The 57,191-nt window shown below is 71.2% G+C and carries 52 protein-coding genes and 1 pseudogene (1 of these 53 running past the window's edge); 15 read left to right on the top strand and 38 right to left on the bottom strand.

Translation table 11 applies throughout. The features are described from left to right. From ACZ53N_RS09170 to ACZ53N_RS09125, 10 genes are all read right to left on the bottom strand, one after another. Positions 1–142: the 5' end (the start) of an aminotransferase class V-fold PLP-dependent enzyme gene (locus ACZ53N_RS09170; RefSeq protein WP_469140357.1), read on the bottom strand. The gene continues 944 nt to the left of window position 1, outside the view; the window shows 142 of its 1,086 coding nt (coding positions 1–142); its start codon is at positions 140–142; its stop codon lies off the left edge, out of view. 136 nt (positions 143–278) lie between these two features. Next, on the bottom strand, positions 279–1,484 hold the full coding sequence (locus tag ACZ53N_RS09165) for a TerD family protein (protein ID WP_469140281.1): 1,206 nt from the start codon (positions 1,482–1,484) through the stop codon (positions 279–281). A gap of 120 nt (positions 1,485–1,604) precedes the next feature. Beyond that, complete coding sequence (locus ACZ53N_RS09160; RefSeq protein WP_469140280.1) at positions 1,605–2,279, bottom strand: response regulator transcription factor; 675 nt, start codon at positions 2,277–2,279, stop codon at positions 1,605–1,607. Continuing rightward, positions 2,276–3,550 (bottom strand): sensor histidine kinase, encoded by a 1,275-nt coding sequence (locus ACZ53N_RS09155; protein WP_469140279.1) that lies wholly within the window; start codon positions 3,548–3,550, stop codon positions 2,276–2,278. The genes ACZ53N_RS09160 and ACZ53N_RS09155 overlap by 4 nt, the downstream gene beginning before the upstream one ends. Positions 3,551–4,070: 520 nt before the next feature. Next, positions 4,071–4,400 (bottom strand): hypothetical protein, encoded by a 330-nt coding sequence (locus tag ACZ53N_RS09150; protein ID WP_469140278.1) that lies wholly within the window; start codon positions 4,398–4,400, stop codon positions 4,071–4,073. 29 nt (positions 4,401–4,429) lie between these two features. Continuing rightward, positions 4,430–5,083 (bottom strand): class I SAM-dependent methyltransferase, encoded by a 654-nt coding sequence (locus ACZ53N_RS09145; RefSeq protein ID WP_469140277.1) that lies wholly within the window; start codon positions 5,081–5,083, stop codon positions 4,430–4,432. A gap of 103 nt (positions 5,084–5,186) precedes the next feature. After that, positions 5,187–5,378: an HAD hydrolase-like protein gene (locus tag ACZ53N_RS09140; RefSeq protein ID WP_469140276.1), complete on the bottom strand. Its 192-nt coding sequence runs from the start codon at positions 5,376–5,378 to the stop codon at positions 5,187–5,189. A gap of 60 nt (positions 5,379–5,438) precedes the next feature. After that, positions 5,439–6,491, bottom strand: coding sequence for an MsnO8 family LLM class oxidoreductase (locus ACZ53N_RS09135; RefSeq protein ID WP_469140275.1), 1,053 nt, complete (start codon positions 6,489–6,491; stop codon positions 5,439–5,441). A 49-nt stretch (positions 6,492–6,540) separates the two neighbouring features. Next, a complete protein-coding gene (locus tag ACZ53N_RS09130; protein ID WP_469140274.1) occupies positions 6,541–8,007 on the bottom strand; it encodes an alkaline phosphatase PhoX in 1,467 nt (488 codons plus the stop codon). Positions 8,008–8,279: 272 nt separating this feature from the next. Next, entirely contained in the window at positions 8,280–9,779 is a 1,500-nt protein-coding gene (locus ACZ53N_RS09125; protein ID WP_469140273.1) for a hypothetical protein, read from the bottom strand. A gap of 614 nt (positions 9,780–10,393) precedes the next feature. On the opposite strand from ACZ53N_RS09125, the gene ACZ53N_RS09120 reads away from it, so the two are divergent. Next, a complete protein-coding gene (locus ACZ53N_RS09120; protein WP_469140272.1) occupies positions 10,394–12,223 on the top strand; it encodes an endonuclease/exonuclease/phosphatase family protein in 1,830 nt (609 codons plus the stop codon). Between the two features lie 126 nt (positions 12,224–12,349). Further along, entirely contained in the window at positions 12,350–13,246 is an 897-nt protein-coding gene (dapA, locus tag ACZ53N_RS09115; protein WP_469140271.1) for a 4-hydroxy-tetrahydrodipicolinate synthase, read from the top strand. A gap of 48 nt (positions 13,247–13,294) precedes the next feature. On the opposite strand, the gene dapD is transcribed toward dapA, so the two are convergent. The 3 genes from dapD to ACZ53N_RS09100 all read right to left on the bottom strand — a co-directional run bounded on the left by dapD (position 13,295) and on the right by ACZ53N_RS09100 (position 15,218). Further along, positions 13,295–14,284, bottom strand: coding sequence for a 2,3,4,5-tetrahydropyridine-2,6-dicarboxylate N-succinyltransferase (dapD, locus tag ACZ53N_RS09110; protein WP_469140270.1), 990 nt, complete (start codon positions 14,282–14,284; stop codon positions 13,295–13,297). Positions 14,285–14,355: 71 nt separating this feature from the next. After that, positions 14,356–14,895, bottom strand: a complete 540-nt coding sequence (locus ACZ53N_RS09105) for a TetR/AcrR family transcriptional regulator (protein ID WP_469140269.1) — start codon at positions 14,893–14,895, stop codon at positions 14,356–14,358. Continuing rightward, entirely contained in the window at positions 14,895–15,218 is a 324-nt protein-coding gene (locus ACZ53N_RS09100; RefSeq protein ID WP_469140268.1) for a DMT family transporter, read from the bottom strand. Before ACZ53N_RS09100 ends, ACZ53N_RS09105 begins: the two co-directional genes overlap by 1 nt. A 130-nt stretch (positions 15,219–15,348) precedes the next feature. Here ACZ53N_RS09100 and ACZ53N_RS09095 point away from each other — a divergent pair, with 130 nt between their 5' ends. The 3 genes from ACZ53N_RS09095 to ACZ53N_RS09085 all read left to right on the top strand — a co-directional run bounded on the left by ACZ53N_RS09095 (position 15,349) and on the right by ACZ53N_RS09085 (position 19,054). Beyond that, a complete protein-coding gene (locus ACZ53N_RS09095; RefSeq protein WP_469140267.1) occupies positions 15,349–16,359 on the top strand; it encodes an agmatine deiminase family protein in 1,011 nt (336 codons plus the stop codon). Between the two features lie 45 nt (positions 16,360–16,404). After that, the gene (locus ACZ53N_RS09090; RefSeq protein WP_469140266.1) at positions 16,405–18,735 is read left to right on the top strand and encodes a tetratricopeptide repeat protein; all 2,331 of its coding nucleotides are present in this window, start codon (positions 16,405–16,407) and stop codon (positions 18,733–18,735) included. A gap of 157 nt (positions 18,736–18,892) precedes the next feature. Further along, a complete protein-coding gene (locus ACZ53N_RS09085) occupies positions 18,893–19,054 on the top strand; it encodes a hypothetical protein (RefSeq protein ID WP_469140265.1) in 162 nt (53 codons plus the stop codon). Positions 19,055–19,103: 49 nt separating this feature from the next. Here ACZ53N_RS09085 and ACZ53N_RS09080 read toward each other — a convergent pair whose 3' ends face one another. From ACZ53N_RS09080 to ACZ53N_RS09045, 8 genes are all read right to left on the bottom strand, one after another. Beyond that, positions 19,104–19,442, bottom strand: coding sequence for a metal-sulfur cluster assembly factor (locus ACZ53N_RS09080; protein WP_130877194.1), 339 nt, complete (start codon positions 19,440–19,442; stop codon positions 19,104–19,106). Beyond that, a complete protein-coding gene (gene sufU / locus ACZ53N_RS09075) occupies positions 19,439–19,903 on the bottom strand; it encodes a Fe-S cluster assembly sulfur transfer protein SufU (protein ID WP_370418692.1) in 465 nt (154 codons plus the stop codon). Before sufU ends, ACZ53N_RS09080 begins: the two co-directional genes overlap by 4 nt. A 26-nt stretch (positions 19,904–19,929) precedes the next feature. After that, complete coding sequence (locus ACZ53N_RS09070; protein WP_469140264.1) at positions 19,930–21,186, bottom strand: cysteine desulfurase; 1,257 nt, start codon at positions 21,184–21,186, stop codon at positions 19,930–19,932. Beyond that, entirely contained in the window at positions 21,183–21,950 is a 768-nt protein-coding gene (gene sufC / locus ACZ53N_RS09065; RefSeq protein ID WP_469140263.1) for a Fe-S cluster assembly ATPase SufC, read from the bottom strand. The genes ACZ53N_RS09070 and sufC overlap by 4 nt, the downstream gene beginning before the upstream one ends. 7 nt (positions 21,951–21,957) lie before the next feature. Beyond that, positions 21,958–22,287 (bottom strand): non-heme iron oxygenase ferredoxin subunit, encoded by a 330-nt coding sequence (locus ACZ53N_RS09060; protein WP_184730806.1) that lies wholly within the window; start codon positions 22,285–22,287, stop codon positions 21,958–21,960. Beyond that, a complete protein-coding gene (sufD, locus tag ACZ53N_RS09055) occupies positions 22,284–23,465 on the bottom strand; it encodes a Fe-S cluster assembly protein SufD (RefSeq protein WP_365374204.1) in 1,182 nt (393 codons plus the stop codon). The genes ACZ53N_RS09060 and sufD overlap by 4 nt, the downstream gene beginning before the upstream one ends. A gap of 66 nt (positions 23,466–23,531) precedes the next feature. Continuing rightward, positions 23,532–24,953 (bottom strand): Fe-S cluster assembly protein SufB, encoded by a 1,422-nt coding sequence (sufB, locus tag ACZ53N_RS09050; protein WP_130877200.1) that lies wholly within the window; start codon positions 24,951–24,953, stop codon positions 23,532–23,534. Beyond that, positions 24,950–25,735: a helix-turn-helix transcriptional regulator gene (locus tag ACZ53N_RS09045; protein ID WP_469140262.1), complete on the bottom strand. Its 786-nt coding sequence runs from the start codon at positions 25,733–25,735 to the stop codon at positions 24,950–24,952. Before ACZ53N_RS09045 ends, sufB begins: the two co-directional genes overlap by 4 nt. 180 nt (positions 25,736–25,915) lie before the next feature. On the opposite strand from ACZ53N_RS09045, the gene ACZ53N_RS09040 reads away from it, so the two are divergent. From ACZ53N_RS09040 to ACZ53N_RS09030, 3 genes are all read left to right on the top strand, one after another. Further along, positions 25,916–26,878 carry an ABC transporter ATP-binding protein gene (locus ACZ53N_RS09040; protein ID WP_370418695.1) on the top strand — a complete coding sequence of 321 codons (963 nt, stop codon included), beginning with the start codon at positions 25,916–25,918 and terminating at the stop codon, positions 26,876–26,878. Then, positions 26,875–27,660, top strand: coding sequence for an ABC transporter permease (locus ACZ53N_RS09035; RefSeq protein ID WP_469140261.1), 786 nt, complete (start codon positions 26,875–26,877; stop codon positions 27,658–27,660). Before ACZ53N_RS09040 ends, ACZ53N_RS09035 begins: the two co-directional genes overlap by 4 nt. A 96-nt stretch (positions 27,661–27,756) precedes the next feature. After that, on the top strand, positions 27,757–28,749 hold the full coding sequence (locus ACZ53N_RS09030; protein WP_469140260.1) for a COX15/CtaA family protein: 993 nt from the start codon (positions 27,757–27,759) through the stop codon (positions 28,747–28,749). On the opposite strand, the gene ACZ53N_RS09025 is transcribed toward ACZ53N_RS09030, so the two are convergent. From ACZ53N_RS09025 to ACZ53N_RS09015, 3 genes are all read right to left on the bottom strand, one after another. Further along, positions 28,722–29,759, bottom strand: coding sequence for an amidohydrolase (locus ACZ53N_RS09025; protein ID WP_469140259.1), 1,038 nt, complete (start codon positions 29,757–29,759; stop codon positions 28,722–28,724). The two genes, ACZ53N_RS09030 and ACZ53N_RS09025, sit on opposite strands and share 28 nt — an antisense overlap. Before the next feature lie 170 nt (positions 29,760–29,929). Continuing rightward, a complete protein-coding gene (locus tag ACZ53N_RS09020) occupies positions 29,930–30,283 on the bottom strand; it encodes a hypothetical protein (protein ID WP_469140258.1) in 354 nt (117 codons plus the stop codon). Between the two features lie 24 nt (positions 30,284–30,307). Continuing rightward, positions 30,308–31,282, bottom strand: a complete 975-nt coding sequence (locus tag ACZ53N_RS09015) for a heme o synthase (RefSeq protein ID WP_469140257.1) — start codon at positions 31,280–31,282, stop codon at positions 30,308–30,310. Positions 31,283–31,783: 501 nt separating this feature from the next. Between ACZ53N_RS09015 and tkt the strand changes: the two genes are divergently transcribed. From tkt to pgl, 5 genes are read left to right on the top strand one after another with little or no spacing between them, the layout of a single operon-like run. Continuing rightward, complete coding sequence (gene tkt, locus ACZ53N_RS09010; RefSeq protein WP_469140256.1) at positions 31,784–33,871, top strand: transketolase; 2,088 nt, start codon at positions 31,784–31,786, stop codon at positions 33,869–33,871. A gap of 34 nt (positions 33,872–33,905) precedes the next feature. Next, on the top strand, positions 33,906–35,021 hold the full coding sequence (tal, locus tag ACZ53N_RS09005; RefSeq protein ID WP_469140255.1) for a transaldolase: 1,116 nt from the start codon (positions 33,906–33,908) through the stop codon (positions 35,019–35,021). 1 nt (position 35,022) lies between these two features. After that, positions 35,023–36,549 (top strand): glucose-6-phosphate dehydrogenase, encoded by a 1,527-nt coding sequence (zwf, locus tag ACZ53N_RS09000; RefSeq protein WP_366684961.1) that lies wholly within the window; start codon positions 35,023–35,025, stop codon positions 36,547–36,549. Next, a complete protein-coding gene (gene opcA, locus ACZ53N_RS08995; protein WP_469140254.1) occupies positions 36,546–37,607 on the top strand; it encodes a glucose-6-phosphate dehydrogenase assembly protein OpcA in 1,062 nt (353 codons plus the stop codon). The genes zwf and opcA overlap by 4 nt, the downstream gene beginning before the upstream one ends. Beyond that, the gene (gene pgl, locus ACZ53N_RS08990; protein WP_469140253.1) at positions 37,604–38,386 is read left to right on the top strand and encodes a 6-phosphogluconolactonase; all 783 of its coding nucleotides are present in this window, start codon (positions 37,604–37,606) and stop codon (positions 38,384–38,386) included. Before opcA ends, pgl begins: the two co-directional genes overlap by 4 nt. A 103-nt stretch (positions 38,387–38,489) precedes the next feature. On the opposite strand, the gene ACZ53N_RS08985 is transcribed toward pgl, so the two are convergent. Beyond that, on the bottom strand, positions 38,490–39,638 hold the full coding sequence (locus ACZ53N_RS08985; RefSeq protein ID WP_469140252.1) for an FAD-dependent oxidoreductase: 1,149 nt from the start codon (positions 39,636–39,638) through the stop codon (positions 38,490–38,492). A 142-nt stretch (positions 39,639–39,780) separates the two neighbouring features. Here ACZ53N_RS08985 and ACZ53N_RS08980 point away from each other — a divergent pair, with 142 nt between their 5' ends. Then, on the top strand, positions 39,781–40,413 hold the full coding sequence (locus ACZ53N_RS08980) for a TetR/AcrR family transcriptional regulator (RefSeq protein ID WP_469140251.1): 633 nt from the start codon (positions 39,781–39,783) through the stop codon (positions 40,411–40,413). 58 nt (positions 40,414–40,471) lie between these two features. Here the strand turns inward: ACZ53N_RS08980 and pgi are convergent, their stop codons facing one another. From pgi to ACZ53N_RS08915, 13 genes and pseudogenes are all read right to left on the bottom strand, one after another. Continuing rightward, on the bottom strand, positions 40,472–42,124 hold the full coding sequence (gene pgi, locus ACZ53N_RS08975) for a glucose-6-phosphate isomerase (RefSeq protein WP_469140356.1): 1,653 nt from the start codon (positions 42,122–42,124) through the stop codon (positions 40,472–40,474). A 188-nt stretch (positions 42,125–42,312) separates the two neighbouring features. After that, entirely contained in the window at positions 42,313–42,648 is a 336-nt protein-coding gene (locus ACZ53N_RS08970) for an RNA polymerase-binding protein RbpA (RefSeq protein ID WP_003957010.1), read from the bottom strand. Between the two features lie 159 nt (positions 42,649–42,807). Further along, on the bottom strand, positions 42,808–43,038 hold the full coding sequence (secG, locus tag ACZ53N_RS08965; RefSeq protein ID WP_184730779.1) for a preprotein translocase subunit SecG: 231 nt from the start codon (positions 43,036–43,038) through the stop codon (positions 42,808–42,810). A 163-nt stretch (positions 43,039–43,201) separates the two neighbouring features. Continuing rightward, the gene (gene tpiA, locus ACZ53N_RS08960) at positions 43,202–43,978 is read right to left on the bottom strand and encodes a triose-phosphate isomerase (RefSeq protein WP_469140250.1); all 777 of its coding nucleotides are present in this window, start codon (positions 43,976–43,978) and stop codon (positions 43,202–43,204) included. A gap of 6 nt (positions 43,979–43,984) precedes the next feature. Further along, positions 43,985–45,196, bottom strand: coding sequence for a phosphoglycerate kinase (locus ACZ53N_RS08955; RefSeq protein WP_469140249.1), 1,212 nt, complete (start codon positions 45,194–45,196; stop codon positions 43,985–43,987). Positions 45,197–45,372: 176 nt separating this feature from the next. After that, positions 45,373–46,377 carry a type I glyceraldehyde-3-phosphate dehydrogenase gene (gene gap, locus ACZ53N_RS08950; RefSeq protein ID WP_356450756.1) on the bottom strand — a complete coding sequence of 335 codons (1,005 nt, stop codon included), beginning with the start codon at positions 46,375–46,377 and terminating at the stop codon, positions 45,373–45,375. Between the two features lie 252 nt (positions 46,378–46,629). Further along, positions 46,630–48,900: pseudogene (locus ACZ53N_RS08945) on the bottom strand (M14 family metallopeptidase); the annotation flags it as partial. A 179-nt stretch (positions 48,901–49,079) separates the two neighbouring features. Beyond that, positions 49,080–50,087: a DNA-binding protein WhiA gene (gene whiA / locus ACZ53N_RS08940; protein ID WP_071964484.1), complete on the bottom strand. Its 1,008-nt coding sequence runs from the start codon at positions 50,085–50,087 to the stop codon at positions 49,080–49,082. Next, positions 50,078–51,127, bottom strand: a complete 1,050-nt coding sequence (locus ACZ53N_RS08935) for a gluconeogenesis factor YvcK family protein (RefSeq protein ID WP_469140248.1) — start codon at positions 51,125–51,127, stop codon at positions 50,078–50,080. The genes whiA and ACZ53N_RS08935 overlap by 10 nt, the downstream gene beginning before the upstream one ends. After that, a complete protein-coding gene (gene rapZ, locus ACZ53N_RS08930; protein WP_469140247.1) occupies positions 51,124–52,056 on the bottom strand; it encodes an RNase adapter RapZ in 933 nt (310 codons plus the stop codon). Before rapZ ends, ACZ53N_RS08935 begins: the two co-directional genes overlap by 4 nt. A gap of 139 nt (positions 52,057–52,195) precedes the next feature. After that, positions 52,196–54,220 (bottom strand): excinuclease ABC subunit UvrC, encoded by a 2,025-nt coding sequence (uvrC, locus tag ACZ53N_RS08925; RefSeq protein WP_469140246.1) that lies wholly within the window; start codon positions 54,218–54,220, stop codon positions 52,196–52,198. A 165-nt stretch (positions 54,221–54,385) separates the two neighbouring features. Beyond that, a complete protein-coding gene (locus ACZ53N_RS08920) occupies positions 54,386–55,240 on the bottom strand; it encodes a hypothetical protein (protein ID WP_469140245.1) in 855 nt (284 codons plus the stop codon). A 22-nt stretch (positions 55,241–55,262) separates the two neighbouring features. Beyond that, on the bottom strand, positions 55,263–55,898 hold the full coding sequence (locus ACZ53N_RS08915) for a papain-like cysteine protease family protein (RefSeq protein WP_469140244.1): 636 nt from the start codon (positions 55,896–55,898) through the stop codon (positions 55,263–55,265). 228 nt (positions 55,899–56,126) lie between these two features. Here ACZ53N_RS08915 and ACZ53N_RS08910 point away from each other — a divergent pair, with 228 nt between their 5' ends. Beyond that, positions 56,127–57,071 (top strand): hypothetical protein, encoded by a 945-nt coding sequence (locus tag ACZ53N_RS08910; RefSeq protein WP_469140243.1) that lies wholly within the window; start codon positions 56,127–56,129, stop codon positions 57,069–57,071. Positions 57,072–57,191 lie beyond the last annotated feature (120 nt).

The raw sequence follows: 57,191 nt of genomic DNA, 5'->3' as shown, positions 1-57,191 counted from the left end.
CGGCCGAGGTCATGGCGGTGACGGCGCGGGCGGGGACGAGACCGGTGGACGCGGTGTTGAGATAGGTCGTCTCGGGTGAGAAGTGGGCACGTGCCAAGCTCTCCATCCACCCACTATGCGCGGTGCCGTTCTGCCCGTCCATGGGCAGTACGCGGGGTTTGGCCACCGGTGCCCCCGCCGGGAACGGGGGCGGTGCCCCCAAGGTGTCCCAAGAGGAGGGGCCCGGATCGCGGTCGGCTCGCGCCGCCGGCGATCCGGGCCCCTTCCGCCTCAGCGACCTACAGCGCCCCGGCGGCGGGCTTGACCAGGTCGCGGACCGTGCGCGACTTCACGTACTCGCCGATGGCCGTCATCTCCCACTCACCGGAGAACTGGCGGATGAATTTGCACATCAGCACGCCCGTCTTCGGCTCGGCGCCGGTGAGGTCGAAGCGCACCAGTTCCTCGCCGGTCTGGGCGTCCATCAGCCGGCAGTAGGCCTTGGCGACCTGCGTGAACTTCTGGCCGTTGAAGGAGCTGACCGTGAAGACCAGGCCGGACACCTCGGCGGGCAGACCGCCCATGTGGACGGTGATGACCTCGTCGTCGCCCGAGCCCTCGCCGGTGAGGTTGTCGCCGGAGTGCTGGATCGCGCCGTTCAGGATCTGGAGCTTGCCGAAGTAGCAGGCGTCGATCATGTTGCGGCTGGGGCCGTAGGCGATCACGGAGGCGTCGAGGTCGATGGCCTTGCTGCCGTAGGCGGGCTCCCAGCCGAGGCCCATCTTGACGGACTGGGTGAGCGGGCGGCCGCCCTTGACGAGGGAGACCGTCTGGTTCTTCTGGAGGCTGACCCGGCCCTTGTCGAGGTTGATCTTCCCCGGGGCCGCGGGGGCCGGAGGTGCGGCCGGGGCCGGCGGGACCTGCGTCGGAGGTGCCTGCACCGGCGGGGCGACGGGCGCGGCCGGGGCCTGGACCGGCGGTGCCGGGTCGGCCACGGGTGCGGGCTCCTCCACGCTCACGCCGAAGTCGGTCGCGATGCCCGCCAGGCCGTTGGCATAGCCCTGACCGACCGCGCGCACCTTCCAGGCGCCCGCCCGCCGGTACACCTCGATGGTCACCAGAGCCGTCTCGGCGCCGAGCCGGGGCGGGGTGAAGGTCGCGATGACACTGCCGTCGTCCGCGCCGCGCACGGTCGCGGTGGGCTCGGTGCCCGCGAAGGTCGCCCCCGGGGCGTCCAGGCTGGCGGTCACCACGATCTTGTCGATGTCGGCGGGGACGGCCGTGGTGTCCACGGTGATCGAGTCGCCCGTGCCGCCCGCCGCCGCGCGATGGGTCACGCCCGGTCCATGGGGCTGGTTGTAGAAGACGAAGTCGTCGTCGGAGCGCACCTTGCCGTCGGCGGTGAGCAGCAGGCCCGACACGTCGAGCCGCACGGGGGCGGTGACGTCCACCGTCACGCGCGCGACGGAAAGAGGAATGTTCGAGCCGGGTGTCATAGCGGTCATGTCCCGGGTAACGAGTGACCGCGCTTTGCGGTTCCATTACCCGTGGAAGCCCGCACGGAGAGCCTGTGAGGAGAGCCCGCACGGTCCCCGCCCGCGGAGCCCGTCCGCCGACGGCCGCCCTCACCGGGGCGTGACGAAGCCGCACTCGTAGGCGGCGATGACCGCCTGGGTGCGGTCCCGTACGCCCAGTTTGGCGAGCACCCCCGCGACGTGCGTCTTCACGGTCGCCGGTCCCACCGCGAGCCGGTCGGCGATCTCCGCGTTCGACAGGCCCGTCGTCATCAGCCGCAGCACCTCCGCCTCCCGCTCCGACAGCCGGGCGCGGAGCGCCGCGGCCGCGGCCCGCGCGGTCCTGGCCCCCGCGTACTCGGCGGCCAGGGCGCGTACGGCGGCGGGGAAGAGCAGCGAGTCGCTGCGGGCCACCAGCCGTACGGCCGAGACGAGCTCGTCCGCGTCCGAGCGCTTGAGGAGGAAGCCGCTGGCTCCCGCGCGCAGCGCGTCGTAGACGTAGCTGTCGTTCTCGAAGGTGGTGACGACGATGACGCGCGGCGGGTCGGTCATCGTGGCCAGCACCTGCTCGGTGGCGCGGATGCCGTCGATCTGCGGCATCCGCACGTCCATCAGCACGACGTCGGGGCGCAGTTCCCGGATGACCGACACCGCCTCCGCGCCGGTCTCGGCCTCGCCGACGACCTCCAGGTCCGGCTCGGCGCCCAGGATCGCGCGCAGTGCGGTACGCACCATCCGTTCGTCGTCGGCGAGGACGATGCGCAGCGGACGGGCGGGGGTGCTCATCGGACTCCACCTCCCAGCGGCAGCCGCACGGCCAGCCGCCAGGTGCCGTCGGCCGCGCCCGAGGTGCTGGCGCCGCGCAGCAGCCGGGCGCGCTCGGCTATGCCGGTCAGTCCGCGACCGCCGCCGGGGCGGCCTCGGGTGCTGCCGGACTCCGGGGACACGGGGTTTTCCAAGGCGACCTCCAGGTCGTCGTCGTGTACGTCGATCCGCAGCCGCACGGGGACCTGCCCCGCGTGGCGCAGGGCGTTGCCCAGCCCTTCCTGCACGATGCGGTACGCCTCGCGGGAGACGACCGGTGGCACCTTCTCCAGCGCGGTGGACGCGGTGAGGGTGACCTCGCAGCCCGCCGCGCGGGTACGGGCCAGCAGGGCGTCGAGATCGGCGAGGGTCGGCGCGGGCGCCGCGGAGGCAGGGCCGTCCTCGCGCAGCAGGCCCAGCACGGTGTCGAGCTCGCCGACGGCCGCGCGCGTCGTCTCCTCGATCGCGGCCAGCGCCTGCCGTGCGAACTCCGGGTCGGCGTCGAGGACCCGGCGCGCGGCGCTCGCCTGCAGCGTCACCGCGCTCAGGGCGTGCCCGACCGAGTCGTGCAGCTCGCGCGCCAGCCGGTTGCGTTCGGCCAGCCGCAGGGCGTGCCGCTCGGCGGCGGCGAGCCGGTCCGCCGCCGTCGGCCCGAGCAGGACCGGCGCCCAACGGGCCAGCAGCGCCCCGGCCGCCCAGGACGTGCCGACGACGAGCGCGAGCAGCGCGAAGCCGGCCAGCGGGGCCAGCAGCATTCCGGCGCCGTCGAAGTACCGGGTCCAGACCATCTGTTCGGTGCGGGGAGAGGACCCCCACAGGGGCAGGGCGATCAGCACCAGGGCCGCGGGGGGCGCGGACAGCGACATGCCGCTGACGATGCCGCCGGCCGCCAGATGCAGGGTGTACCACCCGGCCGTCCGACCGCGCGCGGCCCAGGTGTCGCTGGGGCGCGTGGCCAGTTCGGCGCCCCGCGTATCGCACAGCGCCCGCGCGGCGGTGGACTCCAGCGGTCGTACGAGCGGGAACAGGGCGGTCACCGCGGCCGGTACGAGGGCCACCGCCAAGGTGATGAACTGCCAGGAGGGGGAGACCAGCAGGAGGGTGTCGTTGCCGGTGTGGACCAACGACAGGAGCACATTGGCGAGCAGGAAGTACGGCATCAACAGCGCGCCGCCGAGCAGCAGATGCACCCAGCGCAGCCAGGCGCGGCGGCCCAGTGTCGCGCCCACGAGGCGCCGGAGGGGGGCCGTCATGCGGCACGGCCGTCGGCGGCGGGCGCCGGCAGTCCGATGATCATCCGTACAGGGTAGGTGACGGGTCTCGGCGGGATGCCGCTCGCCGGCGGCGAGGGGCCTATCGGGTGGCTCATGGGGTCAAGAATGTGGCGGCACTGCCGCCTGCCGCCTCGCCCGGCATGACGATCCGCCTCCGCCATTTGGCGGAAACGGCTCTCGTCCAGGGCGGGTTCAGGCGCGGCGGGTGGCGTGATCGTCCCAGCGTCCGCCGCACTTCAGGGAGGTGACCTGCGGCGGGACGAGGTGATTCCGTACCGGCCTCTGTGCCGGCTTCCGTACTGGCTGTACCGAGTGCTCTGTCAAGTGGGACATACGACCAGAATTCCGCGTCGTACGCCCTCGCACGTCGGCCTGGACGGCAGACCGTTCCGGCCGTTCTCGGCCGGGAGACGGAGAGCCTCCTCCTGCTCACGCCCCGGCCGTCCCGCCCCGCGCCCTACGCGAGTCGGAGCGCCGGCTCCTCCCCAGGGGCGGCACGTCAGCCCTTCGTACCCCGCGCCGCCCTGTGCGCCAGCGCCGCACAGGCGACGGTCGTCACCACCCCGGCGGCCAGGAAGCCCCCGTGGGACCGCGCGGACAGCACCGACCACCGCGACTGCGCGGACAGCAACGAACCGGTGCTCAGCCAGGATCCGACCGAGACCACCGAGAGGGCGGAACCGATCGAGCCGAACGACAGGGCGCTGCCGACCGAGCCGACGGACAGGACGGACCCGACCGAGCCGATGGAGAGCACCGAGCCCCGCGAGCCGATCGACAGCACGGAGTCCTGGGACCACAGGGACAGCGAGTGAGTGCGTTTGGCCATGCGCCGATCGTAGGACGCGCCACCCGCGACTAGGGCGTGCGGCGGGCGATCACCTGCAGGCTCAGGTCCGTGTGGCCGTCCAGGGTCGGGGTGCGGCGCCGCTCCTCGGTCTCGACGGTGAAGCCGTGCCGGCCGAGCAGCGCGTGGAAGCTCTCCGGCGACTGATGCACGAACACCCCGCCGTCCTCGATCCGGAAGACGCCGTACGCCCCGGTCTCCTGTTCCTGCGCGCGGTACCGGCCCACGCTGCGCTCGTCGGTCTGGAGCGGCACGTCGCTGATGTACAGCACCCCACCGGGGCGTACGAGCCGCCCCACCTCCGCGACGGCCCGCTCCCGGTCCTCCGCGTCCGGGATGGACGTCAGCACGGCGAACAGCAGCGCCGCGTCGAACGTCCCGTCCGCGAACGGCAGCGGCGGCTCCTCGAAGTGCGCGATCCGCAGCTCCGGATGCTCCTTGCGCCCCCGGTCGACGAGCGCCGCCGAGGGCTCCACGCCCCGCACATCGCGGTACCCGCACTCGGCCAGCTGCGCCAACAGCCGCCCGTATCCGCAGCCGTAGTCCAGGATGCGGTCGTCGGCGGAGAAGTACCGGGAGAGCAGCTCCGGGTCGAGCGGGTGGGTGAAGGTACGCGCGGCCCCGGTGGTTTCCCAGTAATCGCCTGAATCATGGGAGAGCGTCATACCCGCACGCTAACCGGAACGGTGCGCGCGCGGCAGGTCGCTCGGAGGCGCCCACGCGCGGGCCAGGTCGAGGGCTCGGCGGTGCGTGGTCTTTTGCCAAGCCCTAGGGAGCCAGAAGAGCGGGCAGTTCGGCCAAGGAACCGATGCGCCAGTCCGCGGCGGCGGCCTCGGGGCCGTCGGCCCAGAAATGTCCGTACGGGCCGCGCCGCAGGTGGGCGGTGCGGAGACCGGCGGAAGCGGCGGGTGCGATGTCGTGGTGGGGGTGGTCGCCGACGCACAGCGTGTGCTCGATCATGCGGAGGAGCCTACGGACGCCCGCGACCGGTCAGCCCGGCTCACGCGGGCAGCGCCCCCCCTACGCGACCCGGCCGAGCCCGTCGGCGGCGCGCCCCGCGCCTGCCACGCCGTGTCCGGCAAGCCCCGCCAACCCCGCCAGCCGCCGGTACGAGTCCAGGAGCGCCTCCCGGTCGTAGGAGTTGGTGGTGATCAGCAGCTCGTCCGCGCCGCTGCGTGCGATCAGTGTGTCGAGCGCGGCGGCGACCTCGTCCTCCGTGCCGAAGACGTGGCCGCGCAGGCCCGCCTCGTAGAAGCCGCGCTCCCGCTCGCTCGCCCCCGCGAGCAGCGTTTCGATCTCCTCGGCGGGGGCCAGCGGCGGGAAGACACCGTGCGTGCGGGAGTGGGCCAGGGCCCAGGCCTCCGGGATCAGGAGGCGGCGGGCGGCCTCCGTGGTCTCGGCGACGGCGACGTTGCCCGCGAGCACGACGTAGGGGTGGCGGCGCCAGGCCGAGGGGCGGAAGGTCTTGCGATAGCGGTCGACGGCGGACAGGGGCCGGTCCTCGCCCTGGAGGCCGCCGATGACCAGGGCCGCGCCCGCCGAGGCGGCGACGTCGGCGCCCGAGTCGCCCGCGAGGACGAAGGCGGGGACGCGCAGGCCCTCGGCGGGGCGGGCGTGGACCTGGGGGTGGGGGCGCGGGCCGTCCGTGAAGTAGGCCGCGAGCTCCGCGAGCTGGTCCCCGAAGTCCGCCATCGCCTCCTTGTCGGTGCCCAGCGCCCGGCGGATGCCGTCGGTGAAGCCGACGGACCGGCCGAGGCCCATGTCGATCCGGCCGGGGAAGAGCGACTCCAGCACCCCGAACTGCTCGGCGACCACCAGTGTCCGGTGGTTGGGCAGCATCACGCCGCCCGTACCGACCCGGATGCGCGAGGTGGCGGCGGCGACCGCCGCCGCCAGCACCGTGGGCGCCGAGCCCGCCACGCCGGGCACACTGTGGTGCTCCGAGACCCAGAAGCGGTGGTAGCCGAGCTCCTCGGCGCGCCGCGCGAACCGCACGGTGTCGCGCAGCGCCTCCCCCGGGTCGTGTCCCTGCCGGGTGCGGGAGCGGTCGAGGACGGAGAGCTTGAGGGTCACCTCCCTTTCAACAGCGGCGACCGCTCAGGATTCCCCGGGCCCGGCCCGGTCAGCCCCGCGTGCCCTGCCGGCGCCAGGGGCCGGTGATGGCGAGCATGATGCCGGGGTCCTGGATGTTGGCGAAGAGCGTGCGGCCGTCGGGCGAGAAGGTCACCCCGGTGAACTCGCTGTACTCCGGCTTGTCCGCGCTGCCGATGTTCAGCTCGTTGCGCGCGATCGGGTACGTGCGGCCGTCGTCGGCGGCGCCGAAGAGGTGCTGGACGCCGTTGCCGTCCTCGGCGATGACCAGGCCGCCGTACGGCGAGACGGTGATGTTGTCGGGGCCGTCGAGGGCGCCCTCGCGCTCGGGGCTCGCGTTGACGCCGAAGCGCACCTTCAGGGTCAGGGTGCGGCGGCGGGGGTTGTAGAACCACACCTGGCCGTCGTGCTGGACGGGGCTCTCCTCACGGGCGAAGGAGGACACGACGTACACGCCGCCGTCGCCCCACCACATGCCTTCGAGCTTGCGGGCGCGGGTGACCTCGCCGTCCTTGAACTGCTTGCGCACCGAGACGCTCTTCGCGTCGCGGTCGGGCACCTCCACCCAGTCCACGCCGTAGACCGTGCCGGTCTCGGTGGCCCGGGAGAGGTCGTCGACGAAACGGCCGCCGGAGTCGAAGCACTTGAACGCCTCCAGGCTGCCCGCCTCGTCGGCGAGGGTGCGCAGCCGGCCGCGCCCGTGCTGGAAGCCCTGCGGCGGGGTCCAGCGGTAGAAGAGCCCGTTGGGGCCGGAGGCGTCCTCGGTCAGATAGAGGTGCCCGCGCTTGGGGTCGACGACGACGGCTTCGTGGGCGTAGCGGCCGAGCGCCTTGATCGGTCTGGGGTCGCGGCCCGCGCGCCGGTCCTTCGGGTCGACCTCGAAGACATAGCCGTGGTCCTTGGTCATGCCGTTCCTGCCGGCCTTGTCCTCGGTCTCCTCGCAGGTGAGCCAGGTGCCCCAAGGGGTGCTGCCGCCCGCGCAGTTCGTGGACGTACCGGCGATGCCGACCCACTCGGCCACGTGGCCCCCGCGGCCCGCGACCTCGACGACCGTGCAGCCGCCCGCCGCGGCGGGGTCGTAGACGAGCCCCGGCGCGAGCGGCACCGGGTGCGGCCACTTGGTGCGCGCGCCGCCCAGCTCGTGGTTGTTGACCAGCAGGGTGCTGCCGCGCGAGCCGGCGAAGGCGGCCGTGCCGTCGTGGTTGGACGGCGTGGGCTCGCCGGACTCCAGCTTCGTGACACCCGTGCGGGTGATGACCCGGTAGGAGAATCCGGCGGGCAGCGCGAGGAGCCCCTTCGGGTCGGCCAGGAGCGGGCCGTACCCGAGCTTGCGTCGGCCGTGCTCGGCCGCGCCGTCCGCCGCCTCCCCCGCGGTGTCCGCGGTGTCCGCGGCCAGCGCGCCGGGCGCGGTGGCAAGGACACCGACGCTGCCGACGAGGGCGACTCCCGCGCCGGTGAAGGCGGATCGTTTCGCGAAGTCTCTGCGGCTGATGGTCATCTTCGTCTCCAGGGATGGCCGGGTCGTCGCTCTGTGCCCTTCGGGACGCACTGGGCGCGTCCCCGGGGCGGCGCTTACGTTCCCTCTCCCCACCGAACAGGAGATGAACACGAGCCGTCATCCATGGACCGATCCGATGCCGTACGGACAAGGCCGTACGGCATCGGTCATTCCGCCTCGCTCACTCCCCCTCAGGAGTGAGTCGGCGCGCAGGACTTCGAACGATCCGCCGCCCGGTGCTCCGGAGAGATCGGACGGTGTTCAGCGCGCGCTCAGCCGCGCGAGCGCGCCTTGAAGGCCGCCTTGCGGGCCTCCTTGGCCACCTTCTTGTCCGGGTGGAGCCGGCCCATGGCCTCCAGCACGTCCGCCGTGGCGGGGTGGTCCACCCGCCAGGCCGAGTCGAAGAAGCCGCTGTGCCGACCGACCAGGCTCGCCACCAGACCGCGCAGCTCCTCCGAGTCGCCCTCGGCCGCGAGCTGTGCCGCGATCGTGTCCACGGTCAGCCAGAACACCATCGTCTCGCCCGGCTCGGGGATGTCCGTGGCGTCGTGCTCGGCCAGCCAGACCCGGGCGAGGCCGCCCAGTTGCGGGTCGTCGAGGACCTCGCGCAGCGCGGGCTCGGCCTCCGTACCGACCAGCGAGAGGGTCTGCTGGCAGGCCAGGCGGCGCTGCGGGGCGTCCAGGTCGTCGCCGCGCGCGGCGGCGAGGAGCTCGCGGGCGGCGTCCTGCGGGGCCCGGCGGGCCAGCCAGGCCTCCGCCTCGGCGCGGGCGGCCTCCCCGGGGTGCCCGGGGAGCGCCGCGAGGAGCGTGTCCGCGCCCTTGTCGGCGAGGTCGCCGACGGCCGGGGCGTCGATGCCGGCGTCGAGCATCCGGGCCCGTACGGCGAAGACGCCGAGCGGGGTGAGGGCGACCATGCCGTAGCGGGTGACGTCCTCCTCCTCGGGAACCTCGGAGGTCACACCGTCGACGGACTCACGGATATGCCCCTCCCCGTCGATCTCCTCGATGAGGGCCTCGTCGACGGGCTGGTACTCCACCAGGCCGGCCGGCGCGAGCAACCGGAACTGGTCGTCCAGCCGCATCATCGCGTCGGAGACCTCTTCGAGGATGTCGTCGGTGGGCTCGTCCATGTCATCCGGGACGATCATGGAGGCGGCGAGCGCCGGCAGCGGTACGGGCCGGTCGGGGCCGCCCTCGCCCAGCGCGGTCAGCAGGTAGAGGTTGCCGAGGACGCCGTCGAGGAAGTCGGCCTCCTCCTCGGGGTTCCAGTCGAGGGCGTCGAGGTCGAGCTCGCCGTCCGGTCCGGTCTCGGCGATCTGGTCGACCAGGTCGCCCAGGTCCGGGACGGCCGCGTCGGCCAGCACGGTCTCCAGTCCGCCGAGCCAGAGGTCGAGGATGTCCTGGGGGCTGCCGGAGGTGAGCGTGGCCAGTTCCTCGCCCGCGCTCGCGGTGGCGGACGGCTGGTCCGCGTCCGCGTCGTCGGCGGCGTCCGGGTCCTCGGTGAAGTCCACGAGCCCGGTGTCCAGCGCGAGCTGCCACGCCTCGGCGGCGTAGGCGGTGCCGTCCTCCTCGCCCTCCAGGCCGAGCAGCTTCGTGGCGGTGAGCAACTGCTCGGCGAGCAGTTCGCCGCCCGCACCGACCGGGGTGCCCTCGCCGGCCCAGCGGGCGAGCTTCGCGGCGCGGGCGAACAGCGGCGCGGAGAGCGCGTCACGCGCGAGTTCGGCGTCGGTGTGCAGCCGCACCGGCGGCATGGTCGGGCGGTCTCCGGACATCAGGGGGGTCATCTCCTCGTCGTGACGGCCGCGCCGGATCGGGTCGGCCGGGCGCGGTGCCCAAGCCTATTGCCTGTCCGGCGGATCTTCGGCGACAGCCTGTCTTTGCCGCCTGCGGCGGCGAGCACGTCTCGCCTGGCCGGCAGATCTCCGGCGACAGGCCGGTCTTACCGCCTACGGCGGCCAGCGCGTCTCGCCTGGCCGGCAGATCTCCGGCGACGGGCCGGTCTTACCGCCTACGGCCGCGAGCGCGTCTCGCCTGGCCGGCGGACCTCCGGCGACGGGCCGGTCTTACCGCCTACGGCGGCCAGCGCGTCTCGCCTGGCCGGCGGACCTCCGGCGACGGGCCGGTCTTACCGCCTACGGCGGCGAGCGCCCTGCGGGCGCGTCCTCAATCGCCGGACGGGCTCAAGGTGGCGGAGGTGCGCACGACACAACCTGTATGTCGACTCACGCCGGGCGCAGCCCAATCGGTTACCCACGGAAACGTTGACAACTGGCCTGATCACACAAGACATTGACGCGCGTAGAGCTTGTTTCTCGCGGCAACGCCCGTTCGGGCACCCCGCATTTCCGCGAAACCCGCCACCCCCTCACCACCACCGGAGGCCACCGTGCCCACTGCTCGTCCCCTGCGCAGAACCGCGACCGTCGGTTCCGTCATAGCCGCCGCGCTCGCCGCCGGGCTGCTCGCCGTCCCGCAGTCGGCGAGCGCCGCCGAGATCCGGATCCACGACATCCAGGGCAGCACCCGCGTCTCCCCGCTCGCCGGCCAGCAGGTCACGGACGTCCCCGGCGTCGTGACGGCCGTACGGGCCTTCGGTTCCGCGCGCGGCTTCTGGCTCCAGGACCCGAAGGCCGACAGCGACCCGGCGACCAGCGAGGCGATCTTCGTCTTCACCGGCAAGGACACCCCGGCGCTCGCCGTCGGTGACGCGGTGACGGTCTCCGGCGCGGTCTCCGAGTACTACCCGGGCGGGGAGTCGGCGGGTCTGCAGTCGGTCACCCAGCTCTCCAAGGCGTCGTGGACCGTGCGGTCCTCGGGCAACGCACTGCCCGCCGCGTTCGCGCTGCGCCCCTCCACCGTGCCGGACCGGTACGCGCCGAGCGCGGGCGGCGACTCCATCGAGGGGCTGCGGCTGAAGCCGAACACCTACGCCCTGGACCGCTACGAGTCGCTGGAGGGCATGCGGGTCTCGGTCAAGGACGCGCCCGTCGTGGGCGCGACCAACGAGCACAAGGAACTGTGGATCACCGCCGAGACCCACCGCGACCGCAGCGCGCGCGGCGGCTCGCTCTACGGCTCCTACAGCACCCCGGGGGTCGGCCGGGTCAAGGTGGCCTCGCTGATCCCGTACACGCAGCGCCCGTTCCCGGTCGCGAACGTCGGTGACTCGCTGACCGGCACCACGGCCGGACCGCTGGACTACAACAACTTCGGCGGCTACACCCTCCAGGCCACCGAGCTGGGAACGCTGGCCGACCGGGGGCTGACCCGCGAGACGACGCGCAAGCAGAAGAGCGACGAGCTGGCGGTCGCCACGTACAACGTGGAGAACCTCTCTCCCAAGACCCCGCAGGCGAAGTTCGACCGGCTGGCGGCGGCGCTGGTGAACAACCTCGCCTCGCCCGACATCGTCGCCCTCGAAGAGGTCCAGGACGACGACGGCACGACCGACCAGGGCGTCGTGGACGCCGGGCAGACGCTGAAGAAGCTCACGGACGCCATCGCGGCGGCCGGTGGGCCCGCGTACCGGTGGCAGCAGATCAACCCGGTCAACGGCCAGGACGGCGGCCAGCCGGGCGGCAACATCCGTACCGCCTTCCTCTACAACCCCGCGCGGGTCTCCTTCACCGAGATCCCCGGCGGGGACGCCACCACCCCGGTGACGGTCACGCGCGAGGGCGGCAAGGCGAAGCTCTCGGCCTCGCCCGGCCGCATCGACCCGGCCAACGAGGCCTGGAAGAACAGCCGCAAGCCGCTGGTCGGCGAGTTCTCCTTCCGGGGCCGGCCGGTCTTCGTCGTCGCCAACCACTTCAACTCCAAGGGCGGCGACCAGGGGCTCGACAGCCGCGTCCAGCCGCCGGCCCGTACGTCCGAGGTGCAGCGCATCGAGCAGTCGAAGGCCGTCAACGCCTTCGTCAAGCAGCTCCTCGCGGCAGACAAGCGGGCGAACGTGATCGTCGCGGGCGACCTGAACGACTACCAGTTCTCCCCCGCCCTCAAGGCCCTGACCTCGGGCGGCGCCCTCACCGACCTGGTCGACCGGCTGCCGCGCAAGGAGCGCTACGGCTATGTCTTCCAGGGCAGCTCCCAGGTGCTGGACCACATCCTGACCAGCCGCCATGTGCGCTCCGTCGACTACGACATCGTGCACATCAACGCGGAGTTCGCAGACCAGGCGAGCGACCACGACCCGCAGGTGCTGCGCTGGAAGCCGTGACACCACTGGCTCGGCACCACTGAGTAGAAATACTCAACGGTAACCGGCAGAACAATTAAATAGACCTGTACGGACGTAGGGGCTGACAATCCGGCGGAGAACACCGACCGCTTGGAGAGTGCCACGATGCCCACCAGCCCCTTCGGCCGTACCGTCTGCGCGATGGTCACCCCCTTCGACGCCGACGGCGACCTCGATCTCGACGGGGCGCAGAAGCTCGCCGACCATCTCGTCACGCGCGGCGGCTGCGACGGGCTCGTGCTGAGCGGAACGACGGGCGAGTCGCCGACGACCAGCGCCGCGGAGAAGACCGCGCTCGTCACCGCGGTGGCCGAGGCCGTGGGCGACCGGGCGCGGATCACGGCAGGCGTGGGGTCCGCCGACACCCGGCAGACCGTCGAACTGGCCCGCGCGGCCGAGGCGGCGGGGGCGCACGGGGTGTTGGTGGTGACGCCGTACTACAGCCGACCGCCGCAGGAGGACGTCGCGGAGCACTTCCGTACGGTGGCGGACGCGGTCGGGGTGCCGGTGATGCTCTACGACATCCCGGCCCGCACCGGGACCCGGATCGAACCCGACACCATGCTGCGGCTGGCGGAGCACCCGCGCGTCGCGGGGGTCAAGGACTGCGCGAACGACCTGCTGGGCAGCGCGAAGGTCATCGCGGCGACCGGCCTCGCCTACTACGCCGGTTCGGAGGAGCTGAACCTTCCGCTGCGAGCGGTCGGCGGCACGGGCTACGTCAGCACGGTCACCAATGTCGCGGGTCCCGTCCTGGCCGCCGCCCTGGACGCCTTCGACCTCGGGCGCACCGCCGAGGCCACGGCGCTGCACCAGCGGGCGCTGCCGCTGATCGAGCTGATGATGGCCGCCGGCCTGCCGGGCACGGTCACGGCGAAGGCTCTGCTGGGCGCGCTGGGCCTGCCGGGCGGCCCGGTGCGGATGCCGTTGCGGGCGGCGTCCCCGGACCGGACGAAGGCCCTGCTGGAGGCATACGAAAGCACGATCGCCGGACGGGCTTGATCATCAAGCCCGTCCGGCGATTGAGGACACCCAGCAGGTGGGCGTGACTCAGTTGTGCGCGTGCAGCACCTCGTTGAGGCCGCCCCACGTGCCCTTGTGCGGACGGGCCTCCACCGCACCGGAGGTGGAGTTGCGGCGGAAGAGGATGTTGCTGGCGCCGGAGAGCTCCAGCGCCTTGACGACCTCGCCGTCCGGCAGCGTGACACGGGTGCCGGCGGTGACGTAGAGGCCCGCCTCGACGACGCACTCGTCGCCGAGCGCGATCCCGATGCCCGACTCGGCGCCGAGCAGGCAGCGCTCGCCGATGGAGATGATCTGCTTGCCGCCGCCGGAGAGGGTGCCCATCGTGGACGCGCCGCCGCCGATGTCGGAGCCGTTGCCGACGACGACGCCCGCGCTGATGCGGCCCTCGACCATGGAGGTGCCGAGGGTGCCGGCGTTGAAGTTGACGAAGCCCTCGTGCATCACGGTGGTGCCGGGCGCGAGGTGCGCGCCGAGGCGGACCCGGTCGGCGTCGGCGATCCGCACGCCGACGGGGGCGACGTAGTCGGTCATGCGCGGGAACTTGTCGATGCTCGTCACCTGGAGGTGCAGGCCCTCGGCGCGGGCGTTCAGGCGCACGGTCTCGACGCGGTCCACGGCGACGGGGCCGAGCGAGGTCCAGGCGACGTTGGCGAGCAGGCCGAAGAGGCCGTCCAGGTTCTGGCCGTGCGGCTGGACCAGGCGGTGGGAGAGCAGGTGCAGCCGCAGGTACGCGTCGTGCGCGTCGAGCGGCTTGTCGTCGAGCGAGGCGATGACCGTACGGACGGCGACCACCTCGACGCCGCGGCGCGCATCCGGGCCGAGCGCCTTGGGAGCGCTCGCACCCAGCAGCTCGGCGGCGCGCTCGACATCCAGCCGCTCGGTCCCGGCCGGGCCGGGGTCGGCGACCAGCTCGGGGGCCGGGAACCAGGTGTCGAGGACGGTCCCGTCCTCGGTGATCGTGGCAAGGCCGGCGGCGACGGCGCCGGTGTTACGGGAAGCTACTGCGTCGGTCATGGTCGAAAACCTAACCGGACACGGCTGCTCCACGCGAACCCGGTCCGCCGCCCCCACCGGCGACGGGCCCGTCAGCCGGTCATCTTGCGCAGCGCCGCCAGGACCTCGTCCCGGTCGAACGGCCGCCCGGTGATCAGAATCTGGATCATCAGACCGTCGAGGAACGCGACGAGGGCACGCGCGGTCCCCTCGTCGGACGTGCGGCGACGGATCAGGGCGACCATCTCCTCCACACACTCGGTGGCGATCGGCCGCACGGCGGGGCGGCGCAGCGCGGCGAGGTAGAGCTCGTACTCCAGCTCCAGGCGCGCGCGGTCCTCCGCGAGCCACGTCACGATCTGCCCGGTCAGCAGCTCGGCCAGGGAGACGTCCGCCGCCAGGCCGCGCTCCCACTCGGCCATGCCGTCCAGCCAGGCCCTCGCCGTCCGGCGCAGCGCGGCGACCAGCAGGTCGTCGAGGGTCTTGAAGTGGTACGTGGTCGAGCCGAGCGGCACATCGGCCTCGGCGGCGACGGCCCGGTGGCTCAACGCGCCGACGCCGCGCTCGGCGGCCACCTTGATCGCGGCGTCGACGATGCGGTCCGGGCGCTCGGGGTCGTAGCGGCGCGCCATCAGTGGGACGCCCCGCCGATGTTGAGCACGACGACACCGGCGATGACCAGCAGCACTCCCCCTATGCGCACGACGGTGACCGCCTCGCCCAGGAAGAGCATGCCGATGGCGGCGACGACCGCGGTACCGGCGCCCGCCCAGATGGCGTAGGCCGTGCCCATGTCCATGGCCTTGAGCGTCTGCGAGAGCAGTGCGAACGCGATCAGATAGCCCGCCACCGTGCCGAGGGAGGGCCACAGCTTGCTGAAGCCGTCGCTGTACTTCATGGCGGTGGTGGCCAGGATCTCGGCGAGGATCGCTCCGGCGAGGGTCACGTACATCATGCGTACGAGTGTACACATCGTTGTGTACGACCGTACGCAACGACGATTCCCGGTGGCGGCCCCGCCCGGCGCCCGGCGACGATGGGGCAGGGCGCGAGCGCGCCACGGACCAGGCCTTGGGGGCACACCGATGAACAGCGTCCGCTTCCCGGCCGAATCGGCCGCCCACGCGCGGACCGTCATGGGATGGCCACCGGCCGGCTCGGTGTGGGGACGGGACACGGCGGCGGTGCGGCGGGACATCGCGGCCATCGCCCGCACGGTCGCCGCGTACGAGCCGGTGCTCCTGCTCGCCGCGGCCGAGGACGCCGAGGGCGCGCGGAAGGCCTGCGGCGGCGGGGTCGAGGTCGTGGACGTGCCGGTGGACGACCTGTGGCTGCGGGACTCCGGGCCGACCTTCGTCATCGGGCCGGACTGCGGGCCCGCGGGCGTCGACTTCCGCTTCGACGGATGGGGCGGCAAGCAGGAGCACACGCGGGACGGGCAGGTCGCGCGGCGGGTGCTGGCGGCGCTCGGGGTGCCGAGGACCCTCGCGCCGCTCGTCGCCGAGGGCGGCTCGCTGGAGACCGATGGCGAGGGCACCCTGCTGGTCACCGAGAGTTCACTGGTCAACGACAACCGCAACCCCGGCCGGTCCCGCGACGACATCGAGGGCGACCTGCGGGAGCTGCTCGGCGTGACCGAGGTGATCTGGCTGGCGGGCGTCCGCGGCGAGGACATCACCGACTGCCACATCGACGCCCTCGCCCGCTTCGCCGGACCCGCCACGGTCGTGCTCGACAGCCCTCCTCCGGGCTCCCCGCCCGACGTCTGGACGCGGGTGTACGAGCAGGCCCGTACGGCCCTGGAGACGGCCGCCGACGCCCACGGCAGGGCCCTGGAGATCATCGAACTGCCCGCCCCGGACCCCGCCCGGCTCGGCCGCCGGGGCGCCGACTTTCTGGGGTGCTACGTCAACTACTACGTCGTGAACGGCGCGGTCCTCCTGCCGCGCTTCGGCGACCGGCGCGCCGACGAACGCGCCGCCGCGATCCTGCGCGACCTGCACCCCGGCCGCGAGATCCGCCCCGTGGAGATCCACACCCTCGCCGAGGGCGGCGGCGGCATTCACTGCGCCACACAACAGCAGCCCGCTCTCTGACTCAAGTCCTCTGCTCTGTCAGTGCCTTCGGGCAGCATCGGCTTCATGAATCCGGAAAACGCCGCACACCCCACGGGCGCTCGGGGCGAACTGGCCCGAGCCATCAAAGCCGCCGTGGACGAGGCCACACGTAAGGGTGCCCGACGTCCCACCCAGGTACAGATCGCCAAGGCCACGGAAGGTAAAAATCGACATCGTGTCAGCAAGTCAGCCATCAGCGCTTGGCAGAACGGCGGCAGAATCCCCGAATCCTGGGCAGCCCTGTCCTCCTTCCTGAGCGCTCTGGAGGAGACGGCGTCACTTCCACAGGGCTGGTTTGACTACCCCAAGTGGTTACGGCTGTATGAACGAGCCCGCGCCGAACAGGTTCCCGAGCCCGGGCCGCAGGCTGTGACGCTCCGGGTCCGCGATGCGGACCCGCTGGAGCTGAAGGTGCACCGTGCCCGCACGACCGAGGGCGGCAACGCCGTACCTGCGTACATTCCCAGGGACGTCGATCCCTCGGTCCGTCAAGCCCTGTCCCGTACCGGGCGGCACGGTGGAGTGATCCTGCTGGTGGGGGACTCCACAGCCGGCAAGACGCGATGCGCCTACGAGGCGATGACCGCTGTTCTTCCCGACCATCTCCTCGTCGTACCGCGCCACGTGACCGAGGTGCCGGAAGCGGTCTCCGCTGTGACCCGGTCGGCCAAATCCGGGGAACGCTGTGTTCTTTGGCTCAACGACATGGAGCGCTACCTTGGCCCCGAAGGCATGGATCTCCACGCCATCCGGGCGCTGCGCACCGCCAAGGCCACGGTGCTCGGGACCATGCGTACCCGCATGCATCAGCAGTTCCCGGATGATGAATTGGTACGGCTCGCGGAGAACTTCCAGGTCGATCGACTGTGGTCACCTCCGGAACTCGACCGGGCCCGCGAAGAGCTGTACTCGAACCGCGATTCGAGACTGCGCCTGGCAATCGACCAGGCCGCCGACTTCGGCGTCGCGGAGACCCTGGCCACCGGGCCTCAACTCTGGCAGCGTCTCTGCGGCGCCTCGGTGGTCAACGGCAACCCTCGGGGCGCCGCCCTGGTGTGGGCCGCGATCGACCTGACCCTGGCAGGTCTGGCGGATCCGCTCCCCGCCGAGCTGCTCGAGGAACTGCACGAGGACTACCTCCCCGGCCGCAACAAGCAATTGATCAGCCCCGAACCTCTGACCGAGGCGCTGGCATGGGCCACGACTCCCCCTGACGCGGTGACACGGCTGCTGATCCCCGACGGTACCGGCCTGAGGGCCTTCGACTACTTGCTGGACGCTCACCTCAGAGCCCGGGGAGCCTCCCCCGAATTCATCCCGGAGAGGGTGTGGGAGACCGCGCTCCGGGTGGGCACCGAAAGGCGCCAGCGCTTCGACATCGCCCTGGCCGCCCACGCCAACGAGCGCATCGATGTCAGCCGCCGCGCACTTCGACCGCTTGCCGACGCGGGAGATGTGGACGGGCTGCGTGGGCTCGGTGTCCTCTGCGAACGTGAAGATCGGGCGGAGGCCGCTCGGTGGCTTCAGCTGGCCTGCGATGCCGGAGACGTACTCTCACTGCGCCTCATGGGCAACCTTCACTTCCGCCGACAGGACAACGCGGCCGCCGACGAGTGGTATCGCAAGGCCGCCGAGGCAGGGGACGAAGTGTCCCAGTCGTACTACGGCGGCGAACCCGGCCCTGTTCTTGCCCGTGCCCCACAGACACCCAGTGCCCCCTTGCCCCCGCACGAGGCGCGCAAGGGAGACGAGGCGGATGAGAAAGACGATGGGGAAGACGAAGACGAGGACTACGGTCCCACTCCACGCACGCTGCGCGTGCTCGGCGCCGCCTTCGAAATCCTGGCCGACATGGCGTACGACGAGCTGGAAGAGATCGGCGACACCCGTGTGGACCTGCGGGACAACTACGCCTGTCTCTTCAGCGACATGCCCGTGCTGACCTGGGGACAGAAAGCCGGGTGGCGCCGGCAAATGGCGCGATGCTTCGACGACCTGGCCGACGACATCGAAGCCGGCAACTGGCCCCTCCCCACCTGTACAGGGGAGGAAATGGCCGTGCACCTCGCGCTCGAGCACGCCTCATCCATGGTCACGGACGAGCCGGATTTCGTCACCGACCTGGTGAAGGGTCTCCCGGAGGAGCCCGGGGACTACGACTGGGAACTGTGCATGGACACATTTCTGGAGGACACCGACATCCTCTTCCTCTACGAGCCGTGGGCTCAGGGCATCGAAGACCCTGACAGCCCCCTCAACCAGCGCTTGGGGATCGCCGGCTTGGAAGCGGACCGCTGGTTCAAGCCCTTCTACAAAGACAGGGCGCGAGACCCCGAGCGAGGCTTCCGCCGCTGATCCCGTCTCCCGCCGGGAATTCCCGCTTGCGCTGCCTGACCTGCGAAAACGGCGCCTGGAAGAAAGGAGACGTGGCGGGAGAAGGCCCGGCTCGGCTTGTGTATCGCCCAAGCGATCGCATCCCGTACCGGCCCCGAAACCAAAGGCAGTCATGCTCATGCCCTTCAGTCACGAACTTCTGGTCCTGGCCTGTCTCCCGATCGTCGTGGTCGTCAGCCTCCTCATCGGGCACCTGACGACGTTGCGCGGGCTGCGCGGTGATCAGCGGGTCGCCGTCTTCCGCGTCCTCGCGGACGCGCTCGACAAACGCCGCCGATGACACAGCGAGGCCCCCAGCAATCTGCTGGGGGCCTCGCCACAGCCGACGATCAGACGTTGAAGCCGAGCGCGCGGAGCTGCTCCCGGCCGTCGTCCGTGATCTTGTCCGGGCCCCACGGCGGCATCCAGACCCAGTTGATCCGGAGCTCGTTGACGATGCCCTCGGTGGCCGACTTCGCCTGGTCCTCGATGACGTCGGTCAGCGGGCAGGCCGCGGACGTCAGCGTCATGTCGAGGGTGGCGATGTTGGCGTCGTCGACGTGGATGCCGTAGATGAGGCCGAGGTTGACGACGTCGATGCCCAGCTCGGGGTCGACCACGTCGTACAGCGCCTCGCGCACCTCCTCCTCGGAGGCCGGCTTCGTCGTCGTCTCTACGTTGTCGGTCATGCCGTCTTCCCTTCAGCGCCTTCGTTCAGTGCCTGCGCCGTGGCGTCTTTCCACGCCATCCAGCTCAGCAAAGCGCACTTCACGCGCGCCGGGTACTTGGAGACACCGGCGAACGCAACCGCGTCCTCCAGCACCTCCTCCATCGCGTCGTCCGGTTCGAGCTTGCCCTTGGACTGCATCAGCTCCAGGAAGGTCTCCTGGATCCGGCGCGCGTCGGCGAGCTCCTTGCCCACCAGCAGCTCGTTGAGCACGGAGGCGCTGGCCTGGCTGATCGAGCAGCCCTGCCCCTCGTACGAGACGTCTTCAATGGTCTCGCCGGAGAGCCGCACGCGCAGCGTGATCTCGTCGCCGCACGTCGGGTTGACGTGGTGCACCTCGGCGTCGCCGTCCCGCAAGCCCCGCCCGTGCGGGTGCTTGTAGTGATCCAGGATGACGTCCTGGTACATCGAATCAAGCTTCACGAATCAGCCCTCAGCCACAGAGTCCATTAACCGAAAAAGTTCCGGACGTGCTCCAGGCCCTCGATCAGTGCGTCGACCTCACCGGGGGTGGAGTACAGGTAGAAAGACGCTCGCGTGGTCGCGGGAATTCCGTACCGCAGGCAGACCGGCCGCGCGCAGTGATGGCCCACCCGGACCGCGATGCCCTGCTCGTCGAGGACCTGGCCCACGTCGTGCGGGTGGATGTCGCCGAGCGTGAAGGAGATCGCCGCGCCGCGGTCCTCGGCCGTGGTGGGGCCGATGATGCGGAGGTCGGGGACCTCCTGGAGCCTGCGGACCGCGTACTCGGTGATCGCGTGCTCGTGGCGGGCGATGTTGTCCATGCCGATCGCGGACAGGTAGTCCACCGCGGCGCCGAGGCCGACGGCCTGGGCGATCGGGGGCGTACCGGCCTCGAACTTGTGCGGCGCGGGGGCGTACGTGGAGGAGTGCATCGAGACGGTCTCGATCATCTCGCCGCCACCGAGGAACGGCGGGAGGTCCTCCAGCAGCTCCTGGCGGCCCCACAGCACACCGATGCCCGTCGGGCCGCACATCTTGTGACCGGTGAAGGCCACGAAGTCGGCCTGCAGCGCCTGGACGTCCAGCACCATGTGCGGGGCGGCCTGGGAGGCGTCGACGACGACCAGCGCGCCGACCTCCTGGGCGCGGCGGACGATCGCCTCGACCGGGTTGATCGTGCCCATGATGTTCGAGACCAGCACGAACGAGACGACCTTGGTCTTCTCGGTGATGATCTCGTCGATGTTGGACAGGTCGAGCCGGCCGTCGTCGGTGAGACCGAACCACTTCAGCTTCGCGCCCGTGCGCTGCGCGAGCAGCTGCCACGGCACGATGTTGGAGTGGTGCTCCATCTCCGTGATGACGATCTCGGTGTCGTGGTCGACGCGGTAGGGCTCGTCGGCCCAGCCCAGCATGTTGGCCACGAGGTTGAGCGACTCGGAGGCGTTCTTGGTGAAGATCACCTCGTCGCGGCTCGGTGCGTTGATGAAGGCGGCGACCTTGTCGCGGGCGCCCTCGTACAGCTCCGTGGCCTCCTCGGCGATCGTGTAGACCCCGCGGTGGACGTTGGCGTTGTGCCGCTCGTAGTACGTGTTCAGAGCGTCGAGCACCTGGCGCGGCTTCTGCGAGGTCGCCGCGGAGTCCAGGTACACGATCTTCTTCCCGTCGTGGACCGTGCGCTCCAGGATGGGGAAGTCTTTACGGATCGCCTCGGTGTCGAGAAGGCCCGGCAGAATCGTCACGCGGTTGCGCCACCCTTCGTCTGGTAGGCCTCGTAACCCTCGTTCTCGAGCTTGTCCGCGAGCTCCGCGCCGCCGGACTCGACGATGCGGCCGTTCGAGAAGACGTGGACGAAGTCGGGCTTGATGTAGCGCAGGATGCGCGTGTAGTGGGTGATCAGCAGGGTGCCGACCTCACCGGTCCCGCGGACGCGGTTGACGCCCTCGGAGACCTGGCGCAGCGCGTCGACGTCCAGGCCGGAGTCGGTCTCGTCGAGGATCGCGATCTTCGGCTTGAGCAGCTCGAGCTGGAGGATCTCGTGGCGCTTCTTCTCACCGCCGGAGAAGCCCTCGTTGACGTTGCGCTCGGCGAAGGACGGGTCCATCTGGAGCTGCTCCATGGCGGACTTGACCTCCTTCACCCAGGTGCGCAGCTTGGGGGCCTCGCCGCGGATCGCGGTGGCGGAGGTGCGCAGGAAGTTGGAGACCGAGACACCGGGGACCTCGACCGGGTACTGCATGGCGAGGAAGACGCCGGCGCGGGCGCGCTCGTCGACGCTCATCTCCAGGACGTCCTCACCGTCGAGGGTGACGGTGCCGCCGGTGATCGTGTACTTGGGGTGACCGGCCAGCGAGTAGGCGAGGGTCGACTTGCCGGAGCCGTTGGGGCCCATGATGGCGTGGGTCTCGCCCTGCTTCACGGTCAGGTCGACGCCCTTGAGGATGTCCCGGGGGCCGTTCTCGGCCTCGACGGAGACGTGCAGGTCGTGGATCTCAAGCGTTGCCATGGGGAACTCAGGACTCCTGGGTGACGGAGACGAGCACGTCGTCCCCTTGGATCTTTACGGGGTATACGGGGACGGGGCGCGTGGCGGGCAGTCCGGACGGCTCACCGGTGCGCAGGTCGAAGCTGGAGCCGTGCAGCCAGCACTCGATGGCGCAGTCCTCCACCTCGCCCTCCGACAGCGAGACGTTCGCGTGTGAGCAGATGTCGTTGATCGCGAACACCTCGCCCTCGGTGCGCACGATGGATACCGGCGTGCCGTCGAGCTCGACGCGCTTGGGCGTGTCCTGCTCCAGCTCGCTCAGCCCGCAGGCTCGCACGAAGGTGGCTTCGGTGGTCATGCGACGGACGCCCCCAGCTCGGCCTCGATCTTGGTGAGGAGGCGCTCCTCGACGTCCGCGACACCGATCTGCTGGACCAGCTCGGCGAAGAAGCCGCGGACGACCAGGCGGCGCGCCTCGTCGGCCGGGATACCGCGGGCCATCAGGTAGAACAGCTGCTCGTCGTCGAAGCGGCCGGTCGCCGAGGCGTGGCCGGCGCCGACGATCTCGCCGGTCTCGATCTCCAGGTTGGGGACCGAGTCGACGCGGGCGCCGTCGGTGAGGACGAGGTTGCGGTTGAGCTCGTAGGTGTCCGTGCCCTCGGCGGCGGCGCGGATGAGCACGTCACCGATCCAGACCGCGTGCGCGTCCTTGCCCTGCAGCGCGCCCTTGTAGGCGACGTTGCTGCGGCAGTGCGGGGTGTCGTGGTCGACGAAGAGCCGGTGCTCCTGGTGCTGGCCCGCGTCGGTGAAGTACAGGCCGTACAGCTCGGCCTCGCCGCCGGGGGCGCCGTAGACGACCCGGGGGTGCAGCCGGACCAGGTCACCGCCGAAGGTGACGATCACGGACTTGAAGGAGGCGTCGCGGCCGACCAGCGCGGTGTGCTGGGCGACGTGCACCGCGGAGTCGTCCCAGTCCTGGACGGAGACGACGGTCAGCTTGGCGCCGTCGCCGATCAGGTACTCGACGTTGGCGGCGAGGGTGGCGTCACCGGTGTGGTCGATGATGACGACGGCCTCGGCGAAGGCGCCGATCTCGACGACCTGGTGGCCGAAGGCCACGCCGCCCTCACCGTGCACGGTGATGCGGACGGGCTCGGCGAGGACCGTCTCCTTGGGGACCGAGACGACCGAGGCCTTCTCGAAGGAGCTGTACGCCTGGGCGACGACCCGGTCGACCGGCTTGCCGGACTTGCCGACGCGGACGTCGTCCCGGCCGACGGTCTCCACGGTGACGCCCTCGGGGGCCGTCACCTCGACCTTGACGCCGCCGCCATCGGCCACCGCCGTGCCGTCGTGCAGACCGCGCAGGCGCTCCAGCGGGGTGAACCGCCATTCCTCCTCACGGCCGTGCGGCACGGGGAAGTCCGCCACGTCGTACGAGGCGGGGGCGCTGACCCGGGCGTCGATGGGCTGCTTCGGCCCGCCCACCTGGATGGCGCCGTCGGTCGTGCTGCCGGCGGGAGTGTTCTCAGCCATGGCTGTCGTCGTGCTCTCTTCCTGTCACAAAGGGTTCGCTGCTGAAGTGGGGGTGCGGTGCCGGCGTCAGCCGACCGCGCCTTCCATCTGCAGCTCGATCAGCCGGTTGAGCTCCAGGGCGTACTCCATGGGCAGCTCGCGGGCGATCGGCTCGACGAAGCCGCGCACGATCATGGCCATGGCCTCGAACTCGGTCAGACCGCGGCTCATCAGGTAGAACAACTGGTCGTCGCTGACCTTGGAGACGGTCGCCTCGTGTCCCATGGAGACGTCGTCCTCACGGACGTCGACGTAGGGGTAGGTGTCCGAGCGGGAGATGGTGTCCACCAGCAGGGCGTCACAGAGCACGTTCGACTTGGAGCCGTGGGCGCCCTCGCCGATCTCGATGAGGCCGCGGTAGGAGGTGCGGCCACCGCCTCGCGCCACCGACTTGGAGACGATGTTGGAGGAGGTGTTCGGCGCCATGTGGACCATCTTGGCGCCGGCGTCCTGGTGCTGGCCCTCGCCGGAGAAGGCGATGGACAGGGTCTCGCCCTTGGCGTGCTCGCCCATCAGGTAGACGGCGGGGTACTTCATCGTCACCTTGGAGCCGATGTTGCCGTCGACCCACTCCATGGTCGCGCCCTCGTAGGCCACGGCGCGCTTGGTGACCAGGTTGTAGACGTTGTTCGACCAGTTCTGGATGGTCGTGTAGCGGCAGCGGCCGCCCTTCTTGACGATGATCTCCACGACGGCGCTGTGCAGCGAGTCGGAGGAGTAGATCGGGGCGGTGCAGCCCTCGACGTAGTGCACGTAGGCGTTCTCGTCGACGATGATCAGCGTCCGCTCGAACTGGCCCATGTTCTCCGTGTTGATACGGAAGTAGGCCTGGAGCGGGATGTCGACGTGGACGCCCGGCGGGACGTAGATGAAGGAGCCACCGGACCACACGGCGGTGTTCAGCGAGGCGAACTTGTTGTCACCGACGGGGATGACCGTGCCGAAGTACTCCTGGAAGATCTCCGGGTGCTCCTTGAGCGCGGTGTCGGTGTCCAGGAAGAGAACGCCCTGCTCCTCCAGGTCCTCGCGGATCTGGTGGTAGACGACCTCCGACTCGTACTGGGCGGCGACACCGGCGACGAGGCGCTGCTTCTCGGCCTCCGGGATGCCCAGCTTGTCGTAGGTGTTCTTGATGTCCTCGGGCAGTTCCTCCCAGGAAGCGGCCTGCTTCTCGGTGGAGCGCACGAAGTACTTGATGTTGTCGAAGTCGATGCCGGTGAGGTCCGAGCCCCAGGTCGGCATGGGCTTCTTGTCGAAGAGCCGCAGGCCCTTGAGGCGGAGCTTCAACATCCACTCCGGCTCGGACTTCTTGGCCGAGATGTCGCGGACGACCTCCTCGGAGAGGCCGCGCTTGGCCGCGGCACCGGCCGCGTCGGAGTCGGCCCAGCCGTATTCGTACGTGCCCAGACCCTCGAGCTCAGGGTGAGCAGTCTCCGTGGGGAGTGTCATGCGGGGTTCCTCCCGGCCGTGCTGGTGGATGCTGTGGTGGTCTTGGGGATGAACGTCGTGCACACACCGTCGCCGTGGGCGATGGTGGCCAGACGCTGCACATGTGTCCCGAGCAGGCGGGAGAAGACCTCGGTCTCCGCCTCGCACAGCTGGGGGAACTGCTCGGCGACATGGGCGACCGGGCAGTGGTGCTGGCAAAGCTGTTCGCCGACCGGTGCGCTACGCGCCGTAGCAGCGTACCCGTCGGCGGTCAATGCCCTGGCGAGGGCCTCTGTGCGCTCCTCGGGGGCGACGGCCTCGAGAGCGGCCCGGTATCCGTCGGCCTGGGCGGCCATCCGGGCGCGGGCGAAGGCGGCCACGGCGGCCTCGCCCATCTCACCGCCGCCGGCTGCCTGCGCGATCCAGCGCAGAGCGTCTCCGGCGAGCTTGTCGTAGGCCTGGTCGAAGGCGTCCCGGCCGCAGTCGGTGAGGGCGAACATCTTCGCGGGGCGCCCGCGCGTACGCGCGCCGTAGACGCGCTTCTCGCGGGGCTCCACGACCCCCTCGGCGAGGAGGGTGTCGAGGTGGCGGCGCACGGCCGCCTGGGTGAGCTCCAGCCGCTGGGCCAGCTCGGCCGCCGTGGACGGACCGTGATCGAGGATGGACCGGGCGACGCGATTGCGGGTGCCCCGCTGATCGTCGTGCGCGCGCTGGTCGTCCCGCGCGGGCGTGTGCGCAGGGGCCTCGGCCCCTGCGGCCACCTCGGCCGCGGGGTCCTGGGGAGCCTCGCCCGCGTATTTCACAACACCATTGTTGCGTAATTACCCGAGGAGGGACAAGCCTCGCCCTCGCCGCGCGGCGGTGGCTTTGATCACTAAGGGTTACCTAACCGCCACCCCGTCAGGTATTCCGCGGGCCCCGCGAGGGCCTTCCGCGGCCCCCGCCGGGGTCCGGACCGCCCCGGGGTTCGTAGACTTCCGGGCATGCGCAGCGCCTTCCCGGGGGACGATCCCCGGCCCCCCGGCCGAGAGCTCGCGGTCGAGATCCACGGTCTGGTCAAGCGGTACGGCCCGAAGACCGCGGTGGACGGGCTCGACCTGTCCGTCGCCACCGGCACCCTCACCGCCGTGCTCGGCCCGAACGGGGCCGGCAAGACCACCACCATCGAGACCTGTGAGGGCTACCGCCGCCCCGACGCCGGCACGGTCCGGGTGCTCGGCCTCGACCCCGTCGCCGACTCCGCCGCGCTGCGGCCGCGGATCGGCGTGATGCTGCAGAGCGGCGGGGTCTATCCCGGGGCACGCGCGGAGGAGATGCTGCGCCACACCGCTTCCCTGCACGCCCACCCCGTGGACGTCGACTCGCTCATCGACCGATTGGGCCTCGGCTCCTGCGGACGCACGGCCTACCGGCGGCTGTCCGGCGGCCAGCAGCAGCGCCTGGCGCTGGCCATGGCCGTCGTCGGCCGCCCGGAGCTGGTCTTCCTCGACGAGCCGACCGCGGGCCTCGACCCGCAGGCCCGCCGCGCGACGTGGGACCTCGTACGGGAGCTGCGCGCGGACGGCGTCACCGTCGTCCTCACCACGCACCACATGGACGAGGCCGAGCAGCTGGCGGACGACGTCGCCATCGTCGACGGCGGCAGGGTCATCGCCCAGGGCAGCCCCGAGGAGCTGTGCCGGGGCGGCGCGGAGAACACCCTGCGGTTCAGCGGCCGGCCCGGCCTGGACCTGGCCTCGCTCCTCAAGGCCCTGCCCGCCGACTCCGCCGCCGTGGAGCTGACCTCCGGCACATACCGGGTCACCGGCAAGGTCGACCCGCAACTGCTCGCCACCGTCACCGTCTGGTGCGCGCAGAACGGGGTCATGCCGGACCGCATAGCGGTCGAGCGGCACACCCTGGAGGACGTCTTTTTGGAATTGACCGGCAAGGAGCTGCGGGCATGAGCACCGACACGACCGCGGGCACGGGCACCTTCGCCCCGAGGCCCGGCGCGGCGCCGCTCGCCCGGATGATCCGGGCGCAGGCCGCGCTGGAGACCCGGATGCTGCTGCGCAACGGCGAGCAGTTGCTGCTGACCGTCGTCATCCCCACCCTTCTGCTGGTCCTCTTCAGCGCCGTCGACATCATCGACACCGGCGAGGGCGAGGCCGTCGACTTCCTCGCCCCCGGCGTGCTCGCGCTCGCCGTGATGTCCACGGCCTTCACCGGGCAGGCCATCGCGACGGGCTTCGAGCGCCGCTACGGGGTGCTCAAGCGGCTCGGCGCGTCCCCGCTGCCGCGCTGGGGGCTGATGACCGCCAAGACCTGCTCGGTGCTGGTCACCGAGATCCTCCAGATCGCCCTGCTGACGGTGATCGCCTTCGCGCTCGGCTGGTCGCCGCAGGGCAACCCGCTCTCCGTGCTCGCGCTGCTCGTCCTCGGCACCGCGGCGTTCTCCGGCCTCGGGCTGCTGATGGCCGGCACCCTCAGGGCCGAGGCGACCCTGGCCGCGGCCAATCTGGTCTTCCTTCTGCTGCTGGTCGGCGGCGGAGTGATCGTGCCGATGGACAAGTTCCCGGCGGGCGCCCGGTCCGTGCTCGAACTGCTGCCCATCTCCGCCCTGTCCGACGGGCTGCGCGACGTCCTCCAGCACGGCGCGGGCCTGCCCTGGGGGGACCTCGGGATCCTCGCCGTATGGGCCGTCCTCGGGCTCGGCGCGGCGGCGCGCTTCTTCCGCTGGGAATAGCCCGCACGGACCGTGACCAGGGCGATCACGGACGGACAATCCGCCACGCACCCCCCTCGTGAATCCATGCACAAGCGGGCCCTTACGATGGCTTCCGTGCCGAAAACGCTGAACCCCCTCCAGCTCGTCGCCGACCGCTGGCAGCCGTCCGCCCGCTTCGTCCGGCGGGCCGCGTTCGCCTGTGTCGTGATGGGCGTGATCATCGTCGTGACGGGCGGCGCGGTCCGGCTCACCCAGTCCGGGCTCGGCTGCCCGACCTGGCCGACCTGCACCGAAGACAGCCTGACGCCGACGCCCGAGATGGGCATCAACGGCGTCATCGAGTTCACCAACCGCATGCTGACCTACGTGCTGTGCGCGGTCGTGGGCCTGGCCATCGCGGCGGCACGCGCGCGTGCCCCGCGCCGCCGCAGCCTGACCCGGCTGGGCTGGGCTCAGTTCTGGCTCGTGGCGAGCAACGGCATCATCGGTGGCATCACGGTGCTGACGGGCCTCAACCCCTACATCGTCGCCTCGCACTTCCTGGCGGCCACCGCGCTGCTGACGGTCGCGGTGGTGATGTGGCGCCGCGCGTGCGAGGGCGACGAGGAGCCGCGTGACCTGGTGGCCCGCCCGGTGCGGCAGCTCGGCTGGGTGCTGGTCGTCACGACCGCCCTGCTGATCGTGGTCGGCACCGTGGTGACGGGCTCGGGGAAGCACGCGGGCGACGCGAAGAAGGACGTGCACCGGATCCCGCTGGACGTCCGCGAGATCACCCAGCTGCACGTGGACCTCGTCTGCGTCGTGCTCGGCCTGATCGTCGCCCTGTGGTTCGTCCTGCGGGCCGTGCAGGCGCCGGCCGGGGCGCGGCGCAGGGTGGTGGAGCTGTTCGGCGTGCTGATGCTCCAGGGCGCCATCGGCTTCGTGCAGTACGTCAATGACTCCCCTGAGCTCCTGGTGGGCACCCACATGCTCGGCTCCTGCCTGGTGTGGATCGCCGCGCTGCGGCTCCTGCTGTCGCTGCGGGACCGCGGCGAGCTGCTCGCCGCCGTGCCCGCTCCCTCCGACGGGCACGAACCCCTTCAGCCGGCCGCCGCGTCCAGCCGGTAGACCCTGCGGGCGGTGCCGGCCGCGACGAGCGAGGCGATCCGCCCCGCCTCCGCGCGCCGGCACCAGCCGTCGGCGACCCAGTCGCCCATGAGCCGCTCCATGGCCCGGACGAACAGCCGGGCGCCCACCACGTACAGCTCCGCCAGTGCCCGTGCCCCGGTCGAGAACAGCAGCTTGCCGAACGGTGCCTCGCGCAGCGTCTCCTCGGGGCGGGCCCCCACGTCCGCGTAGACATGCGGGAAGACCGCGGCGAGCTGCGCCGCCTGCCGGTGGTGCCAGGGGTCGGGCAGCAGCACCAGGTCCGTGCCCAGGCCGGCCGTGGCCCGCAGGAAGGGGCTGAGCCGCCGGGGGTCGGGGCAGTGCAGCTGGACGGGCAGCCCGGTGGCGGCGGCGCTCCACAGCAGATGGCGGTCGAGTACGGGCCCGCCGGGCGCGGAGCCCCTGCGGCGGGTGCGCAGCCAGTGGTCGGCGGCCCTGCGGACGTCGTCCGGGCCGGGCGGGCTCTCCTCGCACGAGGTGACCCCGGAGGCGAACGCCGTGGCGTTCTGGGCGGCGGCGTAGAGCGCCTCGGCGAGGTAGGCGGCGAAGGAGTCGGCACTGCCGGAGGTGTCCGCGACCTGCGCGGCGAGCGGTTCGAGGCGGATGACCTCGTGGGCGCGGCCGGCGGCGGCACCGGCCAGCTCCTCGGCGGAGGTGAGGTCGCTGGGCACCCCGGCCTCCAGCAGGAACGTCCCGATGCCCGCGCCCCGCAACAGCAGCTGACCGGCCCGGTAGGCGCCCAGCTCACGGCGCCGGGCCAGATAGCGGACCGGTGCGCAGTGCGGCTCCAGGCCGAGCAGGGGCGGGCACCAGCGGCGCAGGGCGAGACCCGCGCGGCTGTCGAAGAAGGTCGTCCCGCGGGGCGCGGCGCCGGTGGACCCGGCGGCCGCCGCGAGATGCGTCTCGAACGCCCCGAGGCCCAGTTCGCCGTGGACGGCGCCGTGGCTGTACTGATCGACGAGCGGCGGCATGCCGTATACCATTCGCGCCCACCCCGTCCCGGTCGCCCGACCCCGCCCGCGCGGCGCCCGAGGGGCCGCTTCCGAGGGGTTTAACGGGCGAGTCGCCCGTCAGTTATGACGGCACGGAAACGGCCTGGTGGGCGGCGTGCACCGGGTCGGGCCGGCGGCCGGTGCGACCGTCAGCCGTTGGCGGGACCGCCGAGCTGGAGGCCGGCCATCCGGGACCACTCGTACGGGCCGGTGCGCACCTTGGCCGCCATCTCCCCGTCGAAGTCGTCCTGGAGGGTGACCCCGGCGATCTCCACGGCCTTCCGGGCGATCTCGAAAGAGGGAGCGACGAGGTTGCCCCACTCGCCGTTGGAGCCGACGAGGGCGATCCGGGTGGTGCCGCGGCCGATGTGCGCGAGCTGGCCCTCGGCGGCGCCGCCGTGGCTCTTGGCGAACGCGCTGATCTGCCGGGCCAGCCGGGCGGCCTTGCGGGCCGCCTTGGCGTCGGTTGCGGGCTCTTCGGCCTGCGTGAGGGTGTCTGCCATGAGCAGGATGCTACCCGCGGGTAATTAATGAAGGAAGGGATCCACGGCGACGGCGGCGAAGAGCAGCGAGACATAGGTGATGGACCAGTGGAACAGCCGCATCTCCTTGAGCTTCGCGCCCGTGATCCCCGCCTTGGCGCGGGCCTGGAGGCCGTGCGCCTCCTTGAGCCAGAAGGCACCGAGCGCGGCCGCGACGACCGTGTAGAACCAGCTGGTGTAGCCGAGCGGCTGGAGCGAGAGGGAGACGCCGACCATCACCCAGCTGTAGAGGACGATCTGGCGGGCCACCACCTTGTTGCCCGCGGTGACCGGCAGCATCGGGACGCCCACGCGCTCGTAGTCGTCCTTGACCTTCATCGACAGCGGCCAGTAGTGCGGCGGCGTCCAGAAGAAGATGACGAGGAAGAGGACGAGGGAGGCCCAGGAGACGGAGTTGGTGACCGCGGACCAGCCGATGAAGACCGGCATGCAGCCCGCGATGCCGCCCCAGACGATGTTCTGCGCGGTACGCCGCTTGAGGATCATCGTGTAGACGACGACGTAGAACAGCGAGGCACCCAGCGAGAGCATCGCCGACAGCGGATTGACCAGGAACCAGAACCACACCGTCGACCCGACGGTCAGCGCCGAGGCGAAGACCAGGCACTCACGCGGCGAGACCATGCCGGTGACCAGCGGTCGCTGCGAGGTGCGGTCCATCATCGCGTCGATGTCCCGGTCGATGTACATGTTGTAGGCGCCCGCGCCGCCCGCCGACAGATAGCCGCCGATACAGGTCGCCAGGACGAGCCACAGATCGGGCACGCCCTCCGCGGCGAGGAACATCACGGGCACGGTCGTCATGAGCAGCAGCTCGATGACGCGGGGCTTGGTCAACGCAACGAACGCCTTGACACGGGCCCCGAACGGCCGGTGGCGGGGGCTCTCGGCGAGCTCCCCCACAGCCTTGAGGGCGTGGGAGGTACCCCCACCCGCAGGACGGGATTCGACGGCCGTCACGCACACCCCTGACAGAGATAAGGCCAGCAAGCACATCCGGATACACAGACCCGGGAAAGACTTGCGCGTACCACGCCACTCTAGACGTAGGGGGTACTCCGCCCTCCGCCGGGGTGGGTCGTGTTGGAGGCCCCTCTCGCCGTCACGGGCCAGGCCCCGCAACCGATCTTGAGCACGCGCCCCGCCGACCGGCCGTCCCCGCGCCGGGCCCCGGACGGCTGTCGAAAACCTCTCGAACACCCCCGGGAATTCCGCGGATGACGACGGAACGGAAGCGTTCGGGAGGCGGCCGGGCGCACTCCCCGGCAGGCTGGTTCCATGGCCGTCGCACCCGTGACGGGAATCTTTGCCATCCGGATCGGGTTGCCCGGGCACACGGTCGGGCAGCCGACTGTACGTCGAAAAAATGCGCGTCCCAGCGGGGGTAGGCTCGACAACGCCGCGTCGTGGCGGAATACCGCCCCCGGCAATCGCACATGTGGAGAGGAGCCCTGACCGAGGGTGAGCAACAAGCCGACCACCACAGACCTCGAGTGGACCGAACTGGACCAGCGGGCCGTCGATACCGCTCGCGTCCTGGCCATGGATTCCGTACAGAAGGTCGGTAACGGCCATCCCGGCACGGCCATGAGTCTGGCGCCCGCCGCCTACCTGCTGTTCCAGAAGCTGATGCGGCACGATCCGAGCGACGCCGACTGGACCGGACGCGACCGGTTCGTCCTCTCCCCCGGCCACACGAGCCTGACGCTCTACATCCAGCTCTTCATGGCCGGGTACGGCCTGGAGCTCGCGGACCTGAAGTCGTTCCGCACCTGGGACAGCAAGACCCCGGGCCACCCGGAGCACGGCCACACCCGCGGCGTGGAGACCACCACCGGCCCGCTGGGCCAGGGCATCGCCAACGCGGTGGGCATGGCCATGGCCGCCCGCTACGAGCGCGGTCTGTTCGACCCGGAGGCGCCGAAGGGCGAGTCCCCCTTCGACCACACCATCTGGGCGATCGTCTCCGACGGCGACCTGGAGGAGGGCATCTCCGCCGAGGCGTCCTCGCTGGCCGGCCACCAGAAGCTCGGCAACCTCGTCGCCCTCTACGACGACAACCACATCTCCATCGAGGGCGACACCGCCACGGCGCTCTCCGAGGACGTCCTCGCGCGCTACGAGGCGTACGGCTGGCACGTCCAGCGCATCGAGCAGTCCCCGAACGGCGACTTCGACATCCAGGCGCTGTACGCGGCGCTGAAGGCGGCGCAGGCGGAGACCGAGCGCCCCTCGATCATCGCCGCGCGCACGATCATCGCCTGGCCCGCCCCGAACGCGCAGAACACCGAGGCCTCGCACGGCTCGGCGCTGGGCGACGAGGAGGTGGCCGCGACCAAGAAGGTGCTGGGCTTCGACCCCGAGCAGACCTTCCAGGTCGACGACGAGGTCTTCGCCCACGTCCGCACGGTCGTCGACCGCGGCCGCGAGGCGCACGCCACGTGGAGCAAGCGGCTGGAGGAGTGGCGCACGGCGAACCCGCAGCGCGCCGCCGACTTCGACCGGATCAACGCGGGCGAGCTGCCCGACGGCTGGGAGAAGGCGATCCCCTCCTTCCCCGCCGGCAAGGACGTCGCGACCCGCAAGGCGTCGGGCGAGGTCCTCAAGGCGCTGGGCGGCGTGATCCCCGAGCTGTGGGGCGGCTCCGCCGACCTCGCCGGCTCGAACAACACGACCATCGACGCGTCGTCGTCCTTCCTCCCGGAGGGCAACCCGCTGCCGGAGGCGAACCCCTACGGCCGCACGGTGCACTTCGGTATCCGTGAGCACGCCATGGGCTCGACCATGAACGGCATCGCGCTGCACGGCAACACCCGTATCTACGGCGGCACCTTCCTGGTGTTCTCCGACTACATGCGCCCGGCCGTGCGCCTGGCCGCGCTGATGAAGCTGCCGGTCACCTACGTGTGGACGCACGACTCCATCGGCCTCGGCGAGGACGGCCCGACCCACCAGCCGGTCGAGCACATGGCCGCGCTGCGCGCCATCCCGGGTCTGAACATGGTCCGCCCGGCCGACGCCAACGAGACGGCGATCGCCTGGCGCGAGATCACCAAGCGTCACGCCACGCACCCCGCGCCGCACGGTCTGGCCCTCACCCGCCAGAACGTGCCCACCTACGAGGCCAACGAGGGCGCCGCCAAGGGCGGCTACGTCCTGTTCGAGGCCGAGGGCGGCCGTCCGCAGGTGATCCTGATCGGCACCGGTTCCGAGGTCCAGCTGGCCGTCGAGGCGCGTGACGTCCTCCAGGCCGAGGGCATCCCGACCCGGGTCGTCTCGATGCCGTCCGTCGAGTGGTTCGAGGAGCAGGACCAGGCGTACCGCGACGGCGTGCTCCTGCCCGACGTCAAGGCGCGGGTCGCGGTCGAGGCCGGCATCGGTCTGACCTGGCACCGCTACGTCGGCGAGAGCGGCCGGATCGTCTCGCTGGAGCACTTCGGCGCCTCCGCCGACTACAAGGTGCTCTACCGCGAGTTCGGTCTGACCACCGAGGCCGTGGTCGCCGCCGCGCGCGAGTCGGTCGAGCACGCCGACGCCAACCGCCGCTGACGCCCGCACACAATCAGTAGGAGATGCAATCCCCATGACAGACGCACTCAAGCGCCTCTCCGACGAAGGCGTCGCGATCTGGCTGGACGACCTGTCCCGCAAGCGCATCACGTCGGGCAACCTGGCCGAGCTGATCGACCAGAGCCACGTCGTGGGCGTCACGACCAACCCGTCGATCTTCCAGAAGGCCATCTCCAGCGGTGACGGCTACGAGCAGCAGCTCGCCGACCTCGCCGTGCGCGGGGTGACCGTGGAAGAGGCCATCCGCATGATCACCACGGCGGACGTCCGCGACGCCGCCGACATCCTGCGCCCGGTCTTCGATGCGACGGACGGCCAGGACGGCCGGGTCTCCATCGAGGTCGACCCGCGCCTGGCGCACAACACCCACGCCACCGTCGCCGAGGCCAAGCAGCTGGCCTGGCTGGTGGACCGCCCGAACACCCTCATCAAGATCCCGGCGACGAAGGCGGGCCTGCCGGCCATCGCCGAGGTGATCGGCAAGGGCATCAGCGTCAATGTGACGCTGATCTTCTCCCTCGAGCGCTACCGCGCCGTGATGGACGCCTACCTGACCGGTCTGGAGAAGGCCAAGGCCGCGGGCCTGGACCTGTCGCTCATCCATTCGGTCGCGTCCTTCTTCGTGTCCCGCGTGGACACCGAGATCGACAAGCGTCTCGACGCGCTGGGCACGGCGGAGGCCAAGGAGCTGCGCGGCAAGGCGGCGCTCGCCAACGCCCGCCTGGCCTACCAGGCGTACGAGGAGGTCTTCACCTCCGACCGCTGGGCCGCCCTGGAGAAGTCCGGCGCCAACAAGCAGCGCGCCCTGTGGGCCTCGACCGGCGTCAAGGACCCGGCCTACAAGGACACGCTGTACGTGGACGACCTGGTCGCCCCGAACACGGTCAACACCATGCCGGAGGCCACCCTGGAGGCCACCGCCGACCACGGGCAGATCACCGGTGACACCGTCCGCGGCACGTACGAGCAGGCCAAGGCCGAGCTCGACGCGCTGGAGAAGGCCGGGATCTCGTACGACGACGTCGTGCAGCTCCTGGAGGACGAGGGCGTCGAGAAGTTCGAGGCGTCGTGGAACGACCTGCTGAAGTCCACTGAGGCGGAGCTCAAGCGCCTCGCTCCGGAGGCGTGAATTGAGCACAAGCAGCAATCCGCTGCGTGACGCTCAGGACCGACGGCTCCCGCGTATCGCGGGGCCGTCGGGCCTGGTCATCTTTGGCGTCACGGGCGATTTGTCCCGTAAAAAGCTGATGCCTGCCGTCTATGACCTGGCCAACCGCGGTCTGCTGCCGCCGGGCTTCTCCCTCATCGGCTTCGCCCGGCGCGACTGGGAGACCGAGGACTTCGCCCAGATCGTGCACGACGCGGTCAAGGAGCACGCGCGCACGCCGTTCCGCGAGGAGGTCTGGCAGCAGCTGGTGCAGGGCTGCCGGTTCGTCCAGGGCGACTTCGACGACGACGAGGCCTTCGAGACGCTCAAGGACACCATCCAGGAGCTCGACAAGGCGCAGGGCACGGGCGGCAACTTCGCCTTCTACCTGTCCGTCCCCCCGAAGTTCTTCCCCACGGTCGTCCAGCAGCTCAAGAAGCACGGCCTGGCCGACCAGAAGGAGGGCTCCTGGCGGCGCGCCGTCATCGAGAAGCCCTTCGGACACGACCTGGCCAGCGCCCAGGAGCTCAACCGGATCGTCCACGAGGTCTTCCCGGCCGAGGCGGTCTTCCGCATCGACCACTACCTGGGCAAGGAGACGGTCCAGAACATCCTGGCGCTGCGCTTCGCCAACACCCTCTTCGAGCCGATCTGGAACCGGTCCTACGTCGACCACGTGCAGATCACCATGGCCGAGGACATCGGCATCGGCGGCCGGGCCGGCTACTACGACGGCATCGGCGCCGCCCGCGACGTCATCCAGAACCACCTGCTCCAGCTGCTCGCGCTGACCGCGATGGAGGAGCCCGCCTCCTTCGAGGCGGACGCGCTGGTCGCGGAGAAGACCAAGGTGCTCGGTGCCGTGCGGCTGCCGAAGGACCTCGGCAGGCACACCGTGCGCGGCCAGTACGCGCACGGCTGGCAGGGTGGCGAGGAGGTCGTCGGCTACCTCGAAGAGGACGGCATCGACCCGCAGTCGAAGACCGACACCTATGCCGCGATCAAGCTGGAGATCGACAACCGCCGCTGGGCGGGCGTCCCCTTCTACCTCCGCACGGGCAAGCGGCTCGGCCGCCGGGTCACCGAGATCGCGGTCGTCTTCCAGCGCGCCCCGCACTCGCCCTTCGACCACACCGCCACCGAGGAGCTGGGGCAGAACGCCCTGGTGATCCGGGTGCAGCCGGACGAGGGCGTCACCCTGCGCTTCGGCTCCAAGGTGCCGGGCACCTCGATGGAGGTCCGGGACGTCTCGATGGACTTCGCCTACGGCGAGTCCTTCACCGAGTCCAGCCCGGAGGCGTACGAGCGGCTCATCCTCGATGTGCTGCTGGGTGACGCCAACCTCTTCCCGCGCCTGCGGGAGGTCGAACTGTCCTGGGAGATCCTCGACCCGATCGAGCGGTACTGGGACAAGCACGGCAAGCCCGCGTCCTACCAGGCCGGCACCTGGGGCCCGGACGAGGCCGACGAGATGCTCGCACGAGACGGACGGAGCTGGCGGCGGCCATGAAGATGGACCTCACGGACACCACGTCCAGCAAGATCAACAACGCGTTGGTCCAGGGCCGCCGCGCCATCGGCACCCCCGCCGTCGGCATGGTGCTCACCCTGGTCATCGTCACCGACGAGGAGCACGCCTACGACGCGCTCAAGGCCGCCAACGAGGCGTCCCGCGAGCACCCTTCGCGCAAGCTCGTCGTCATCAAGCGGGTCAGCCGCTCGATGCGCGACCGCGCCAAGGCCCGCCTCGACGCCGAGGTCCGGGTCGGCACCAGCGCGGGCACCGGCGAGACGGTGGTCCTGAGGCTGTACGGCGACGTCATCGACCACGCCCAGTCGGTCGTGCTGCCGCTGCTGCTGCCCGACGCCCCCGTGGTCGTCTGGTGGCCGGTGGGGGCCCCGGTCAACCCGGAGAAGGACCCGCTGGGCGCCCTTGCCCAGCGCCGGGTGACCGACACCTACGCCGCCGAGGACCCCCTCGCGGAGGTCTCGGCCCGTGCCGCGCACTATGCGCCCGGCGATACCGACCTGGCCTGGACCCGGATCACGCCGTGGCGCTCGATGCTCGCGGCGGCCCTGGACCAGCAGCAGGTCGACGTCGTCTCCGCCGAGGTCGAGGGCGAGGGCTACAACCCCAGCGGCGAGCTGCTGGCCATGTGGCTCGCGGACCGTCTCGGCGTCCCGGTGAAGCGGACCGTCTCGGACGGCCCGGGCCTGACCGCCGTACGGCTGGAGACCGGGAACGGCCCGATCGTCCTGGACCGTCCCAACGGCACCCTGGCCACCCTCTGCATGCCCGGCCAGCCGGACCGTGCCGTCGCGCTCAACCGACGCGACACCGCGGAACTCCTCGCGGAGGAGCTGCGCAGGCTCGACCCGGACACCACCTACGAGGCGGCGATCAAGTACGGCGTGGAGCGGCTTTCCGAGTCGGCCGCGCAGCCGGCCGCGGCGCCGAAGGCGGCCAAGGCCGCCGAGGCCGCTCCGGACGCTCCGGATGCCCCGGACGCTTCCCCCGCCCCTGCCCCCGCCAAGAAGGCGTCCGGCAAGAAGGCGGCGGGCAAGTGAGCGCTCCTCAGATCGTCGTCCACCGGGACAAGGAGCTGATGGCGCAGGCCGCGGCGGCCCGGCTGATCACGAAGATCGTGGACGCCCAGGCCGCCCGTGGCTCGGCCTCCGTCGTCCTCACGGGCGGGCGCAACGGCAACGGGCTGCTCGCGGCCCTCGCCACCGCGCCCGCGCGGGACGCGGTGGACTGGTCGCGGCTGGACCTGTGGTGGGGCGACGAGCGGTTCCTCCCCGAGGGCGACCCCGAGCGCAATGTGACCCAGGCGCGCGAGGCGCTGCTGGACTCGGTGCCGCTGGACCCCGCCCGGGTGCACGCGATGCCGCCGGCGGGCGGCCCGTACGGCAACGATGTGGACGCGGCCGCCGAGGCCTACGCGGCGGAACTCGCCGCGGCGGCCCGGCCCGAGGACCACGGCCCGGTGCCCGCCTTCGACGTCCTGCTGCTGGGCGTCGGCCCGGACACGCACGTGGCCTCGCTCTTCCCCGAACTGCCGGCCGTGCGGGAGACCGAGCGCACGGTGGTCGGCGTCCGGGGCGCGCCCAAGCCGCCGCCGAACCGGGTCTCCCTGACCCTGCCGGCGATTCGCGCGGCCCGCGAGGTGTGGCTGCTCGCGGCGGGCGAGGACAAGGCGAACGCGGTGGCGCTCGCGCTGAGCGGCGCGGGCGAGATCCAGGCCCCCGCCGCGGGGGCGTACGGCCGCAGCCGCACCCTGTGGCTGCTGGACGCCACCGCCGCCGCGAGGCTGCCGAGGGACTTGTATCCCCCGGCGACGTCCTGACGGCCGACTTGCACGAAGGCGAGGGCCCGGTCCCCCACATGGGGGCCGGGCCCTCGCGCGTTTCCTGCCGCACGCACGCCGCGTCGACCGAACGTGCTCAGCCTTACGGCTGACCGGGACGCCCTGCCCCCGGGACGGGCTCGGGCTCCCCCTCCGGGGGCAGGAAGTGCTGGAGACCCTGCGCGGTGCGTACGGCCAGGTCCGCCGCGCGGTCCAGCATGACCTGCTCGTAGGCCCGCACCGCGGCGTCGAGCTCCGGGTGCGCGACGAGGGCCAGCGCGAGTTCGGCGCCGTCGAGGAGGGCGAGGTTGGCGCCGACGCCGAGCGGCGGCATCAGGTGGGCGGCGTCGCCCACCAGCGTCAGGCCGGGCACGTGGTCCCAGGCAGGGGGTACGGGCAGGGCGTACAGGGGTCGGTTGACGAATCCGCTGTCGCCGGCCCGCAGCATGTACAGCAGGCTGTCGTGCCAGCCGTCGAACATGTCCAGCAGATGGGCGCGTACGGCGGCGGTGTCGGCGAAGTCGAGCCCGGCGGTGACGTACCAGTCCTCCGGGGCGCGGAACATGGCGACGGCGTCGAGGTGACCGCCGCTGTTGCGCTGGGCCGTCAGTCCCCTGCCGCCGGCCATGGCGGACATCGTGCCGTCGCCGACCAGTCGGGCGAACGCCGGATGACGGGTGTCGGAGTCGTGGAATCCGGTCCCGACGAAGGTGACGCCCGTATAGCGCGGCACGGCGTCGGACAGCGCCGGGCGGACGCGCGACCAAGCGCCGTCGGCGCCGACGACCAGGTCGAAGTCCTCCCCCGTGCCGTCCTCGAACAGCAGCCGGTGCGTGCCGTCGCCGTGCGGGACGACGCGGCTGACCGGACGCCCCCAGCGGACGGTTCCGGCCGCGAGGGAGTCGAGCAGCAGCCCGCGCAACTGCCCGCGGTCGATCTCCGGCCGGCCCGCGTGGCCGTCGGCGGGCCGGTCGACCTCCAGGACCTCGGCGGTGAAGGGGTCGAGCCGCCGCCACACCTCCCCCTCCGGCCGGGCCAGCTCGTGGAACCGGTCGAGCAACCCGGCCTCGCGCAGGGCCTGTTGGCCGGTGGTGGTGTGGATGTCGAGCGTGCCGCCCTGTCCACGCGCGGCGGGGGACGCCTCGCGCTCGAAGACGGTGACGGACCAGCCGCGCAGCTGCAGGATGCGGGCGCATGTCAGCCCGCCGGGGCCGGCCCCGACGACGGCGATGCGAGCGGAAGTGGCGTTCACGAAAAGACCCCTTCGAGGAGCGGGAGACGCGGAGTGCGTGCCGGATGCGGCGCTCCCACAAAAGCACACCCACTACGAAGGTGCAATCACTTAACTTTTTGCTTCACTCAACCTTGGGGCGGCCGCAGGGTAGGGTGTGCCGGTGAACGCACCGACCGGACGCCGCGAGCGCAAGAAGGCCCAGACCCGCAAGGCCCTGGCCGACGCCGCCCTGGAGCTCTTCCTCGACCGCGGCTACGACCGGGTCGGTGTGAAGGACGTGGCGGACGCCGCCGATGTATCGGTGACCACGCTGTTCAAGCACTTCCCGTGCAAGGAGGCCCTGGTCTTCGACCTGGACCAGGACATCGAGGCGGCCCTCGTCGCCGCCGTGCGCGAGCGCGCGCCCGGTGTCTCCGTGCCGCAGGCCCTGCGGGAACACCTGCGGTCGGCAGTGGGCTTTCACACCCTGATGGCGAACCCGCACACCCTCATCCCCCACCCGCCGGGCGAGCAGCCCGCAGGGCCGGGTCCGGCGGAGTTCAGCCGCATGGTGGAGGAGACCCCGGCACTGCGCGAATACGCCCACCGGATGTGGATGCGTCATGAAACGGCCCTGGCCCGGGCCATCGCCGAGGAGACCGGCGCCCCCGAGGACGACGCCGCCTGCGCCGCCCTGGCCCGCTTCGCCCTGAACGCCCCCCTCCTCGCCCGCCGCCACCCCGACCCGCACCGCGCCGCGGACGAGATCTTCGCCCTGCTCGAACGGGGCTGGGGCGAGCCGAGCGGCCACTGATGCCGCAAGCGCCGGACAGGCTCTTCAGCCCGTCCGGCGCTTGCGGACTTCTCGTGGCTCAGCGCCCCCGGAGGGTCCGGTACCGCGCGACCAGCGCCGCCGTGGACGCGTCCAGGCCCGGCACCTCGTCGCCGGCCGTCAGCGCGGGCTCGACACGCTTGGCGAGGACCTTGCCGAGTTCGACGCCCCACTGGTCGAAGGAGTCGATGTTCCAGATCGCGCCCTGGACGAACACCTTGTGCTCGTACAGCGCGACCAACTGACCGAGCACCGACGGCGTGAGTTCGTTCGCCAGGATCGTCGTGGTCGGGTGGTTGCCCTTGAACGTCTTGTGCGGGATCAGGTCCTGCGGGACGCCCTCCGCCGCGACCTCGTCCGGGGTCTTGCCGAAGGCGAGCGCCTGGCCCTGGGCGAAGAGGTTCGCCATCAGCAGGTCGTGCTGGCCCACCAGGCCCGGCAGCAGGTCGTCCACGGGCTTGGCGAAGCCGATCAGGTCCGCGGGGATCAGCTTCGTGCCCTGGTGGATCAACTGATAGTAAGCGTGCTGGCCGTTGGTGCCCGGGGTGCCCCAGACGACCGCGCCGGTCTGCCAGTTGACGGGGTTGCCGTCGCGGTCCACCGACTTGCCGTTGGACTCCATGTCCAGCTGCTGCAGATACGCGGCGAACTTCGACAGGTAGTGGCTGTAGGGCAGCACCGCGTGGGACTGGGCGTCGTGGAAGTTGCCGTACCAGATGCCCAGCAGTCCGAGCAGCAGCGGGACGTTCTCCTCCGGCGGCGCGCAGCGGAAGTGTTCGTCGACCAGGTGGAAGCCGGCCAGCATCTCGCGGAAGTGGTCCGGGCCGATGGCGAGCATCAGGGAGAGGCCGATGGCCGAGTCGTACGAATAGCGACCGCCGACCCAGTCCCAGAACTCGAACATGTTGGCCGTGTCGATGCCGAACTCGGCGACCTTCTCCTCGTTCGTCGACAGCGCCACGAAGTGCTTGGCGACGGCCTCCTCGCCCGCGCGCAGGCCGGTCAGCAGCCAGTTGCGGGCGGAGGTGGCGTTGGTGATGGTCTCGATGGTGGTGAACGTCTTCGAGGCGATGACGAACAGCGTCTCGGCCGGGTCCAGGTCCCGCACGGCCTCGTGCAGGTCCGCGCCGTCGACGTTCGAGACGAAACGGAACGTCATGTCCCGCGCGGTGTAGGCGCGCAGCGCCTCGTAGGCCATCGCGGGGCCGAGGTCGGAGCCGCCGATGCCGATGTTGACGACGTTCTTGATGGGCTTTCCGGTGTGGCCCTTCCAGCCCCCGGAGCGCACCCGGTCGGCGAAGACCTGCATCTTCATCAATACGGCGTGCACGGCGGGGATGACGTTGACGCCGTCACTCTCCACGACGGCGGATTCCGGGGCGCGCAGGGCGGTGTGCAGCACCGCGCGGCCCTCAGTGGTGTTGATCTTCTCGCCCCGGAACATGGCGTCCCGCAGCTCGGCCACCCCGGTCGCGGCCGCCAGCTCGCGCAGCAGTCGCAGGGTCTCGTCGGTGACCAGGTGCTTGGAGTAGTCGACGTACAGATCACCGACGGAGAGCGCATAGCGCTCCGCTCGCGAGGAGTCGTCGGCGAACAGCTTCCGCAGGTGCACCTCCCCCAGTTCTTCCCGGTGCTTGGCCAACGCGTTCCACTCAGGCGTCTGGTCGAGCCTGCTCCGGCCTTCTGTGTTCATCTCGGACATCAGCCCACTTCTTCTCGTAGCCGCCCCGCCATCCTCCAACCTAATTGATCAGGCTTCGGTATGAGGTGTCCGGCCGCTCCCGGCGCGGTCCTCGGCAGGCCTGGACAACGACGACGGCCCGGCCGCGCACCCCCGCGAGGGAGCGCGGCCGGGCCGCTTGACGTGTTCGGTACCGCTGCTCAGATCTCGCCGCGGAGCTTGGCGAGCGCCTCCGCCAGGATCGCCTCGCCGTCGGCGTCGCTGCGCCGCTCGCGGACGTACGCGAGGTGCGTCTTGTACGGCTCGGTACGCGGCGGGTCCGGCGGGTTGTCCCGGTCCTGACCGGCAGGGAAGCCACACCGCGGGCAGTCCCACGTGTCCGGCACCTGCGCGTCGCTGGCGAAGCTCGGCTGCGTCTCGTGCCCGTTCGAGCACCAGAAGGAGATGCGGAGGCGCGGCGCGGACTCGCCCCGCTCGGCCTCCCCCATCGGCCCCGCTCCGACCCGACTTCCTCGGATCGCGTTGCCACTTGCCACGGTCGTAACTCCCTGCGTGATGGTGCTGCGAAGCGACGAGATGAAGCTCCGCGGCGGGCGCCCCAGTCTACGTAAGGCCCAACGCGCGTCCAGTGGCAGGAGTTACAGCCCGGCCGCGAGGACACGAGCCCAATGATAGGCCGAGCCGACGACGGTGCGTCAGCTATCGAGCTTCATCAGCAGGCCGAGTGCCACGATGCACGCGAACCACAGCAGACCGACGACCACGGTGATGCGGTCGAGGTTGCGCTCGGCGACCGAGGAGCCGCCGACGGAGGACTGCATACCGCCACCGAACATATCGGACAGGCCGCCGCCCTTCCCCTTGTGCATGAGCACCAGCATCATCATCAGCAGACTGAAGACGATGAGGGCGATCGAGAACCCCATGACCACGGCTTGACCAACTCTCTCGGACTGAAGAATCTCTCGGACGGTAAAACGTGCGGGGCCGGGCGGCGTGAAAACGCCGGTCCCGGCCCCGACAGGGTACGCCGCGGAGCACCCGTCGTCATAGCGGCGGCCTCGGCGGCCGCCACAGGTCCCGTTCCTTCTACTGGTCCCGGAACCGGACGATCTTGACGAACTCGTCCGCGTCCAGCGCCGCGCCACCGATCAGCGCGCCGTCGACGTCGGGCTGGGCCATGATCGCCGCGACGTTGCCGGACTTGACCGAGCCGCCGTACTGGATGCGGACCTTGTCGGCCAGCTCCTGGTTGTACAGCTCGGCGAGGCGGCCGCGGATCGCCCCGCAGACCTCCTGGGCGTCCTCGGGGGTCGCGACCTCGCCGGTGCCGATGGCCCACACCGGCTCGTAGGCGATGACGATCGACTCGGCCTGCTCGGCCGGGATGTCCTTCAGGGCGCCGTCGACCTGGGCCAGCGTGTGCTGGACCTGGTTGCCGGCCTTGCGGATGTCCAGGCCCTCGCCGACGCACAGGATCGGGGTGATCCCGTGCCGGTAGGCGGCCTTGACCTTGGCGTTGCAGACCTCGTCGGTCTCGGCGTGGTACTGGCGGCGCTCGGAGTGCCCGATGGCCACGTAGGCGCACTTGAGCTTGGAGAGCATCGCGCCGGAGATCTCGCCGGTGTAGGCGCCGGAGTCGTACGCCGAGATGTCCTGGGCGCCGTACTTGATCTTCAGCTTGTCGCCGTCGACCAGGGTCTGCACGGAGCGCAGGTCGGTGAACGGCGGCAGGACGGCGACCTCGACGGCGTCGTAGTCCTTGTCGGCGAGGGCGAAGGCGAGCTTCTGGACGTGGGCGATGGCCTCGAGGTGGTTGAGGTTCATCTTCCAGTTGCCCGCCATCAGCGGGGTACGGTCACTCACGTTGGTTCAGTCCTCCAGTGCTGCGAGGCCGGGGAGCGTCTTGCCCTCGAGGTATTCGAGGCTGGCGCCGCCACCGGTCGAAATGTGGCCGAAAGCGTTCTCGTCGAAGCCCAGGATGCGCACGGCCGCGGCCGAGTCGCCACCGCCGACGACGGTGAATGCCTGGCTGTCGAGGAGACCCTGCGCCACGGCCTTGGTGCCGTTGGCGTAGTCGGGGTGTTCGAAGACACCCATGGGGCCGTTCCAGAAGACCGTGCCCGCGTCGGCGAGCTTCGAGGCGTAGAGCTCCCGGGTCTTCGGGCCGATGTCCAGGCCCTCCTTGTCGGCCGGGATGGCGTCCGCGGCGACGAGGTCGGGGTTGGCCGGGGCCTTGGTCTTCAGGTCCGGGAAGTCGGCGGAGACGAGGACGTCGACGGGGAGGACGAACTCCACGCCGCGCTTCTCGGCCCGCGCCAGGTACTCCAGGCAGACCGGGACCTGGTCCTCCTGCAGCAGCGAGATGCCGACCTCGTGGCCCTTGGCCTTGAGGAAGGTGTAGGACATCCCGCCGCCGATGAGGATGCGGTCGGCCTTCTCCAGCAGGTTGTCGATGACACCCAGCTTGTCGGAGACCTTGGCGCCGCCGAGGACGACGACGTAGGGCCGCGCGACGTCCTCGGTGAGCTTCTTCAGGACGCCGACCTCGGTGGCGATCAGATCGCCGGCGGCGTGCGGGAGGCGCGCCGGGAGGTCGAAGACCGAGGCGTGCTTGCGGTGCACCGCGCCGAAGCCGTCGCCCACGTACAGGTCGGCCAGGGCCGCCAGCTCGTCGGCGAAGGCGCCGCGCTCGGCGTCGTCCTTGCTCGTCTCGCCCGCGTTGAAGCGGAGGTTCTCCAGCAGCGTGACCTCGCCGTTCGCCAGTGCGGCGACGGTGGCCTTCGCGCTGTCGCCCACCGTGTCGGTGGCGAACGAGACGCTCTTGCCCAGGATCTCGCCGAGCCGCGTCGCGGCCGGGGCGAGGGAGTACTGGGGGTCCGGGGCGCCCTTGGGACGGCCCAGGTGGGAGGCGACGATCACCTTGGCGCCCGCCTCGGCGAGCTTGGCGATCGTCGGGGCGACGGCACGGATGCGGCCGTCGTCGGTGATGGTGGTGCCCTCGAGGGGCACGTTGAGGTCGGCGCGGACGAAGACCCGCTTGCCCTCGATGCCGTCCTGGAGGAGTTCGTCGATCGTCTTCATGCAGTGACTCCGGTGACTTCCGTGATCGGGGGCCCCTGGGGGTACCTCCCAGCGGTAGCTGGGGGAGATAGCTGGGGGACAGTCATAGGACGGGGCCCGTGCGACGCGCCATAGCGTCGCACGAGCCCCGTCCCCTACTACATCTCGGTGCCCTTGACCGTGCTGTCAGGCAACGATCAGAGCTGGCCGCCGACGAAGACGGTCAGGTCGACCAGGCGGTTGGAGTAGCCCCACTCGTTGTCGTACCAGCCGACGACCTTGACCTGGTTGCCCTGGACCATGGTCAGGGAGGAGTCGAAGGTGCAGGAGGCCGGCCAGTTCACGATGTCGGAGGAGACGATCGCGTCCTCGGTGTACTCGAGGATGCCCTTGAGCTGACCCTCGGCGGCCTTCTGGAAGGCGGCGTTGATCTCTTCCTTGCTGGTCTCGCGGTCGAGCTCGAGGACCAGGTCGGTGACCGAGCCGGTCGGGACCGGGACGCGCATGGCGATGCCGTCCAGCTTGCCCTTGAGCTGCGGGAGGACCAGGGCGGTGGCCTTGGCGGCACCGGTCGAGGTCGGGATGATGTTCTCCGCGGCGGCGCGGGCGCGACGCAGGTCGGAGTGCGGGAAGTCCAGGATCCGCTGGTCGTTGGTGTACGCGTGGACCGTGGTCATCATGCCCTTGACGATGCCGAAGCCCTCGTCGAGGACCTTGGCCATCGGCGCCACACAGTTGGTGGTGCAGGAGGCGTTGGAGATGACGTGGTGGTTGGCCGCGTCGTACTTGTCCTGGTTGACGCCCATGACGATCGTGATGTCCTCGTCCTTGGCGGGCGCGGAGATCAGGACCTTCTTGGCGCCGGCCGCGAGGTGCTTCGCGGCGTCGGCCTTCTTGGTGAAGATGCCGGTGGACTCGATGACGATGTCGGCGCCGAGCTCGCCCCAGGGCAGGTTGGCGGGGTCGCGCTCGGCCATCGTCTTGAAGGTCTGGGAGCCGACGGTGATCGAGTCGTCGGTGTGGCTGACCTCCTGCTTCAGCCGACCCAGGATGGTGTCGTACTTCAGCAGGTGCACAAGGGTGGCGTTGTCGGTCAGGTCGTTGACACCGACGATCTCGATGTCCGCACCCTGCTCGAGCAGTGCGCGGAAGTAGTTACGACCGATACGGCCAAAGCCGTTGATGCCTACGCGGATCGTCACGAACCGATCTCCTCGTTGGTTTGCCGGTCTGGACGCCGGCGAGCTGTATGGGATGTCCCCGACCACCCCCGACCCTACCTCTAACAGGGGTCGTACGTGACATTGGCGGCGGGTGCTTTCGGGCGCGCTCAGGCGTGCTGAACCACGCTCAACTGCAGGTCAGCCGCCGATGGCGCGCAAAGCGGCGCCGACCAGTCCGGCTCGCTCGCGCGGGTCGGACACGTGTTCAAGACCGAAGCCCAACAGGACGGTGTCCCGCGTGGTGACGGCGGCGGCGGCGCCGACTCCCACAGGCCGACCGTCACTCTGCGTGACCGAAGAGCGGTACTCACCGGCCGCGGCGCTGCGGAACTGCGGGAACGCCTCGGGCGGCAGTTCGTCCGAGATCGGCCGGTAGGCACCGGCCGCCGCCAGCGGGCTCCCGGCGGTGCCGAGGGCGGCGGTGGTGCCCGTGAGTTCGCCGGCGCCGGTGAAGCGCGTGGCCCCGGCGAACGAGGTGCGGGCGCCCGCACCGAGGTAGTACTGGGCGAAGTCGTCGGTGTCGGCCTCGCCGACCCGCGAGCTGCCGCCCGCCCGCACTCCGGCGGTGATCAGCTTGCCGCCCTCGTTGACGAAGTCGCGTACGGCCAGCAGGGTGGCGCCGTCGGGGCGGGAGGTGCCGCTGTACCAGAGCACCGTGTCGAAGTGCCCGAGCACGCCCAGCGCGGGGGGCGCGCCCTTCTCGGCGACGTCCCAGACGACGGCCTTCCGACCGTTGTCGGTCAGGGCCTTGGCGTACAGGGCGGCGTCGCGTGCCGCCGCCTTGCCGCCCTCGTCCGCGACGACCAGGGTGTCGGCGCGGGACGTGCGGGCCACGGTGTAGGTGAAGGGCTCACTCGCGGTCCGCTCGCCCTCGCGGGTGCGGCCCGTGAACCAGACGCTGACGGTGGAGCCGGGGCGGGCGCCTTCGACGGTGGCGCGGTACTGGTCGAAGCGGATGTTGTCCTCGCCCCCGTAGCGGTCGCCGCCGTCGAAGGCCTCGAGCTCCTCGGTGTGCGTACGGCCGCCGTCCACGCGGTAGTTCAGCTGCTTGTCGCGGACGCTCCGGCGGGCGGTGACGGCGACGCTCTGGTCGCCGCCGCGCGCGTAGGAGGTGGTGAAGGCGTGCGGGGTGAAGTCGGGGGCGTCCAAGCCGACGGCGGAGACGGGGCGGTCGCCGCGGCCGGCGGTCTCGGCGACGGACAGGGCGAAGGGGATGTTCTTGGCGAACTCCTGCTGGATCAGTTTCTCGTCGTCGGGGAAGGTGAAGCCGGACCGGCAGTCGGCGGGGTTCCAGCGGTCGCCCGGGTCCACCTCGGAGGCGGTCTGGCAGGTCGACATCTCGGGGGTGAACATCATGGTGCCGTTGACGTTGCCCGCGTGGCCGTCGGCCTCGCCGTTGGTGGTGTAGAGCTCGGAGGAGAGCTGTGGCCGGTAGCCGGGGATGGCGGACTTGCCGGGGGTGCCGGCGAGGGCCCGGTAGAGGACGTCGTCGGGGGTGGGGGTGGCGACCTGCCAGCCGACGCCGTAGAGGATCAGCTCGGCCGCCGAGTGGTAGTTGACGGCGTAGCGGAAGCGGTGGCGCTTCTCGAAGGCGTCGATGGCCCGTGTCTCCGGCTCGGAGGCCGGCGCGGGGCCGCGGTAGGTCTCGGACGCCGGGCGCGGTGACGAGCCCTCGTTGTCGTAGCCCCACTTGTAGGGGAAGTTGCGGTTGAGGTCCACGCCGTCGCCAGCGGTGATCTTCCCGTCGCCGTTGTTGTCGCGGAGGTTCTTGCGCCACAGCCGGGTGGCGGGGCCGGCGAAGGTGTGGTCGTAGCCGTCCGGGTTGGCGGAGAGCACGAACCACACCTCGGTGGAGTCCACGATCCTGGTGATCCGCTCGTCCTTGCCGTAGCGGTCGAGGTAGTGGTGCATCAGACGCCGGGTCATCTCCGGCGTGATCCACTCGCGGGCGTGCTGGTTGGACATGTAGAGCACCGCCGGCTTGGCGCCGTCGGGGCTCTTCGCCGCGTTCTTCGACACCTTCATGGCGAGGATGTCCTGGCCGCGCACGGTCTTCCCGATGCTGACGACCTTGGTCAGGCCCGGGTGGGCCCGGCCGGTGTCCCTGATCTCCTGCCGCAGTCCGTTCTTCCCGCTGTACGGGCGGAAGACGCCGTCGCCGGCGGCCTCGGTGCGCTTGCGGACGCCCTCGGGGACGCGTCTCTCGGTGAGGTCCACGCCGTGGCCGCGCAGTTCGCGGGCCTGTGCGCCGGTGAGGTGGAGCTCCACGGGCACGGCCGCCTCGCCGGTGACGCGCTCGCCCAGTTCATGGCCGTCGATGCCCGCCGCGAGCAGCAGCGGGACCTGGTCGGCGGTGACCTGTGCGGTCCATACGGACAGGTCACCGGCGTCGGCCCGCGGGGCCGCTCCGGTGGATGGTCGCGCGTGTGCCATGGGTGTCGCGGCGAGCCCGCCGAGGAACAGCGAAGTCACCATGAGGACCGATCCCGCCCTGCGTCGCATGAGCCCCCCTTGCTGTTGTCCGTCACATCGGTACGTGGCCGCCAGACTCATAACCCTTCATGATCATGTCAATGGCGCCTTTTGCGTCGCCCTCCCGGCCCACGCGCCCCGGCGCGCACAGCAAACCGCTCCGGCACCCCTCATGGGGTGCCGGAGCGGTCCGTCGAACGCCTGAGTGGTCAGCCGACCATGCCCTCGGCCATTTCCTCGGACAGGTCGGAGAGGTCCGACAGATTCGACTCGGTGCCGGGGATCCCCAGGTCCTGGGCGCGCTTGTCGGCCATGGCGAGCAGTCGTCGGATCCGGCCGGCGACCGCGTCCTTGGTCAGCGGCGGGTCGGCGAGCGCGCCCAGCTCCTCCAGGGACGCCTGCTTGTGCTCCATGCGCAGCCGGCCCGCGGCGGCGAGGTGCTCGGGCACCTCCTCGCCGAGGATCTCCAGCGCCCGCTGCACCCGGGCGCCCGCGGCGACGGCGGCGCGCGCCGAGCGGCGCAGATTGGCGTCGTCGAAATTGGCCAGCCGGTTGGCGGTGGCCCGCACCTCGCGGCGCATCCGCCGCTCCTCCCAGGCCAGCACCGACTCGTGCGCGCCGAGCCGGGTCAACAGCGCGCCGATCGCGTCACCGTCCCGGACGACGACCCGGTCGACGCCCCGCACCTCGCGCGCCTTGGCCGCGATCTGCAGCCGACGGGCCGCGCCGACCAGCGCGAGCGCCGCCTCGGGGCCCGGGCACGTCACCTCCAGGGACGAGGAGCGGCCGGGCTCGGTGAGCGAGCCGTGGGCGAGGAACGCGCCCCGCCAGGCGGCCTCGGCGTCACAGGTCGCGCCGGAGACGACCTGCGGGGGCAGCCCGCGGATCGGCCGGCCGCGGCCGTCGACCAGGCCGGTCTGCCGCGCCAGCTGGTCACCGCCCGCCACTACCCGCACCACGTACCGGCTGCCGCGGCGCAGCCCGCCGGGGGCCATCACCACCAGGTCGGAAGCGTGCCCGAAGATCTCCAGGATGTCCTTGCGCAGCCGCCGGGCCGCGATCCCCGTGTCCAGCTCCGCCTCGATCACGATGCGCCCGCTGACCAGGTGCAGTCCGCCCGCGAACCGCAGGATCGCCGAGACCTCCGCTTTCCGGCAGCAGGTCCGGGTGACGGGAAGCCGGGAGATTTCATCCTTCACCGCTGCCGTCATCGCCATGGGCCGATCCTTCCATGCATCCGAAAAATACGGTCGTACGCGGCGGCCAACAGCTCCCGGTCATGCGTCGGGGAGCCGTCGGGCGAGGCGACCGGCGCCAGCTCGACCGTTGCCCCGAGCCGCTTGGCGGCGTCGGTGAGGCTTTCCCGGTCGGGCACGGCGGCCTCGTCGGCCAGCACCACGTCCAGGGCGAGTTTAGGGGCGTGTCGGGCCAAAACCTCCAAATGACGCTGCGGGGAGAAGCCATCTGTTTCGCCGGGTTGCGGTGCGAGGTTCAACGACAGGACCCGGCGGGCCTTGGTCTCCTGGAGCGCCTGGAGCAGCTCGGGGACCAGCAGATGCGGGATGACGGAGGAGAACCAGGAACCGGGGCCGAGCACCACCCAGTCGGCGTCGAGCACCGCCTCGACGGCCTCGGGCACGGCGGGCGGGTCCTCCGGGACGACGTGCACGGACTGCACATCGCCCGGGGTGAGCGCCACGGTGGCCTGGCCGCGGACGGTGCTGATGGTGTCGGGTTCGGCCGGGTCGTGGCCCCGGACGAGCGCCTGGAGCTCCAGCGGGACCGCGGACATGGGCAGCACCCGGCCGTGGGCGCCGAGCAGCTTGCCGACCAGGTCCAGGGCGCTGACGTGGTCGCCGAGCTGCTCCCAGAGGGCGACGATCAGCAGATTGCCGACGGCGTGGCCGTGCAGGTCGCCCTCGCTGGCGAAGCGGTGCTGGATCACCCGGGCCCAGGTCTGGCCCCAGTCGTCGTCCCCGCACAGGGCGGCGAGGGCCTTGCGCAGGTCACCGGGGGGCAGTACGCCCAGCTCGTCGCGGAGCCGGCCGCTGGAGCCGCCGTCGTCGGCGACGGTGACGACGGCCGTCAGATCGCCGGTGATGCGGCGCAGCGCGGCGAGCGAGGCGGACAGCCCGTGGCCGCCGCCGAGGGCGACGACCTTGGGCTGGGCACCGGTGTACGCCCGGCCCTCACGGCCGCGGGCACGGCCGGGGACGAGTCGGCGTACGCGGCGCAGCCGGGAGGTACGGCCGGTCACTCGCGCCCCATGTCCCGGTGGACGACGACGGTCTCGACGCCTTCCGAGACGAGGCGGTGGGCGAGCTTCTCCGACATGGCGACGGACCGGTGCTTGCCGCCGGTGCAGCCGACCGCGATCGTCACGTAGCGCTTGCCCTCGCGGCGGTAGCCCGCGGCGATGAGCTGGAGCAGCTCGGTGTAGCGGTCGAGGAACTCCTTGGCGCCGGGCTGGTTGAAGACGTAGCCCGAGACCTCCTCGTTGAGGCCGGTGAAGGGGCGCAGCTCCGGGACCCAGTGCGGGTTGGGCAGGAAGCGGCAGTCCACCACGAGGTCGGCGTCGACCGGGAGGCCGTACTTGAAGCCGAAGGACATGACGGTGGCCCGCAGCTCCGGCTCCTCCTCGCCGGCGAACTGGGCGTCCATCTTGGCGCGCAGCTCGTGGACGTTGAGGCTGGAGGTGTCGATGACGAGGTCGGCGTCGCCGCGCAGCTCGCGCAGGAGGTCGCGCTCGGCGGCGATGCCGTCGACGATGCGGCCGGAACCCTGCAGCGGGTGCGGCCGGCGCACGGACTCGAAGCGGCGCACCAGGGCGTCGTCGGACGCCTCCAGGAAGATGACCCGGCGCTTGACCTTCTTGGCGGCGAGGTCCGCGAGGGACTCGCGCAGATTGTCGAAGAAGCGCCGGCCGCGGACGTCCACGACCACGGCGATGCGGGCCACGTTGCCCTGGGAGCGGGCGCCGAGGTCCACCATGGTGGGGATCAGGGCGGGCGGCAGGTTGTCCACGACGAACCAGCCGAGGTCCTCCAGACACTTCGCGGCGGTGCTGCGGCCCGCCCCCGACATGCCGGAGATGATCACCAGCTCGGGGATGCCCGTCGTCTCGCCGGCCGCATCCACCGTCGTGCCCGTACTCACCTGTGCTCCGTCTCCGTCGGTGCCGTTCATGCTGTCTTCCCCCGTTCCGCTGACGGCGCCGCGGGCGCGGCTCCGTCTTCCATACTGCGGCCTTGAGGTGCCCAAGGCCCAAACTCCGGGCACCCGGCTCCGGCGCGTCCGATGTCGGGGCGTCGGGGGACGGTGCCCATCATTCCTCCGTCCCGTCCATGATCTCGCCCGTGGCGGTGTTGACCGCCGGGGCGGGGGCCGAGGCGGCGAGGGCGGCCACGATCGTCTCGGCCGTCTTCCGCCCGATGCCGGGGGTCTCGCAGATCTGCTCGATCGTCGCGGCGCGCAGCCGCTTGACCGAGCCGAAGTGCTTGATCAGTGCCCGCTTGCGGGTGTCGCCGAGGCCGGCGACGGTGTCGAGGGGCCCGGCCTTCATCGTTTTGGCGCGCTTGCCGCGCTGGTAGGAGATGGCGAACCGGTGCGCCTCGTCACGGACGCGCTGGAGGAGGTAGAGGCCCTCGCTGGTGCGCGGCAGGACGACGGGGTCCTCCTCGTCGGGCAGCCAGACCTCTTCGAGGCGCTTGGCGAGGCCGCACACGGCGACGTCTTCTATACCCAGCTCGTCCAGCGCCCGCTTGGCGGCCGCGACCTGCGGCCGGCCGCCGTCGACGACGACGAGCTGCGGCGGGTAGGCGAACCGCTTGGGGCGACCGTCGTCCTCCCGGCCCTCTGCGGGGACGGCACCCCCGGTGAGCCCCTCGATGGCGTCCTCCGGTGCCCCCTCGGCGGCGCCCTCAGGCCGCTCCTCCCACTCCCCCGTCTTCTGCTTCTCCGCGAGATAGCGGCGGAAGCGGCGGCCGATGACCTCGTGCATGGACCGGACGTCGTCCTGGCCCGCGAAGGACTTGATCTGGAAGCGGCGGTACTCGCTCTTGCGGGCGAGGCCGTCCTCGAAGACGACCATGGAGGCCACCACGTCCTGGCCCTGGAGGTGGGAGATGTCGAAGCACTCCACGCGCAGTGGCGCGGTGTCGAGCCCGAGGGCCTCGGCGATCTCCTCGAGGGCGCGGGAGCGGGTGGTGAGGTCGGAGGCACGCTTGGTCTTGTGCAGGGCGAGGGCCTGTCCGGCGTTGCGCTGGACCGTGGCCATCAGGTCCTTCTTGTCACCGCGCTGGGGGATGCGCAGGTCGACCCGGGCGCCGCGGCGCTCGGTGAGCCACTGGGTGACGGGCTCGATCGGGTCGGGAAGGGCGGGGACGAGGACCTCCTTGGGGACCGAGTCGCCCTTCTCCTCCCCGTAGAGCTGCTGGAGGGCGTGCTCGACCAGTCCGGCGGTGTCGACGGCCTCGACCTTGTCGGTCACCCAGCCGCGCTGGCCGCGCACCCGCCCGCCGCGCACGTGGAAGATCTGCACGGCGGCCTCCAGCTCGTCCTCGGCGACGGCGATGAGGTCGGCGTCGGTGGCGTCGGCGAGGACGACCGCGTTCTTCTCCATGGCGCGCCGGAGGGCTTCGAGGTCGTCACGGAGGCGGGCGGCCTTCTCGTACTCCATCTCCTCCGCGGCGTCGTGCATCCGCTGTTCGAGGCGGCGGAGATAGGTGCCGGTGCGGCCGGCCATGAAGTCGCAGAAGTCGTCCGCGAGTTCGCGGTGCTCCTCGGGGGTGACTCGGCCGACGCAGGGCGCGGAGCACTTGCCGATGTAGCCGAGCAGACAGGGGCGGCCGATCTGGGCGGAGCGCTTGAACACCCCGGCCGAGCACGTCCGTACGGGGAAGACCCGCAGCATCAGGTCGACGGTCTCGCGGATCGCCCAGGCGTGGGCGTAGGGGCCGAAGTAGCGCACGCCCTTCTTCTTCGGTCCGCGCATGACCTGGACGCGCGGGAATTCCTCGCCCATCGTGACGGCGAGCGAGGGATAGCTCTTGTCGTCGCGGTACTTGACGTTGAACCGCGGGTCGAACTCCTTGATCCAGGAGTATTCGAGCTGGAGCGCCTCGACCTCGGTGGAGACCACGGTCCACTCGACGGAGGCGGCCGTGGTGACCATGGTGCGGGTGCGCGGGTGCAGCCCGGCGAGGTCCTGGAAGTACGAGGAGAGCCGCTGGCGCAGGCTCTTCGCCTTCCCGACGTAGATCACCCGGCCGTGCTCGTCGCGGAATTTGTAGACCCCCGGCGAGTCGGGGATCTGTCCCGGCTTGGGTCGGTAGCTGCTGGGGTCGGCCATGTCACACACCCTACTTGTGGGCAGTGACAACGCGGCCGCCCAGCCGCCCCCCGGCGCGCACCACGGGCCCGCTCCCCGGGGTTGCGGGGAGCGGGCCCGTGCCGGGCCCCGGCGACGGGATACGTGCCGGGGCCCGGGGTGAAACGATTCCGCGTCGGCGGTCCGTCAGCGGCGGCGCAGCCTGCGGCCCGCCACGGCGGCGGCGCCGAGGGCGACGAGCGCCCCCGCGGCCGTCACCGCCGAGGCCGCACCGAGGGAGCCGGTGCCGCCGTCCTCCGCCGCGGCCCGGGTCTCCTGCCGGGCAGCGGCGGGGGCGTCCTGCTCGCCGTAACCGCCCGCCTGCCCCTTCTTGGCGTAGGCCGAGCCGGGCAGCTTGTCGCCGTACGCCGCCCGGACACGGTCCCGGTAGCGGTCGACGGTGGTGCCCTCGGCACCGATCGCCCGGGTGGCGTCCGGGTCGAGCGGCAGCACGCGATCGCCGCGCTGGACGTACCAGGCGTCGATCTGGGGCTCGCGGAAGACGGTCCCGCCGCGGAGCCGCGCGCTGCCCTCGGTCGCGTAGCGCGTCTCGTCGTCGCCGGTCGCGATGTTGACGACCTTCCAGGCGTCCCCGGTCCGCGCGGTCCACACCGATGCCTTCCGCCCGTCGGCGGAGACGGCCTTGCTGGCGAGGAAGTCGAGCGAGGCGACCGGGGCGCCCGCCTTTCCGGCCACGAACTCCGGGGCGAGCGTGTAGACGGGCACGGTGCTCCCCTCGATCCTCGGCTTCGCCTTCGCCGGGGCGATGGCGCCGTCCCGGGCGAAGAAGCGGGAGAGGGTGTCGAGGGTCGCCGGTGCCGCCGCCGCTTCATGGGCGGCGGCGACACCGGAGGCCGGCGGGGGCGTGGGAGCCGCCGGGGCCTGGGCGGCGTGGGCGAGCGGTGCGAGGCCGAGGAGGGCCGCGGTGAGGGCACCCGCGGCCGCCGCACGGGCCGCGGTGTTCCGCACGGTGCTCATCGGAGCGTTCATCGGGGTGCCCATCGGGTTCTTCCTTGTCATGACCTCACGCCCCGATCCGGTAGAGCGAGTGGGTCCAGGAGAACTCGTTGTTGTTGACGTACCAGTCGTGCGAGGCCCAGTTGTAGCGGCTGTTGGATCCCCACGGGTCTCCCCAGTAGACCCAGCTCCTGGCGTCGTCGAAGCCGTACAGGACGTGCATGTGACCGCCGCCGGAGGACCACTGGATACGGGTCTCGATGGGCCGGTCGGCATTGATCTCGGTCTGCACGGTCGGGTAGCGCAGCCATCCGGTCACGTACGAACCGGGGTTGATGCCCGCCCAGCGCAGCGCGGTCTGCACATTGCCCAAGGTGGCCTGGTTGTTGGGGCACTCGGTGCCCTGCTGGCGGTTGAAGGCCGCGTTGCAGAACTGGTTCTGGCTGTAGGTGCGGCCGAACCAGGTGGCGATGGTGTTCCCGGAGGCGGCCCAGCACCAATTGCTCTTCTGCTGGGCCTGCATGGTGATGTCGAGCTTCTTGCTCGCCTGCAGGCCGGCCTTGTCGCCGGTCGCGGCGCTCGCCGTGGTGGGGACGGCGAGCAGTGCGGAGGCGATGAGGACGGCTACAGGGAGAGGGGCGAGCGCGGTGAGTCGTCTGCCGCGTGTGCGGGTCGTTTTCGGTTGTGCCGAGGCACGGGTCATGGCGTTCCTCCCGTGGCGGGGGGTTGTGGTGGAGGAGCGCGTCCGGACGCTGATGGGAGCATCAAGGTGTTGTCGGTGACCGGTCAACCAGCTTCAATGCGAAGTGAGACAGCGGTGTGAACAGCTCGAACCGGAAGTGAACGGCCCGTGCCCACGCAGGAGGATCACGGCGGTCCCGGCGACCGGAGATCTCTCCACCGCTCGTGAATATTCACTAAGGAGCGGCGGATGGGGCGGAGCGGCATACAGGCCGAGGCGGCCGAGGCGGAACTCGCGCGGGCGTTGCACTCGGGCCCGTTCCATCTTGCCCTGCGGACGGCGCTGACGGTACGGGGCCTCGCGCTGCACCGGGTGCAGCACCGGCTCGCGCAGCGCGGGGTGAAGGTCGGTCTGACGAGCCTCAGTTACTGGCAGCAGGGCGCCCGGCGGCCGAGACGGCCGGAGTCGCTGCGGGCGGTGCGGATACTGGAGGAGGTCCTGGACCTGCCCGCCGAGTCCCTGACCCGGCTGCTCGTCCCCCCGGCCGCCGAAGAGACCGGGCGGCCGGCCGCGCGGTCGCTGCGCTCCCTGGTGGAGGGCCCGCGCGCGGTGGAGCGGCTGCTCGCGGAGCTGGAGTCACCGGCCGACGGCGGGCTGCACACCGTCTGCCATCTGGAGCGGGTCCTCATCGGCGACCGGCGTGAGCTGCGCAGCCGCGACTCCCACCACGTCGTACGGGCGCACCGCGACGGGGTGGACCGCTATCTGGCCCTCCACCGCGGCGACACCGGCTGCGACCCCGAACGGGTGACCGTGCGGGCGTTCGACAACTGTCGGGTCGGGCGGGTGCGGTGGCACGCCGCGTCGGGTGTCCTCGCCGCCGAGCTGCTCTTCGATGTGCGCCTGCGGGCCGGGGAGACCTACGTCTTCGGTTACGGCTTCGACGACGGCACCGCCGGTACGAGCGGTGAGTACGTCCGCGGGTTCAGCTTCGCGGGCGGACAGTACGTGCTCCAGGTCCGCTTCGACGCCGCCGCCCTGCCGGTCCGCTGCCGTCGCTTCACCCAGGCCTCGGCCAGTGCGCCCCGCACCGGGCAGCAGGAACTGACGCTGGCGGGGCGGCACCGTGGGGTGCACCTGGTGGAGCAGGGGGTGCGCCCGGGGATCCTGGGGATCGCCTGGGACTGGACCTGAGCGGGCGCGGGGGGGGGGGGGGGGGGGGGGGGGGGGGGGGGGGGGGAGGAGGGTGGGGGGGGGGGGGGGGGGGGGGGGGGGGGGGGGGGGGGAGGTGGGATAGCACCTATAGACGCCACG

The organism is Streptomyces sp. NPDC033229 (genome assembly GCF_055576875.1).
The sequence above is the reverse complement of the archived record's forward strand: the minus strand, read 5'-3'. Positions and strand labels throughout refer to the sequence as shown.

Coding starts and splice junctions, on each gene's coding strand:
- ACZ53N_RS09165 (WP_469140281.1), bottom strand. CDS start 1,484: ATGACCGCTATGACACCCGGCTCGAACATTCCTCTTTCCGTCGCGCGC.
- ACZ53N_RS09160 (WP_469140280.1), bottom strand. CDS start 2,279: ATGAGCACCCCCGCCCGTCCGCTGCGCATCGTCCTCGCCGACGACGAA.
- ACZ53N_RS09155 (WP_469140279.1), bottom strand. CDS start 3,550: ATGACGGCCCCCCTCCGGCGCCTCGTGGGCGCGACACTGGGCCGCCGC.
- ACZ53N_RS09150 (WP_469140278.1), bottom strand. CDS start 4,400: ATGGCCAAACGCACTCACTCGCTGTCCCTGTGGTCCCAGGACTCCGTG.
- ACZ53N_RS09145 (WP_469140277.1), bottom strand. CDS start 5,083: ATGACGCTCTCCCATGATTCAGGCGATTACTGGGAAACCACCGGGGCC.
- ACZ53N_RS09140 (WP_469140276.1), bottom strand. CDS start 5,378: ATGATCGAGCACACGCTGTGCGTCGGCGACCACCCCCACCACGACATC.
- ACZ53N_RS09130 (WP_469140274.1), bottom strand. CDS start 8,007: ATGACCATCAGCCGCAGAGACTTCGCGAAACGATCCGCCTTCACCGGC.
- ACZ53N_RS09125 (WP_469140273.1), bottom strand. CDS start 9,779: ATGTCCGGAGACCGCCCGACCATGCCGCCGGTGCGGCTGCACACCGAC.
- dapA (WP_469140271.1), top strand. CDS start 12,350: ATGCCCACCAGCCCCTTCGGCCGTACCGTCTGCGCGATGGTCACCCCC.
- dapD (WP_469140270.1), bottom strand. CDS start 14,284: ATGACCGACGCAGTAGCTTCCCGTAACACCGGCGCCGTCGCCGCCGGC.
- ACZ53N_RS09105 (WP_469140269.1), bottom strand. CDS start 14,895: ATGGCGCGCCGCTACGACCCCGAGCGCCCGGACCGCATCGTCGACGCC.
- ACZ53N_RS09100 (WP_469140268.1), bottom strand. CDS start 15,218: ATGATGTACGTGACCCTCGCCGGAGCGATCCTCGCCGAGATCCTGGCC.
- ACZ53N_RS09095 (WP_469140267.1), top strand. CDS start 15,349: ATGAACAGCGTCCGCTTCCCGGCCGAATCGGCCGCCCACGCGCGGACC.
- ACZ53N_RS09090 (WP_469140266.1), top strand. CDS start 16,405: ATGAATCCGGAAAACGCCGCACACCCCACGGGCGCTCGGGGCGAACTG.
- ACZ53N_RS09085 (WP_469140265.1), top strand. CDS start 18,893: ATGCCCTTCAGTCACGAACTTCTGGTCCTGGCCTGTCTCCCGATCGTC.
- ACZ53N_RS09080 (WP_130877194.1), bottom strand. CDS start 19,442: ATGACCGACAACGTAGAGACGACGACGAAGCCGGCCTCCGAGGAGGAG.
- sufC (WP_469140263.1), bottom strand. CDS start 21,950: ATGGCAACGCTTGAGATCCACGACCTGCACGTCTCCGTCGAGGCCGAG.
- ACZ53N_RS09060 (WP_184730806.1), bottom strand. CDS start 22,287: ATGACCACCGAAGCCACCTTCGTGCGAGCCTGCGGGCTGAGCGAGCTG.
- sufD (WP_365374204.1), bottom strand. CDS start 23,465: ATGGCTGAGAACACTCCCGCCGGCAGCACGACCGACGGCGCCATCCAG.
- sufB (WP_130877200.1), bottom strand. CDS start 24,953: ATGACACTCCCCACGGAGACTGCTCACCCTGAGCTCGAGGGTCTGGGC.
- ACZ53N_RS09040 (WP_370418695.1), top strand. CDS start 25,916: ATGCGCAGCGCCTTCCCGGGGGACGATCCCCGGCCCCCCGGCCGAGAG.
- ACZ53N_RS09035 (WP_469140261.1), top strand. CDS start 26,875: ATGAGCACCGACACGACCGCGGGCACGGGCACCTTCGCCCCGAGGCCC.
- ACZ53N_RS09025 (WP_469140259.1), bottom strand. CDS start 29,759: ATGCCGCCGCTCGTCGATCAGTACAGCCACGGCGCCGTCCACGGCGAA.
- ACZ53N_RS09020 (WP_469140258.1), bottom strand. CDS start 30,283: ATGGCAGACACCCTCACGCAGGCCGAAGAGCCCGCAACCGACGCCAAG.
- tal (WP_469140255.1), top strand. CDS start 33,906: ATGACAGACGCACTCAAGCGCCTCTCCGACGAAGGCGTCGCGATCTGG.
- opcA (WP_469140254.1), top strand. CDS start 36,546: ATGAAGATGGACCTCACGGACACCACGTCCAGCAAGATCAACAACGCG.
- pgi (WP_469140356.1), bottom strand. CDS start 42,124: ATGAACACAGAAGGCCGGAGCAGGCTCGACCAGACGCCTGAGTGGAAC.
- secG (WP_184730779.1), bottom strand. CDS start 43,038: ATGGGGTTCTCGATCGCCCTCATCGTCTTCAGTCTGCTGATGATGATG.
- ACZ53N_RS08955 (WP_469140249.1), bottom strand. CDS start 45,196: ATGAAGACGATCGACGAACTCCTCCAGGACGGCATCGAGGGCAAGCGG.
- whiA (WP_071964484.1), bottom strand. CDS start 50,087: ATGGCGATGACGGCAGCGGTGAAGGATGAAATCTCCCGGCTTCCCGTC.
- rapZ (WP_469140247.1), bottom strand. CDS start 52,056: ATGAACGGCACCGACGGAGACGGAGCACAGGTGAGTACGGGCACGACG.
- uvrC (WP_469140246.1), bottom strand. CDS start 54,220: ATGGCCGACCCCAGCAGCTACCGACCCAAGCCGGGACAGATCCCCGAC.
- ACZ53N_RS08920 (WP_469140245.1), bottom strand. CDS start 55,240: ATGGGCACCCCGATGAACGCTCCGATGAGCACCGTGCGGAACACCGCG.
- ACZ53N_RS08915 (WP_469140244.1), bottom strand. CDS start 55,898: ATGACCCGTGCCTCGGCACAACCGAAAACGACCCGCACACGCGGCAGA.
- ACZ53N_RS08910 (WP_469140243.1), top strand. CDS start 56,127: ATGGGGCGGAGCGGCATACAGGCCGAGGCGGCCGAGGCGGAACTCGCG.